61 protein-coding genes and 1 tRNA gene (2 of these 62 running past the window's edge) are annotated in these 55,412 nt (G+C 59.7%); 23 read left to right on the top strand and 39 right to left on the bottom strand.

The annotated features are described in order from the left end of the window. A protein-coding gene (gene fabA / locus RLW41_RS10130; protein ID WP_013950352.1) for a bifunctional 3-hydroxydecanoyl-ACP dehydratase/trans-2-decenoyl-ACP isomerase crosses the window boundary here: on the bottom strand, positions 1–264 show its 5' portion. It extends 261 nt beyond the left edge of the window; 264 of the gene's 525 nt are visible here — the first part of the coding sequence; it begins with the start codon at positions 262–264; the stop codon falls past the left edge of the window. Between the two features lie 306 nt (positions 265–570). Here fabA and irrA point away from each other — a divergent pair, with 306 nt between their 5' ends. Continuing rightward, positions 571–972 (top strand): iron response transcriptional regulator IrrA, encoded by a 402-nt coding sequence (irrA, locus tag RLW41_RS10125; RefSeq protein WP_414464430.1) that lies wholly within the window; start codon positions 571–573, stop codon positions 970–972. Between the two features lie 67 nt (positions 973–1,039). Here the strand turns inward: irrA and RLW41_RS10120 are convergent, their stop codons facing one another. Then, positions 1,040–1,630: an SH3 domain-containing protein gene (locus RLW41_RS10120; protein ID WP_409561646.1), complete on the bottom strand. Its 591-nt coding sequence runs from the start codon at positions 1,628–1,630 to the stop codon at positions 1,040–1,042. Between the two features lie 182 nt (positions 1,631–1,812). Here RLW41_RS10120 and RLW41_RS10115 point away from each other — a divergent pair, with 182 nt between their 5' ends. After that, positions 1,813–2,811 carry a 2-hydroxyacid dehydrogenase gene (locus RLW41_RS10115; protein ID WP_414464429.1) on the top strand — a complete coding sequence of 333 codons (999 nt, stop codon included), beginning with the start codon at positions 1,813–1,815 and terminating at the stop codon, positions 2,809–2,811. A 25-nt stretch (positions 2,812–2,836) separates the two neighbouring features. Here the strand turns inward: RLW41_RS10115 and RLW41_RS10110 are convergent, their stop codons facing one another. The 5 genes from RLW41_RS10110 to coaBC all read right to left on the bottom strand — a co-directional run bounded on the left by RLW41_RS10110 (position 2,837) and on the right by coaBC (position 7,968). Continuing rightward, entirely contained in the window at positions 2,837–4,063 is a 1,227-nt protein-coding gene (locus tag RLW41_RS10110) for a metalloprotease (RefSeq protein ID WP_414464428.1), read from the bottom strand. Positions 4,064–4,177: 114 nt separating this feature from the next. After that, complete coding sequence (locus RLW41_RS10105; RefSeq protein WP_414464427.1) at positions 4,178–5,014, bottom strand: HesA/MoeB/ThiF family protein; 837 nt, start codon at positions 5,012–5,014, stop codon at positions 4,178–4,180. Between the two features lie 17 nt (positions 5,015–5,031). Then, positions 5,032–6,033 (bottom strand): cysteine synthase A, encoded by a 1,002-nt coding sequence (gene cysK / locus RLW41_RS10100; RefSeq protein WP_013950346.1) that lies wholly within the window; start codon positions 6,031–6,033, stop codon positions 5,032–5,034. Positions 6,034–6,184: 151 nt separating this feature from the next. Beyond that, positions 6,185–6,736, bottom strand: a complete 552-nt coding sequence (dut, locus tag RLW41_RS10095) for a dUTP diphosphatase (RefSeq protein WP_414464426.1) — start codon at positions 6,734–6,736, stop codon at positions 6,185–6,187. Further along, on the bottom strand, positions 6,733–7,968 hold the full coding sequence (coaBC, locus tag RLW41_RS10090; RefSeq protein ID WP_414464425.1) for a bifunctional phosphopantothenoylcysteine decarboxylase/phosphopantothenate--cysteine ligase CoaBC: 1,236 nt from the start codon (positions 7,966–7,968) through the stop codon (positions 6,733–6,735). Before coaBC ends, dut begins: the two co-directional genes overlap by 4 nt. 665 nt (positions 7,969–8,633) lie before the next feature. Here coaBC and RLW41_RS10085 point away from each other — a divergent pair. Both RLW41_RS10085 and glpD read left to right on the top strand, forming a co-directional pair. Beyond that, a complete protein-coding gene (locus RLW41_RS10085) occupies positions 8,634–10,565 on the top strand; it encodes a sodium/substrate symporter small subunit (RefSeq protein WP_414464424.1) in 1,932 nt (643 codons plus the stop codon). Between the two features lie 77 nt (positions 10,566–10,642). After that, a complete protein-coding gene (gene glpD / locus RLW41_RS10080; protein ID WP_414464423.1) occupies positions 10,643–12,145 on the top strand; it encodes a glycerol-3-phosphate dehydrogenase in 1,503 nt (500 codons plus the stop codon). 10 nt (positions 12,146–12,155) lie between these two features. Here glpD and RLW41_RS10075 read toward each other — a convergent pair whose 3' ends face one another. The 3 genes from RLW41_RS10075 to RLW41_RS10065 form a co-directional block, all read right to left on the bottom strand. Next, entirely contained in the window at positions 12,156–12,680 is a 525-nt protein-coding gene (locus tag RLW41_RS10075) for a hypothetical protein (protein ID WP_414464422.1), read from the bottom strand. Between the two features lie 330 nt (positions 12,681–13,010). Beyond that, entirely contained in the window at positions 13,011–14,195 is a 1,185-nt protein-coding gene (locus RLW41_RS10070) for a sensor histidine kinase (protein WP_414464421.1), read from the bottom strand. A 209-nt stretch (positions 14,196–14,404) separates the two neighbouring features. Further along, positions 14,405–14,599, bottom strand: coding sequence for a hypothetical protein (locus RLW41_RS10065; RefSeq protein ID WP_013950339.1), 195 nt, complete (start codon positions 14,597–14,599; stop codon positions 14,405–14,407). A gap of 315 nt (positions 14,600–14,914) precedes the next feature. Between RLW41_RS10065 and RLW41_RS10060 the strand changes: the two genes are divergently transcribed. The 5 genes from RLW41_RS10060 (at position 14,915) to RLW41_RS10040 (ending at position 16,953) form a co-directional block, all read left to right on the top strand. Continuing rightward, positions 14,915–14,991: transfer RNA gene (locus RLW41_RS10060), tRNA-His, on the top strand. Positions 14,992–15,371: 380 nt separating this feature from the next. Beyond that, the gene (locus RLW41_RS10055; protein ID WP_414464420.1) at positions 15,372–15,527 is read left to right on the top strand and encodes a hypothetical protein; all 156 of its coding nucleotides are present in this window, start codon (positions 15,372–15,374) and stop codon (positions 15,525–15,527) included. 56 nt (positions 15,528–15,583) lie between these two features. Further along, entirely contained in the window at positions 15,584–16,267 is a 684-nt protein-coding gene (locus RLW41_RS10050; protein WP_414464419.1) for a hypothetical protein, read from the top strand. A gap of 41 nt (positions 16,268–16,308) precedes the next feature. Then, entirely contained in the window at positions 16,309–16,593 is a 285-nt protein-coding gene (locus tag RLW41_RS10045) for a hypothetical protein (RefSeq protein WP_414464418.1), read from the top strand. A 168-nt stretch (positions 16,594–16,761) separates the two neighbouring features. After that, a complete protein-coding gene (locus tag RLW41_RS10040; protein ID WP_414464417.1) occupies positions 16,762–16,953 on the top strand; it encodes a hypothetical protein in 192 nt (63 codons plus the stop codon). Between the two features lie 23 nt (positions 16,954–16,976). Here the strand turns inward: RLW41_RS10040 and RLW41_RS10035 are convergent, their stop codons facing one another. The 8 genes from RLW41_RS10035 to cyoA are packed head-to-tail and all read right to left on the bottom strand — an operon-like array spanning position 16,977 to position 24,461. Then, the gene (locus tag RLW41_RS10035; protein ID WP_414464416.1) at positions 16,977–17,399 is read right to left on the bottom strand and encodes a hypothetical protein; all 423 of its coding nucleotides are present in this window, start codon (positions 17,397–17,399) and stop codon (positions 16,977–16,979) included. Positions 17,400–17,457: 58 nt separating this feature from the next. Further along, positions 17,458–17,994, bottom strand: a complete 537-nt coding sequence (locus RLW41_RS10030) for a response regulator transcription factor (RefSeq protein WP_013950333.1) — start codon at positions 17,992–17,994, stop codon at positions 17,458–17,460. A 2-nt stretch (positions 17,995–17,996) separates the two neighbouring features. After that, positions 17,997–19,325, bottom strand: a complete 1,329-nt coding sequence (locus RLW41_RS10025) for an ATP-binding protein (RefSeq protein WP_414464415.1) — start codon at positions 19,323–19,325, stop codon at positions 17,997–17,999. A gap of 31 nt (positions 19,326–19,356) precedes the next feature. Then, a complete protein-coding gene (locus RLW41_RS10020) occupies positions 19,357–20,208 on the bottom strand; it encodes an SURF1 family protein (RefSeq protein WP_414464414.1) in 852 nt (283 codons plus the stop codon). Beyond that, complete coding sequence (cyoD, locus tag RLW41_RS10015; protein WP_414464413.1) at positions 20,205–20,621, bottom strand: cytochrome o ubiquinol oxidase subunit IV; 417 nt, start codon at positions 20,619–20,621, stop codon at positions 20,205–20,207. The genes RLW41_RS10020 and cyoD overlap by 4 nt, the downstream gene beginning before the upstream one ends. Further along, positions 20,618–21,259, bottom strand: coding sequence for a cytochrome o ubiquinol oxidase subunit III (gene cyoC / locus RLW41_RS10010; RefSeq protein ID WP_414464585.1), 642 nt, complete (start codon positions 21,257–21,259; stop codon positions 20,618–20,620). Before cyoC ends, cyoD begins: the two co-directional genes overlap by 4 nt. Positions 21,260–21,271: 12 nt before the next feature. Next, positions 21,272–23,278 (bottom strand): cytochrome o ubiquinol oxidase subunit I, encoded by a 2,007-nt coding sequence (gene cyoB / locus RLW41_RS10005; protein ID WP_414464412.1) that lies wholly within the window; start codon positions 23,276–23,278, stop codon positions 21,272–21,274. Positions 23,279–23,312: 34 nt separating this feature from the next. Further along, positions 23,313–24,461: a ubiquinol oxidase subunit II gene (gene cyoA, locus RLW41_RS10000; protein ID WP_409561633.1), complete on the bottom strand. Its 1,149-nt coding sequence runs from the start codon at positions 24,459–24,461 to the stop codon at positions 23,313–23,315. Between the two features lie 318 nt (positions 24,462–24,779). Between cyoA and RLW41_RS09995 the strand changes: the two genes are divergently transcribed. Continuing rightward, the gene (locus RLW41_RS09995; protein ID WP_414464411.1) at positions 24,780–25,079 is read left to right on the top strand and encodes a hypothetical protein; all 300 of its coding nucleotides are present in this window, start codon (positions 24,780–24,782) and stop codon (positions 25,077–25,079) included. Positions 25,080–25,247: 168 nt separating this feature from the next. On the opposite strand, the gene RLW41_RS09990 is transcribed toward RLW41_RS09995, so the two are convergent. From RLW41_RS09990 to gluQRS, 11 genes are all read right to left on the bottom strand, one after another. Continuing rightward, positions 25,248–25,643, bottom strand: a complete 396-nt coding sequence (locus tag RLW41_RS09990; RefSeq protein ID WP_013950324.1) for a F0F1 ATP synthase subunit epsilon — start codon at positions 25,641–25,643, stop codon at positions 25,248–25,250. Positions 25,644–25,708: 65 nt separating this feature from the next. Continuing rightward, the gene (locus RLW41_RS09985) at positions 25,709–25,981 is read right to left on the bottom strand and encodes a hypothetical protein (RefSeq protein WP_013950323.1); all 273 of its coding nucleotides are present in this window, start codon (positions 25,979–25,981) and stop codon (positions 25,709–25,711) included. Between the two features lie 63 nt (positions 25,982–26,044). Next, positions 26,045–27,478, bottom strand: coding sequence for a F0F1 ATP synthase subunit beta (gene atpD, locus RLW41_RS09980; RefSeq protein ID WP_013950322.1), 1,434 nt, complete (start codon positions 27,476–27,478; stop codon positions 26,045–26,047). 22 nt (positions 27,479–27,500) lie between these two features. Then, positions 27,501–27,905 (bottom strand): organic hydroperoxide resistance protein, encoded by a 405-nt coding sequence (locus RLW41_RS09975; RefSeq protein ID WP_409561630.1) that lies wholly within the window; start codon positions 27,903–27,905, stop codon positions 27,501–27,503. 17 nt (positions 27,906–27,922) lie between these two features. Further along, positions 27,923–28,807 carry a F0F1 ATP synthase subunit gamma gene (locus RLW41_RS09970; protein WP_409561629.1) on the bottom strand — a complete coding sequence of 295 codons (885 nt, stop codon included), beginning with the start codon at positions 28,805–28,807 and terminating at the stop codon, positions 27,923–27,925. Between the two features lie 25 nt (positions 28,808–28,832). Beyond that, complete coding sequence (gene atpA / locus RLW41_RS09965; RefSeq protein WP_414464410.1) at positions 28,833–30,362, bottom strand: F0F1 ATP synthase subunit alpha; 1,530 nt, start codon at positions 30,360–30,362, stop codon at positions 28,833–28,835. 123 nt (positions 30,363–30,485) lie between these two features. Further along, positions 30,486–31,049, bottom strand: coding sequence for a F0F1 ATP synthase subunit delta (locus tag RLW41_RS09960; RefSeq protein ID WP_414464409.1), 564 nt, complete (start codon positions 31,047–31,049; stop codon positions 30,486–30,488). A 430-nt stretch (positions 31,050–31,479) separates the two neighbouring features. Then, positions 31,480–31,863 (bottom strand): YraN family protein, encoded by a 384-nt coding sequence (locus RLW41_RS09955; RefSeq protein WP_013950317.1) that lies wholly within the window; start codon positions 31,861–31,863, stop codon positions 31,480–31,482. Next, on the bottom strand, positions 31,860–32,807 hold the full coding sequence (gene rsmI, locus RLW41_RS09950) for a 16S rRNA (cytidine(1402)-2'-O)-methyltransferase (protein WP_414464408.1): 948 nt from the start codon (positions 32,805–32,807) through the stop codon (positions 31,860–31,862). The genes RLW41_RS09955 and rsmI overlap by 4 nt, the downstream gene beginning before the upstream one ends. Before the next feature lie 87 nt (positions 32,808–32,894). Continuing rightward, entirely contained in the window at positions 32,895–33,296 is a 402-nt protein-coding gene (locus RLW41_RS09945) for a hypothetical protein (RefSeq protein ID WP_414464407.1), read from the bottom strand. A gap of 279 nt (positions 33,297–33,575) precedes the next feature. Further along, positions 33,576–34,439 carry a tRNA glutamyl-Q(34) synthetase GluQRS gene (gluQRS, locus tag RLW41_RS09940; RefSeq protein ID WP_013950314.1) on the bottom strand — a complete coding sequence of 288 codons (864 nt, stop codon included), beginning with the start codon at positions 34,437–34,439 and terminating at the stop codon, positions 33,576–33,578. Positions 34,440–34,966: 527 nt separating this feature from the next. On the opposite strand from gluQRS, the gene RLW41_RS09935 reads away from it, so the two are divergent. After that, positions 34,967–35,662 (top strand): DNA-3-methyladenine glycosylase family protein, encoded by a 696-nt coding sequence (locus RLW41_RS09935; protein WP_414464406.1) that lies wholly within the window; start codon positions 34,967–34,969, stop codon positions 35,660–35,662. A 133-nt stretch (positions 35,663–35,795) separates the two neighbouring features. Next, positions 35,796–36,356 carry an HNH endonuclease gene (locus tag RLW41_RS09930; RefSeq protein ID WP_409561621.1) on the top strand — a complete coding sequence of 187 codons (561 nt, stop codon included), beginning with the start codon at positions 35,796–35,798 and terminating at the stop codon, positions 36,354–36,356. Positions 36,357–36,424: 68 nt separating this feature from the next. Here the strand turns inward: RLW41_RS09930 and RLW41_RS09925 are convergent, their stop codons facing one another. The 8 genes from RLW41_RS09925 to rph all read right to left on the bottom strand — a co-directional run bounded on the left by RLW41_RS09925 (position 36,425) and on the right by rph (position 42,441). Beyond that, positions 36,425–36,643 carry a hypothetical protein gene (locus RLW41_RS09925; protein ID WP_414464405.1) on the bottom strand — a complete coding sequence of 73 codons (219 nt, stop codon included), beginning with the start codon at positions 36,641–36,643 and terminating at the stop codon, positions 36,425–36,427. Positions 36,644–37,555: 912 nt separating this feature from the next. Beyond that, complete coding sequence (locus RLW41_RS09920; protein ID WP_414464404.1) at positions 37,556–38,080, bottom strand: disulfide bond formation protein B; 525 nt, start codon at positions 38,078–38,080, stop codon at positions 37,556–37,558. Positions 38,081–38,094: 14 nt separating this feature from the next. Further along, the gene (locus RLW41_RS09915; RefSeq protein ID WP_414464403.1) at positions 38,095–38,676 is read right to left on the bottom strand and encodes a YqaA family protein; all 582 of its coding nucleotides are present in this window, start codon (positions 38,674–38,676) and stop codon (positions 38,095–38,097) included. A 9-nt stretch (positions 38,677–38,685) separates the two neighbouring features. Further along, positions 38,686–39,993 carry a radical SAM family heme chaperone HemW gene (gene hemW / locus RLW41_RS09910; protein WP_414464402.1) on the bottom strand — a complete coding sequence of 436 codons (1,308 nt, stop codon included), beginning with the start codon at positions 39,991–39,993 and terminating at the stop codon, positions 38,686–38,688. Further along, positions 39,986–40,864, bottom strand: coding sequence for an RdgB/HAM1 family non-canonical purine NTP pyrophosphatase (gene rdgB, locus RLW41_RS09905; RefSeq protein WP_414464401.1), 879 nt, complete (start codon positions 40,862–40,864; stop codon positions 39,986–39,988). The genes hemW and rdgB overlap by 8 nt, the downstream gene beginning before the upstream one ends. Then, positions 40,861–41,295 carry a VOC family protein gene (locus RLW41_RS09900; RefSeq protein ID WP_414464400.1) on the bottom strand — a complete coding sequence of 145 codons (435 nt, stop codon included), beginning with the start codon at positions 41,293–41,295 and terminating at the stop codon, positions 40,861–40,863. The genes rdgB and RLW41_RS09900 overlap by 4 nt, the downstream gene beginning before the upstream one ends. Then, positions 41,280–41,705 (bottom strand): DUF1772 domain-containing protein, encoded by a 426-nt coding sequence (locus RLW41_RS09895; RefSeq protein ID WP_414464399.1) that lies wholly within the window; start codon positions 41,703–41,705, stop codon positions 41,280–41,282. The genes RLW41_RS09900 and RLW41_RS09895 overlap by 16 nt, the downstream gene beginning before the upstream one ends. Positions 41,706–41,727: 22 nt before the next feature. After that, positions 41,728–42,441, bottom strand: a complete 714-nt coding sequence (gene rph, locus RLW41_RS09890; protein WP_409561613.1) for a ribonuclease PH — start codon at positions 42,439–42,441, stop codon at positions 41,728–41,730. Between the two features lie 173 nt (positions 42,442–42,614). Here rph and hrcA point away from each other — a divergent pair, with 173 nt between their 5' ends. Together hrcA and grpE are read left to right on the top strand one after the other, a co-directional pair. After that, positions 42,615–43,685 carry a heat-inducible transcriptional repressor HrcA gene (hrcA, locus tag RLW41_RS09885; protein ID WP_409561612.1) on the top strand — a complete coding sequence of 357 codons (1,071 nt, stop codon included), beginning with the start codon at positions 42,615–42,617 and terminating at the stop codon, positions 43,683–43,685. Positions 43,686–43,808: 123 nt separating this feature from the next. Continuing rightward, complete coding sequence (gene grpE / locus RLW41_RS09880; RefSeq protein WP_414464398.1) at positions 43,809–44,450, top strand: nucleotide exchange factor GrpE; 642 nt, start codon at positions 43,809–43,811, stop codon at positions 44,448–44,450. Positions 44,451–44,816: 366 nt separating this feature from the next. Here grpE and RLW41_RS09875 read toward each other — a convergent pair whose 3' ends face one another. Then, complete coding sequence (locus RLW41_RS09875) at positions 44,817–45,128, bottom strand: hypothetical protein (RefSeq protein ID WP_414464397.1); 312 nt, start codon at positions 45,126–45,128, stop codon at positions 44,817–44,819. 9 nt (positions 45,129–45,137) lie between these two features. After that, positions 45,138–45,782, bottom strand: coding sequence for a helix-turn-helix domain-containing protein (locus RLW41_RS09870; RefSeq protein WP_414464396.1), 645 nt, complete (start codon positions 45,780–45,782; stop codon positions 45,138–45,140). Positions 45,783–45,940: 158 nt separating this feature from the next. On the opposite strand from RLW41_RS09870, the gene RLW41_RS09865 reads away from it, so the two are divergent. The 9 genes from RLW41_RS09865 to RLW41_RS09825 all read left to right on the top strand — a co-directional run. After that, positions 45,941–46,474, top strand: coding sequence for a hypothetical protein (locus RLW41_RS09865; RefSeq protein ID WP_414464395.1), 534 nt, complete (start codon positions 45,941–45,943; stop codon positions 46,472–46,474). Next, the gene (locus tag RLW41_RS09860; protein WP_414464394.1) at positions 46,471–47,793 is read left to right on the top strand and encodes a DEAD/DEAH box helicase; all 1,323 of its coding nucleotides are present in this window, start codon (positions 46,471–46,473) and stop codon (positions 47,791–47,793) included. Before RLW41_RS09865 ends, RLW41_RS09860 begins: the two co-directional genes overlap by 4 nt. A gap of 102 nt (positions 47,794–47,895) precedes the next feature. Next, positions 47,896–48,450 carry a hypothetical protein gene (locus tag RLW41_RS09855; protein ID WP_414464393.1) on the top strand — a complete coding sequence of 185 codons (555 nt, stop codon included), beginning with the start codon at positions 47,896–47,898 and terminating at the stop codon, positions 48,448–48,450. After that, positions 48,392–49,663: a DUF2800 domain-containing protein gene (locus RLW41_RS09850; protein WP_414464392.1), complete on the top strand. Its 1,272-nt coding sequence runs from the start codon at positions 48,392–48,394 to the stop codon at positions 49,661–49,663. The genes RLW41_RS09855 and RLW41_RS09850 overlap by 59 nt, the downstream gene beginning before the upstream one ends. 19 nt (positions 49,664–49,682) lie before the next feature. After that, positions 49,683–50,288: a DUF2815 family protein gene (locus RLW41_RS09845; protein ID WP_414464391.1), complete on the top strand. Its 606-nt coding sequence runs from the start codon at positions 49,683–49,685 to the stop codon at positions 50,286–50,288. A gap of 243 nt (positions 50,289–50,531) precedes the next feature. Next, positions 50,532–52,643, top strand: a complete 2,112-nt coding sequence (locus tag RLW41_RS09840; protein WP_414464390.1) for a hypothetical protein — start codon at positions 50,532–50,534, stop codon at positions 52,641–52,643. Between the two features lie 241 nt (positions 52,644–52,884). Continuing rightward, on the top strand, positions 52,885–53,169 hold the full coding sequence (locus tag RLW41_RS09835) for a hypothetical protein (protein ID WP_414464389.1): 285 nt from the start codon (positions 52,885–52,887) through the stop codon (positions 53,167–53,169). An 8-nt stretch (positions 53,170–53,177) separates the two neighbouring features. Further along, positions 53,178–55,187: an AAA family ATPase gene (locus RLW41_RS09830; RefSeq protein WP_414464388.1), complete on the top strand. Its 2,010-nt coding sequence runs from the start codon at positions 53,178–53,180 to the stop codon at positions 55,185–55,187. Next, on the top strand, positions 55,184–55,412 hold the 5' portion of the coding sequence (locus tag RLW41_RS09825; protein ID WP_414464387.1) for a hypothetical protein. 197 nt of this gene lie beyond the right edge of the window; only the first 229 of its 426 coding nucleotides appear in the window; the start codon lies at positions 55,184–55,186; its stop codon lies off the right edge, out of view. Before RLW41_RS09830 ends, RLW41_RS09825 begins: the two co-directional genes overlap by 4 nt.

The raw sequence follows: 55,412 nt of genomic DNA, 5'->3' as shown, positions 1-55,412 counted from the left end.
ATCGAGGCCGAGACAGCCCGGCATGACCGGATCGCCCTTGAAGTGGCAGGCAAATAACCAGTCCAGACGCTCGTTTCCGGCGACTTTGAGTTCGGCAACGATCTGGCCCTTGCCATGTGCGCCGCCCGTCTCCGAAATCGACGCGATCCGGTCGACCATCAGCATTGGCGGCAGCGGCAATTGGGCATTTCCCGGCCCGAACAGCTCCCCACGGCCGCAAGCGAGCAGATCATCGAATTCGTAGCTAGAACGGCGTTCTGCCATGTATCCCCTCGTTTCATGGCCGATAGTGTCGTGTAAGTGCACAATATGCTCCGGCCGTTCAAGATCAGCGGGTCCTAACACACGCTTGGCCGAGCGCCTAGCATGACCAGCCGGTGCGTGTAACAGGCCAAATCCCCGCCTCAAAGCCGTTTTGACCGCAAGTTGCGGGTTTTCCGGCAAGTGACTATACTCAGATCTTCGAAGCACGTTGCATCACGGGCGATTCTTGCGATCGAACGTGGTGACGCCAACACGGTTCTGCAAACGGAAATGTCCGAGAAATCTCCGCTCGATATGGAAACCGGGATGCCGGCAAACACCTCCGACCTCCTCCGAAAGGCGGGTCTGCGGCCAACGCGCCAGCGCATGACGCTCGGCCGTTTGCTGTTCGAAGGCGGTGACCGCCACGTGACGGCAGAACAGCTTCATGCCGAGGTTGCAGGTCTCGGAGAGCATGTCTCGCTCGCGACCGTGTATAATACCCTGCATCAGTTCAAGCGCGCGGGTCTACTGCGCGAGTTGGCGATCGAAGGCTCGAAAGCCTACTTCGACACCAACATCTCCAATCACAATCACTTCCTGCTCGAACCCAATGGCGAGCTGATGGATATTCCCGGCGACGCGATTTCGGTCGAAGGCCTGCCCGAACCGCCGGAAGGCATGAAGATCACGCACGTCGACGTCGTCGTGCGCCTCGCGAAAATCTAACTGCGACGAATAGCCTGCAAAGCCCAACCGCGCTGGCGGAGCTTGGGCTTTTGCATCAGCGCGTCCTTTATTTGAAGGTCTCGCCCTCGTAGACGCCCCAGAGCTTCTTTTGCTCTATGTAGCCGCTGTACTGATCGACGGTCACGCGGCACCAGCGGCCGTCGCAGGAATGCAGATCGGCGATCACGCCGGCTTCCACCTTGGCGACGACGCCCGACCGTGAGCTGTCGCTGGCCATGATCGGCACGAGCGGCGACGATCCGGATTTTCGCTCCCAAGGCAGCACGAGCCCGGTTCTCCGACCCGACAGCAGCGACTGCAGCACCCAGCCCGTGACGCCGTCCGAATCACGAACCTCGCGCCACGTCTCGAATTCCTTGATCACTTCGACCGGCAGCCCGGCCCGGCGATAGACCCAGCCAGTGGGATAGTCCGTCCCTGGGCCGTTCCTGAGGTTTACGCGATCCGATTTCAAACTGACGAAACGCGGAACCGGCAGGCCGCTGCCGGTCACAGGCGGCGAATCATCGGCCTTTGCCGGTACGACGGCCGACATTGCCGCAATCGCCACGGATATGGCCGCAACGACGAACCTAACCCACGAGACCGCAAGCAAAATTCTTCCGCGCGTCGGATTTGTGATGGCGAATTCAGTCATTTGGAATAGCTCGTAGCCCCCGCGTTCGAGCATGGATCGATGCATGCCCGGCAGTGGGGCGTCTGCTATTTGATTTCAGGACTTTGTCTTAGCAAAGGCCATCTGATAGACACGGGGCCGCACTTTCTCAAGCGGCCGAGTCATCTCGTCCAAAGCCGCATTTTTCAAGCAATGGGAAACGAATGCCGACGTCCCCCAAGAAACCTGTTGTCGTTGTTACGCGAAAACTCCCCGATGTCGTCGAGACACGGATGTGTGAATTGTTCGATACGCGCTTGAATGTCGACGACAAGCCGATGAGCCATGCTCAACTCGTCGAAGCTGTAAAAACCGCCGACGTTCTCGTCCCGACCGTCACCGACCGCATCGACCGCTCGGTTCTGACCCAGGCCGGACCAAAATTGCGCCTGATCGCAAACTTCGGCACCGGCGTCGACAATGTCGATCTCGACACCGCGCGCAACCGGGGCATCCTGGTTACGAACACCCCGGGCGTGCTGACCGAAGACACGGCCGACATGACGATGGCCCTGATCCTCACGGTTCCCCGCCGTCTCGCGGAAGGCGCTGCCTACATGCGCGATCCCGCAACGACATGGACGGGCTGGTCGCCGACCTGGATGCTCGGACACCGCATTTATGGCAAGCGCCTCGGCATCATCGGCATGGGCCGCATTGGTCAGGCGGTCGCCCGCCGCGCCAAGGCGTTCGGCTTGCAGATCCACTATCACAACCGCCGCCGTGTCATGGAAGAGGTCGAGGAAGAACTTGAGGCCACCTACTGGGAAAGCCTCGATCAGATGCTGACACGAATGGACATCATCTCGATCAATTGCCCGCACACGCCTGCGACGTACCATCTGCTTTCGGCGCGCCGTCTGAAGTTGATGAAACCATCGGCTTATCTCGTGAACACCGCGCGCGGCGAAGTCGTGGACGAGAACGAGCTGGTCCGCCTGCTCGAATCGGGCGCCATCGCAGGCGCCGGTCTCGACGTGTTCGAGCATGAACCGGCCGTCAATCCGCGTCTGCTCGCATCGAACCGCGTCGTCGCGCTTCCGCATATGAGTTCGGCAACGATCGAGGGCCGCATCGACATGGGCGAGAAGGTCATCATCAATATCAAGGCCTACTCCGACGGCCACGCACCGCCCGACCGCGTCCATCCGGCGATGCTCTGACGCAATCCCTGTCTCGCGGGCGGCTTCAAGAACCGCCCGCGACGAGCGGCGTATTCCAGATGCGCTCCGCCACACCGATGTAAAAAAGTAATGTCGCGCCGTAGCCGCAGACGAGCCACGCCATCTCCCGGCGTGTCAGTGGCATCACCTGGTTGAGCGCATACGTCTGCTTCGACAAAACGCCGGGCGCAATCAGCAGAATGAGCGCCATCAAAAGGTAGTCGCCGAACCAGGCGGCAAGTCCGACACCGACGAGCAGCAGTGCGCCATGAATGGCACGTGCCCCGCGCGGCGACAGGCGCGACGTCAACGCCTGCAATATCCGGCCGCCGTCGAGCGGCAGGATTGGCAGCAGGTTCAAGCCGTTCACCACCGCACTCAACAACACCAGGTCTGCAAGAAACGGATCGTCGTTCTGCAACGACAGCCAGAAGAAAATCCCCGTCGTCAGCATGCTGCCCGCCGGTCCCATCAGCGCCACGAAACCGCGCACCGCTTCGCTTTTGCCGAAACCCTCGCCGACCGCCACACCACCGAAAAACGGAATGAAATAAATTCCGCGCACGGGAATGCCGACCCAGCGCATGGCCAGCACATGCCCAAGCTCATGCAGCAACACCACGAGCAGCAAAATCACGGCGGTCGACATATCGAAAAGCGCTGAGAAGCTCGCAAACGTCAGCGCCCCGGTAATAACCGCGCTCGTCAGTTGATCGCCAAAATTGCGCCCGCGCCGTCCCGCGCGAGCCTCCGCAGTTCGCTTCAGGCTGTAGAGACTGCGCAAGACCGTCAGCGGCATTAACAGCCGCGTCGAAATCCTGGTGTGCGTCAGCTCGCAACATTCCGTGATGACCGATTGCCGGTCGTCGCCCGCAACGGCGACAGCGCCGATGTAATCGTCGCCGACCTGGTAGATCGGATCGCATTCATCCGCCAGCAGACGCAACGTCATCGCTTCGCCCGGTGTCTCCGCCAGGATCTGGTAAGCGAATTTGAGCCGCTTGTCGTTGTACTGACAGGTTCCCGTAAACACGCCCGGACGCGCTGGATCGGGCTCGGTATCGAGCTCCATCGGCGGCGGCCCTTCGAGCTTGATCTTGTGCGCCGAGACGACGTTCCACGCCACTGTCTTCGGCGCATCCACAAAGCGCGAAACCTCATAGATCCGCCGCTTCGTGCCGACGACAAGATCGAACGGCACCCTGAGCAGTTCTATGATCAGGAAGAGAAGATTCTGCAGAAGAGGCAACACGCGGCGACCTCGCAATTGACGCCGGTTCTTTTATCGCGAGCCACGCCGGGTACGCAAACGATAGGAAAAGACGTCCCTTGATTGCGCGCGACAGTGGTCAGCATAGAGACGGGGTCACTCGGCTGCGCAGGCCGAATTCTGCGACGCCCGGTGCGAAGACAGATCGACAATCGTCGGCTGCTTGCCTGACAGAGGATTGTCCGGATCCCAGGCGATGGTGACGACCTCGAAGCGCGCCGCGAGCGCGTCATAGATCAGCAGTCGCCCTGCCAGACTTTCACCGAGACCAAGAATTTCCTTCACCACTTCCGTCGCCTGCAGCGTGCCGACGACGCCGGCAACCGGCCCGAGTACGCCCACTTCTTCGCAGTTGGCGACAAGCCCTTGCGGCGGTGCCTCTGGAAAGAGACAGCGCAGTGTCGGATAAGGCTCGCCCTCGGCGTTCCGCTCATACGGCTTGAACGTCGAGACATAACCGTCGAACGACCCGAGCGTCGCATAGACGAGCGGCCGCTTGGCAAAATAACACGCGTCCGCCACGAGGTAGCGTGTCGCGAAGTTGTCCGAGCCGTCAGCAACGATGTCGTAGTTGGAAATCAGCGCAATCGCATTATCGGCATTGATGCGCTCCGCATGCGTCTCGACCGTGATGAGTGGATTAAGACGCAGCATCGTATCGCGTGCGCTCTCGACTTTCAGTCGCCCGGCGTCATCGGTGCGATGCGCGATCTGACGCTGCAGGTTGTCGATCGAAACGGTGTCGTCGTCGACGATGCCGATGGTGCCGACTCCCGCCGCCGCAAGATAGGTGACGACCGGCGAACCAAGTCCGCCGGCACCAACTACGAGTACACGCGCGCCCTTCAGCTTCTGCTGCCCAGGCGCACCGACATCACGCAGCACAAGGTGACGCTTGTAACGCTGCACCTCTTCGGACGTGAGTGTCGCCATAAGAACCTCTTGCGCGTTTAGCTCCGCGGCTGCGGATCGACGAACAGCTCGCTGGAATAATACCGCTCCGCCGACGACGGCGCGAATGTCACGATCGTTTTGCCTGCGAATTCCGGCCGCTCGGCAACCGTGATCGCGGCGGCAACGTTGGCACCCGTCGAGATGCCGCCCGGAATGCCTTCCACCTTCGCGACCATGCGCGACACATCGAATGCCGTCTCGCTCGAAACCGTCACAACTTCGTCAATCAGGCCTTTATCGAGAATGCTCGGAATGAAACCGGCGCCGATGCCCTGGATCTTGTGCGGACCGCGCGGCTGCCCCGACAGTATCGCACTCGTCGACGGCTCGACGGCAATGACCTTGAGGCCTGGAATGCGCTTCTTCAGCGCCCGGCCGACACCGGTCAGCGTGCCGCCTGTGCCGACGCCAACCACGAGCGCGTCGACCTTGCCGTTGGTGTCGTTATAGATTTCTTCCGCCGTCGTCTTTTCGTGAACGAGCGGATTCGCCGGATTATCGAATTGACCCGGAATGACAGCGTCCGGCAGCGTCTTCGCAAGCTCTTCCGCGCGCGTGACCGCCGCCGGCATGCCGCCCGGTCCAGGCGTCAATTCAAGCTCGGCACCGAGATGTGCCAGAATTTTTCTGCGCTCGATCGACATCGTCTCTGGCATGACGAGGATGAGGCGATATCCGCGCGCCGCTGCAACGAACGCAAGACCAATACCCGTGTTGCCCGACGTCGGCTCGATCAGAACGGTCTTACCCGGCTTGATGCGGCCTTCCGCTTCGAGCACGTCGATCATCGCCACGCCGATACGATCCTTGACCGACGACAGCGGATTGAAAAATTCGAGCTTCAGCAGAATGTCTGCCTTGAGCTTCGCAGCCTCTTGGATTTTCGAAAGGCGCACGAGCGGCGTATGACCGATGGTCTCGGTGATGCTGTCATAGACGCGGCCGCGCCCCCAGCTCTTTGTGGCGTCCAGTGTCTTGATCTCAAGCGTCTCTGTCATGGCCTGTCTCGGTTTGAGAAGTCTCGGGTTGCGTTGGCGCGTGTCTGCACCAGATACATCTGAATGTAGGGTCGTTTCTCGCAGGTTCGAGCACCGCTCTCAAGAGGCGATGCACAGCCGTAGGCGTCGATAAGCATTGCATTTTTTGTGCTTACGACGAGTGTCCCCGCTTTTGAGAGCCGGATTTTGTTTGCGCCGCCTCCCCCTCGCCGGAAACGGATTTCTCCTTGCGGGACTTCGGTTGGGATGTCGCCTCACCTACGCCCGTCGAGCCGAAACCGCCGGCGCCTCTTTTCGTCTTCGAAAGTTTTTTGACCTCGCGCAATTTTACGCGGGCAACGGGCGCGATAACCATTTGCGCGATGCGCTCGCCCCTAGTCACGACGAACGGCTCTTTGCCGAGATTGATCAAAATGACTGCGACTTCGCCGCGATAGTCGGCGTCGATCGTACCGGGACTATTGAGAACCGTCACGCCATGCTTGATGGCAAGACCGGAGCGCGGTCTCACCTGAGCTTCCATCTTCTTCGGAATCTCGAAGATTAACCCCGTCGGAATGAGCACGCGGGCGCCCGGCAGGATCGTCACTGTCGTATCGGGAGCGACCGCCGCCACAAGATCGAAACCGGCCGCGTCGGGTGTTTGATAATCGGGAAGCGGAAGACCGTCGGCGTGCGGCAGCCGCTTGATTTTCACTTTCATTCTGCAGCCGTCCGCTTGCTGTGAAGCTCTCCGGCCGCACGCTCCATGAGCTTTCGCGCCACCTTGGCTTTGCTCATCTCCGGCCAACTCTCGACGCCGCTCGCCGTTATCACGTGCACAGTATTGTTCTCTCCTCCCATCACGCCGGACGACGGCGAAACATCATTCGCAACGATCCAGTCCGCGCGCTTTGTCTTCAGTTTCTTTTGCCCGTACGCCAGCACGTCCTGCGTCTCGGCCGCAAAGCCAATGACGAGCGATGGCCGCATCTGACCGGATTGAGCAATCGTTTTCAGAATGTCGGGGTTTTCCGACAGCGTCAGCATCGGCGCGCTTTTGCCTTCGGCCTTTTTGATCTTTTCCGTTTGCGGCCGGTCGACACGCCAATCGGCAACGGCTGCCGCAAACACGGCGATATCGGCGGGAAGCGCCGCGCGCACCGCCGCAAGCATTTCATCAGCCGTCTTGACCCGCACGACCGTGACATCGCGCGGCTCAGGCAAGGACACGGGCCCGGTAATCAGCGTTACGCGGGCGCCAAGTTCGCGCGCGGCCGCCGCGAGTTCAAAACCCTGCTTGCCGGATGACCGGTTCGCCAGATAGCGGATCGGATCGATAGGCTCGTGCGTCGGCCCGCTTGTAATAACGACATGCCGCCCTGCGAGCGGACCAACGGCATCCGTGTTCAGTTCCAGCACACTCTCAATCGCTTCAATGAGCTGCGGAACCTCGACGAGACGGCCAGGGCCAGCTTCACCGCGCTCCGCCATCTCGCCAACAGCCGGTCCGACGAAGCGAATGCCGTCTTCTTTGAGTTGCGCCACGTTTCGTCGCGTCGCCGGATTGAGCCACATCGCCGGGTTCATCGCTGGCGCGACCAGCACCGGCCTGTCGGTTGCCAGTAGCACCGCCGTCGCGAGGTCATCCGCATGCCCGCCTGCCATCCGCGCCATCAGATCCGCTGTCGCGGGCGCGACGACGATCACGTCACTATCGCGCGCCAGCCGGATGTGGCCGATCTCGCGCTCCTCGTCGAGATCGAAGAGATTCGTTAGTACGCGCTCATTCGTCAGCGCTCCAACCGATAGCGGCGTCACGAAGTGATGCGCGGCCTTGGTCATCACCGCCCGGACGCTGTGGCCGCGCTCCTTGAGCCGGCGGATCAGTTCTAGGCATTTGTAGGCCGCGATACCGCCGCCGATGATCAATAAAATGCGTTTAGCCGATGCCACAGCGTTCAATCCATTTCCTGGCCAGTTGCTGGCCGATCGAAACCAAGTTTAGCACGTCCTGGCGTGCGGGGCGTTAAACGGCTCTGAATACCGGTCAGTCAGACACTCTTGGCGTCCCAGGAAGCCAGGTGCGGCATAAGTTGCACAGGCTCGACGGCACCTCACGATGGCGATTTCCACGCTCTGAGGGCAGGCGAAACCCGCCTGCTGCTGCGGCACGCATTTCCTCCCGCCAATTCGCCATAATCGAGCAATAACCGAGCGCGGTGCACCCCTCCGAGGCAACAAAATTGACCATCGATTAGGCAGTCACAAAATCGAAATTATTTATGTCGCGCGGTGACTTGACGCAGAAGACACAATGGTACATGGTGCGCCCACTCAGCGATGGTTGGGACCGGTCGCAGGGATAAAAACGAATAAAGGTCCAAGTCTAGGGACGAAACTATTGGGGTGGTTCGCCAGTCGAGCCGCCCCAATTCAATTCAGGCATTCGAACGAGCGAAACAACGTTCGTTCTGGCCCGCCATTCCGCCGCCACCGGCATTTTTCTGATCTTAGTTCAGAAGCTCTCATCGGTAATGTTCCCCGCCTTGATCGGAACGCCTTTCTGACGCCAATAGCGCGCGTTCGATGCTAAGCGGGGATGGGAAGAGGTTTTCAGAATGAGTTTGGGGGATATCGCAGGCGCCAGCCGGCCGTCGGGCCGCCTTTTGCTCGCAAGCTTGATGCTATGGCTGATCTTGGCTGTGGCTCTGCCGCTGTGCGCGCTGACGCTCAATCTCTTCCACTTCGCCGGCTTCCCGCTCGGCTTCTGGATCGCAGCCCAGGGCGCCATCATCGGGCTCGTTACACTCGTCGCATTTTACGCTTGGCGCGCGGGCGGCACGTCGGCGCGCGAAGGCATCGGTCCGGCGCTCGTCTTTGCCGGTGAATGCGTCGGCGCGGTCGCGCTGTTGGGCTTCACCGGTTATATCGCGGCCATGGGATATGACGGCTTGGCGCTGCCTCTTGGTATGGTCGCCGGCATCGCGCTTCTCGCCATTCTCGTCGCGCCGCGCTTCGTGCTCTATCCGGTACAATCGATCAGCGGCTTTTTCGCCATCCGCTACGGCAGCAATGTCGTGCGCCGTCTCGCATTCCTGATTGCCTTCGTCGGCTGCGTGCTTTTGCTGGCAGCCGATATCCGCGCCGGATCGCTGGCCTTTCAAAGCTTGTCGAACCTGCCGCTGCCGCAGGCGATCCCCGTTCTTACCCTCGCGATCACAACCATCTGGTTGGCCAGCTCTCTGCTGCCCGGCAAGAAGATCAACGGCATCGGCTTTATCATCATCTGCGGCGGCTTGCTCGCAACGCTAATTGGCCTTGCGCTTTACGCCGACGGGTCGGCCATACCCCATCTAACACTCGGGGCAGCACTGCAAAGTCATGCGAGCATCAGCCAGAAACTGATCATCAATCGCCTCTCGGACTTCCAATCGCTGAAGCCGATGGCGTCGCCATTCCTGCAGCTGTCGATGAAAAACTTCGCCGGCCTGCTACTGGCAGTCGCGTTCGGCATTGTCGTCGCGCCGCATCTTCTCGGCCGCCACGTCTCGCAATCCTCCGTTGCACCAGGCTCTGCCGTAAAGCGCACCGCCGCTGCACTTTTCGCGGTTGCCATCATCATCGCGAGCTTGCCGCCGCTCGCCGTCTATAGCCGCCTCGGCTTCGAACAGGCGATGTCGAAAGGCATCGAGATTGCCGCCATTCCGCAATCGCTGGCGGAGGCCAGCGCGCTCGGCTGGGTGAAGGTCTGCGATCGCAATTCCGAAGCGCCAACCGAACTGACGGCGGCCTGCCAGAAGGCCTCAGGCCAGCGCGGCTTCGTCCGGCTGCAAGACCTCGCGTTTACGACGGACGGTTTCGTCGTCGCCGCACCGAAGATCTCGGGCCTCGATCCTTGGCTGCAATACCCGCTGCTGATCGGCGCCGTGCTGGCCTCGATCCTTATGGGCAACGCGCTCATCTCCGGCATCGTCGTCGCGGATGGCGAAATCCGCGCGAACCGCGACGCCAACGAGGTCGTAAACCTCGATTTCCGAGCCGTGACAGTCGGCGGCACAATGCTTGTCGCAGGTGCGCTCGGCGCACTTTATACGGCGATGAGCACGGGCCTGCTCGCCGCTGAAGGATTTGCGATCCTGGCCGCAGGGCTCTTCCCCGCACTCGTTTTAGGCTTGCATTGGCGGCACATGAACAAGGTCGGCGCCATCGCCGCGATGTTCGTCGGCATTGCCATCACCGGCATCTACCTTCTCGGCGTCCACCTCTGGCCGGTGGAACTGTTCGGCCTGAGCGGCAGCCTGTCGAACGCCATGCCCGAAGCCGCCGACCGTTTCGCAGAGTTGCAAGCCGCACTTGCTGCAGCGACGACACCGGAAGCTCAAGCTGCCGCGCGCGCCGCGCTCGTCGCCCATGTCACGACCATCGCCAACTGGGGCGGACTGCAACCGGCGGCCATCACGCTGGTTTCGGTACCCGTGGGCTTCATCGCCGGATTGGTTTTCAGCCTGCTGTTCCGCAGCCGCAAAGCCGGCGGCCCGACAAAAAGCTGATCCTTCGCGCTTCTGAGCGAGTCGCCTAGAATCCCGCAACGACCAACGTCGCGGAGCGGGTTCCCCATGGGTTTTGCATGACCGATGAAGTCTACGACTTGCTCGTGATCGGCGGCGGCATCAACGGTGCCGGGATCGCCGCCGACGCCGCGTCACGCGGCCTGTCGGTTCTGTTAGCCGAAGCCGAAGACTTGGCAGGCGCAACGTCGTCAGCAAGCTCCAAGCTGATCCACGGCGGCCTCCGCTACCTCGAACACTTCGAATTTCGCCTTGTCCGAGAAGCGCTCGCCGAGCGAGAAGTCCTACTGGCGAAAGCCCCGCACATCGTCCGTCCGCTGCGTTTCGTGCTGCCGCAAGTCGAAGGCATGCGACCGGCTCTGATGATGCGCGCCGGACTTTTCCTTTACGACCACCTCGCCACGCGCCAATCGCTCGGCGCCTCGCACGCGATTGATCTGCGGCGCGAACTGGCGGGCAAACCGCTTCAGCCAGAGATCGCGTCTGGCTTCACGTATTGGGATTGCGCCGTCGACGATGCCCGCCTTGTCGTTCTGAATGCGCTCGCCGCGCGCAATGCCGGAGCCCGCATCCTGACGCGCACCGCCGTCACGGCGCTCACAACTGAAAATGATCTATGGATCGCTTCGCTCGGACGCGATGGCCAACGCTGCGCTGCCCGCGCCATCGTCAATGCGGCTGGTCCTTGGGTCGCTGATGTCGCGAAGCTGGCGACGACGACACAACCGCCGGCAAACGCGATTGCCATTCGCCTCGTCAAAGGCAGTCACATCGTCGTCCCGCGCATCGCCGGCGCTGATGACGCTTACACGTTCCAGAACAGCGACGGCCGCGTCGTGTTTGCAATACCGTTCGAAGATGATTTCACGCTGATCGGCACGACGGAAGAAAAACTGTCGGGCGATCCACGCAATGCCACGCCGACCCGCGTTGAAGAAACATATCTGCTCGACGCCGCGCGCCGCTTTTTTCGGAATGCTCCAAAACATAGCGACATCGTCTGGAGTTTCGCAGGCGTGCGCCCGCTCGATGACGATGGCGCGCAAAGCGCATCCGCCGTCAGCCGCGATTACCGGCTCGACTTGGAAGCCAAGCAATCGCCGCCAATCCTTCACGTCATCGGCGGCAAGATCACCACCTATCGCAAGCTCGCCGAAGCCGCTCTTAGCGCGCTCCATCCCTACTTCCCGGACATGTCCCGCGGAACGACCGCGACGACGCCATTGCCGGGAGGCGACCTTGGTGGACAATCGTTCGAACAGTGGTTGGCAGACTTCGTTCGAGCGAACAGCGGTTTTGCGCCAACTCGTCTCCGCCGTCTCGCTCGCCGCTATGGCGTGCGCGCGCAAGACCTCATCGCCGGAGCGCGATCGGAACAAGACCTTGGCGAAGACTTAGGCGGCGGTCTAACAGCCCGCGAAATCGCCTATCTCAAATCGGAGGAATGGGCCGTGACCGCGGACGATATTCTTTGGCGGCGCACGAAAGTAGGCCTGCACTTGGCGCTCGGCGAGCGCGCGATGGCCGCCGAACGCATTCAGAACGATCTCGATAAAGCGTAGGCCGCTGTGATTACATCAACCGCCGGCGCGACGCGCGAAGACCGCACGTGGCCGGGCAGATCGAATCCGCATCGAGCATCTGGTTGGTCTTGCGCAACGCCGCTGCCAGCGCCTGCGCACCGTTAAGCGTATCGCCGATATCGCCCGAACCGATCAGCGCTTCAGCCGCAGCCGTCAGCGCCTGACGCTCATCATGCTGACACGCAGCGATAATCGAGATCGCGAGGCACTCGTCGCGGCAGAAGCTACGGCAGCCCGCCGGCGAAATCTCGATGTCGCGCTGCGCGTTGGCTTTGACGGCGCGAACGAACTTCGAAAGGTCGAGCAACAACGCCTTGGCATTGTCCGGGCCGAGCATGCCCGAAAACGTGTTCCACGCGTCTTCCCAGCATTTGATATCGCCGGTCGACAATCCGGCGAGCCAGCAGCGGAAGCCGACGGCAACCAGCCGCTCAGGTGCACGCGCCGGCAAGGGTACGACCTTCGCCGAACGCGTCGATTGTCCGAGAGAGGAATTGGATGCCGAATTAGCCATTGTGCGAACCCTCCGACGAAAGGCTCACGAGCGCGGCGACGACGCCGGAGTCGAGACCTGATGAAACGAGTGCTGATGATTGAGAAAGTGCGCAATGAATAGCGCTGGAGAAAAAGTCCATTGTCCGCTCCAATAATCGAGGTTCAAGGCCCCGGTATCGGTTGACGCCAGCAACTGACGAGTGACTGACGCGCGATGTCGCCGATGACATCGTCATCTGAGCTAACGCGACGATAGCGACTCGGTCAACACTTACTAAGTCGCATCGCTCACATTAGAATTTTTATAATTTTCAACTAGCTATGGCGTGCTTCCGACGCCCTCACCGGATCACTTGAAACGGCGTGCGAAGTCGCCGAACAGGATCGTCGCCGCCGTCCCTTTCTGAGGTGCGCTCTCGATTTCCATCTCCGCCCCCATGTCGCGCACCAGCGATTCGACGAGCGGCAGTCCGATGCCGTTGCTGCGTGCCCACGCGGGCTTCAATTCGCTGGCCGATATCGATCCCGCCGCCGCACCGACGCCGCTCATCCCACCGCCGGTATCACGGACCGTGAGAAACACGCGACCGTCGTCCAGGTGTCCGGTCGCGACGTGGACATCTCCGCCCCGCGGGGTGAATTTGATCGCGTTGGTCAGCAGATTGAGCAGGATCTGCCGCAGCGCCGTCGGATTGGCGACGACATGCGGCGTGCTTCCATCGGAGTCGAATGAAAGGTTCAATCCACACGATTCCGCCAGCGCCTTCACGCTCGAAACCGTGCGGTCAACGATGGCATTGAGATCGATTGCGATGAGACGCGACGCGGCCGTCGCGGGCTTGGCGCGTTCTGCGAGCAGCGACGTGATGACGTCGAGGGCGTGCGTTGCGCTTTCGTGAATGTCCGCAGCGTAGCTCAAGTAGCGCTGGTTCTTCATCTCGCCGAGCCGTTCGTCGCGCATGATCTCGGCAGCAGCCGCAATCGCCGTCAGCGGCGTCTTGAGCTCGTGCGCGAGCTTGGCGATGGTATCAACGTCGAGACTGGCGGCTATAGACGCCGCGACCGGCTGGGCTGCGACCGGTGCGCTCGCCGGCGCGTCCGGCAGCTTTTCGACCGCGCCGGCCGAAGTGCCCGCGCGGCGGGACGGCGGATAGCTATCGTCCGGAGCCTCGACCATCTCGATGTGAAGCAGCAAAACCTTCGAACCCTTGCCGCCGCGTTGCGCAACCTTGCATTTCACGCGTTTCAGCCGACCGCTGTTCCAGAACAGCAAGGTCTCAGGCGTCCCCTTGCCGAGGTTCGTCGCCGCCGCAATCTGCCGAAGGCGCGCAACGGCAGGCATCGCCGGATCAAGCGCGATCGGAAAGGTTGCATAAGGGAAAAGCCCGAGCGAAGACCGCCCGCGCGCGTTCGCGGCGAGAATTTCCGCAGCCTCAGTGTCGATGACGACAGTGGGTTGCGCGTCCTGCTCGGCATCGAGCGGCGCTGCATCGTCACGGCCATTCGGGAGTACGGGTTTAGCCGCGACAGCCATCGTGAAAGTTCGCCCGTTCCAAAGGCTTATTCGCAACGCACCACGTCAACGTACGTGATTTGCGGACACCTAGAACGGCGAAACGCACGATTTTCCACTGCCAACCGCGGGACGGGCGCGATCGCCTCGCTGCACCGCGGGTGGAACCACATCAACCGATTGAACGAAAACGCAGAATGACAATCTAGGCGCGCACCGACCTCGTCGGTTTACGCAGCCTTGGTCAGAATGGCCTCGCGGAGCTTCTCCGGGTCGCGTTCGCCGCGATCGGCCAGGTCGTAGAGTTTCTCGATAATGTCCTCATCTGGAATATTGAGCGACATCTGGTGTGCTTCGTCGATGATGCTTTTTAGCAATTGCTGAAGCTCATCGAGCTCTTCCGAGCTGTAATGACAAAGGGTCATGATTTTCCGTTTTCCCCCGAAAACAGTCCCTACGGTTTCCCCACTAGCGCACTATACTCCCGTCCGGGGACCGAGTTCCATGCGTTCATGCAAAGTTAATATTCAATCGTGTAGGCCCCCCGAAAATTCGGGGCTGACAGCGCAAAGAGCGATAAGTCGCCCTTGACCCTCGCCCCAGGCTGTGATGGAACCAGCGCTCGCCGAGCGCACCTTCGGGGCCGCTCGACAATCGGGGATCTCCGGCGCGACGGATGAGGCGTTTGCAGATGCACTGCGCCAGCCAAACGCGCTAAAGTTACCCTGAAAACGGCTTGTGCCGCCTTAGCTCAGTTGGTTAGAGCGCTAGATTGTGGATCTAGAGGTCCCCGGTTCAACTCTGGGAGGCGGTACCATTTCCAAATCAATAGGTTAGCTGTTTCCTAGCACCTTTGATTTCGCTTTCTTTCCCCCAATTCCTAGCACGTTCCTAGCATCTTTGCGGTCTTTGCGCTCTGTTCGAGCTTCGCTCTCACCGCATCGCTTCGCTCTGCTAACCAACTGAGCTAAGGCGGCACAGGAGAGGGATAGAAAGAGAAGGGTGGCTTCCACCTTCGCTGTTGGCGACTCCGGAAGGCAGCATGTCGTCCACACCCCTTAGAGGGGGGCCGGGGTAGTGGCGTGGCTTAGGGAATGATCCTTAGAAAGTTACGCTACAATTTTTCATCCTAATTTGCTTGAAAAAACCGAGTAATAACAATATAATAAACAATCAATATTACGATAGGACAACAAAATGAAAGATATGTCGTTACCTATGAGCCCAGAAAAAGCACTTAACACCTTTCGGGACCTCACCAACGGCGAAAGATCCCTTGAGAAACCTGTAGATATACTGTTCGCCATCAAGGATGCATTCGAGCAAGAGCTATCGTCCGACTTCGATGAATGATTTCTCCAAGTTGTACGGGCGAATCTGATAGTAGTCTCGCATTTTGAGGCTACGCCATGCTCCAACCAGCTAGCAAAAAGCATATGGATGCTATCGGGCTGTATGGGCAGCTCATGGAGGAAGTTAAGGTTCGCATCGCTGCAATCCAGCACATCTCGGAAGGTAAGACTGGATTGCCCGGGCCGATTGCCCAAGAGATTTTTTATCTTCAGCTCAGACTGATTATCGAGCTTATCGCTCTTGGCGCGCTAGTAGCTCACGGTGACATCGCGGAGGCTTCACGCCTTAAGAAGGAGTGGAAGGCAAACGAGATATTGGAGCGCCTGGAGGAACTGCATCCGTCCTTTTTTCCCCAACCCGCGAAACAGCTAACGATAGGAGGTAAAGCTCACATCGAACGTGTGGATGGTGGCATGTCAAAAGAGGAAATGATCAAACTGTATTGCCGTTCTGGAGACTACCTTCACAAAGGCAATCTGAAAAAACTACTTAAGGCAAAACAACCGTCTCAAATTCTCTTTCCTATACTGATGAGGCACGTTACCGGCATCATCAAGCTGCTCAACTTTCACGTCATTTCTCTTGTAGGAGATGAGCAAATGATCGCGTGCGGAATGCAAACGGTGGAAAAGAACAATTGCGTTTCCGTGAGTATATTCCAGAAGCTTACTAACCCGAACGTCATTGCAGCAGCCGAACGAGCGAGTGATCCCAATCTACTCGTCTATCCCAACGAATAACGCGACAGCAAAGTCTGATACACAGACGGAGACTGACTTCCATGGCAGCAATAAAACTATTCAAGCCTGTCGATCTTACGACTATCAAAGGGCACGCTGTCCACATCGAAGCGATCGAAATGAATAACCCCCTCCTGGTGTTTATTGGAACGTTGGAAATCGGTGTCCATGTCCTTGAGGCCGCATGGACCAAAGGCGGCAATGTGGAACTGTTGACGTTCAATGATAAAGTTCGCCCGGAACTTGCCGACTTAGCGATAGCCCCAGAGGAACTGTCAGACCTCTCAGAGACCGCACTGAGGCTCGATGCCGGAGGCATGAAGTAAGCCCCACATTTCAGGACACCAGTAAACTAGGGAATCCATCCGTTGGAGTAACCCAATCGGAGCTTGCGGTAGCCTCGGCCCCTCAAGGGCCGGAGGTGGTACTCTGTAAGATCAGTTTTGAGGGCTCCCTGGACAAGTCAATATGGGAGCATCAGCGCGAGAACTAGCATGACCTCCGACAACACGCCCGAGCCGAAACCCAAGCATGACCTGACCTCGCGCCGCGCGTGGCTGCTCGCCATCTATATTTTCGTACTCGTCGTCCTTGTGCGGCTCTACTGGCCGGGCTGGCCATTTCCCGACAAGCCGAATCCCGCGCCGCAGGCTCCCGTCTCCGGCCCGCAAATCCCGCAGAACTAAACGCCCGCTACGAAGGCCCCGCTTCAGTCCTGGCTCGGCGCTTCGCTTGGCAGCGGAAGATTGGAGTCCGGATCGGCGCTCGGCCCGGTGAGCACATTGACGTTATCGTCCACCGTCATGCCGTCGGCCTGATCCTGTTCGTCATCGGATTGCTGATCGCTCTGCGCGTCGTCCGCCGGTAGGGCCATCGGATCTTCATGCTTCGTCGCATACGCCTGACAGCCCGCAATGAAGTCCGCGGAATTTCCTCCGCATTCCGAGGGATCGTCGATGCCGAGTTCCTTGCCCCAGGCATAACCGGCGTCGCGGCTCACACAATCGACATCGCACGGCGGCGTTCGATGCGCTTCTTTCGTTTCTGCAAAGCCGACAGCAATAAGCAGCGTCAATCCCATCACTCCGACAAACGTCGTCGACTGATGAATGGAAACCGAACCGCTGCGCATGATGCAAAACCCCTCCGCTTGCTGACGTTAAGCTAGCAGAACAGGATCGCCGCGGCAGCTATTTTACGCGGCGCTTTTCAAGCTTCCGCGCCAGCGTCCGGCGGTGCATGCCAAGCCTCCGCGCCGCCTCGGAAATATTGAAATTCGTCTCAACCAGGATCTGGTGAATGTGCTCCCACTCGACGGTCTTGATCGACGTCGGGCGTTCCGTGAGCGCAACACCGGGGTCGCCTTGGGCGCGCTCGAAGGCATCCTCAATATCGTCCGTGCTCGACGGTTTCACGAGGTAATGCCGCGCGCCGAGCTTGATCGCTTCAACCGCGGTGGCGATGCTCGCAAAGCCCGTGAGCACGACAATCACGGTCGAGGGATCATGCGCATGCAGGGCTTCGACGCATGTCAAACCGGAAGCGCCAGCAAGCTTCAGATCGACGACCGCAAAGCCCGGCGTGCGGACCTGCAGGATGTCGTGGAGTTGCTCGGGGCCTTCGGCGTGATCGACCTTGTACCCGCGCCGCTCGAACGAACGCTTGAGCGTCGCGGCGAAAGACGCATCGTCTTCGACGATCACCAGCGTTGGGTTGGCATCATCCATGTCTAGCGGGCTCCAAGGGCAAGGGCCGAAAGCGGCAGCTTGAGCGTCACGGACGCACCGCCTTCGGGACGGTTGGCCGCTATGACGCTGCCGCCGAGTTTGCGGACCACATTCACAACCAAAAACAATCCAAGCCCGCCGCCCGGCTTCCCCTTGCTCGATTGATAGGGCTTTCCGAATTGCGCGAGCATTTGCGGCGCAAATCCCGGACCGCGGTCCAGCACGCGCAGAATAAGCATATCGCCATCACGCGAAATCGAAACGCCGACCCAGTCGGGCGATGAATCGTAAGCATTGTCCAGCACGTTGAAGATGATCTGCTTCAGCGTCGAATCGGAAACGATCGACAGATCGGCACCGAACGCGTTGCTATAATCGAGATAGTTTGGAGTTCGCGCTTCCCGCCACTCGTTGATCAGAGCGTTAAAGAAGGTCGTCACCGTGGTCACGCTCGGGGCTTCGCCGCGTGCCTCTCCGGCCGACAGCAGCACGCCCGTCAGGATCGATTTGCAGCGCTTCACGGCTGCTTGCATTTCATCGACTTCCTGCAACAGCTCGGGATTGCCTGTGATGACCGGAATCCGACGCCAATCGCCGAGAATGACCGACAGCGATGCCAATGGCGTGCCAAGTTCATGCGCAGCACCCGATGCCAAAAGCCCCATGCGCACGATATGATCCTCTTCGGCGGCATGCTGCTTCAGCGCTGCAAGGCGCGCATCGCGCTCCCTGAGATTGCGCGTGATGCGCGTGACAAACACGAACAGCAAGGCCGCATCGACCACGAAACAGACCAGCATGCCGATAACATGCAGGGTAAAGAGGTCGATCTCTCCGGCCGGAATTTCAAGTGGACGATAAAACCGCGTAAGCAAAAGGAAGCTCGCGCACGTCGCGGCCAACACCACCGACGTCAGCCGTACATTGAGCAGCACCGCTGCCAGCGTGACCTGAAGGAGATAAAGGAAGGCAAACGGGTTCATCGCCCCGCCGCTGAGATAGAGCTGTGCCGTCAGACCGGCAACGTCGAGCAGCAGCGCGATGAGCAAGCCCACAGCGCTGACGTCACGGCCGCGCCGCAGCCACCAGAGGCTCGCGAGATTGAGAACCACCAACGACGCCGCAACGAGACCCATCGGCACGAGCGGAAGATTGACCCCCAGGACGGTCCAGACGAACACAATCGTCGCCACCTGGCCCGCAACCGCGATCCAGCGAAGCTGGACCAGCAGCAGCATGTTTTCCACGCCAATGGCATCGGCTCCATTGGCAGGCGATGCCGCGAGTTCGTCGCTCTGAAAAGGGAACTGGTGGTCACTGAACTTCGACATACCGGGCGCACAGACTAGCGATCGGAGGACCTCAATCCGGAGCCACACCGCCGGCCCCCTGCGGCGTTTGCCGGATGCGAATCTCTTCGCGCAGGAACCGGACGAAGGCAGCCGCGAGCATCAGCGCCAGCGCAAACCACGTCAACGCGTAAACGAGGTGATTGTTCGGGAATTTGATCACCGTCAGACCACCGACCGGATAGCCGCCAGGATTGGGCGTTGCATCGGCGTCGATGAAGTAAGGCGCATAATTGTCGAGCCCGCGCTTGATCGCGATGGCGTCAACGTCGCGGGAATACCAGCGATCGGCCGAGATATCGTTGCCGCGCAGAAAAGCGCCCTTCGGCTCCGTCATGCGCAGTAGACCCGTAACGGTTACGTTGCCGTCGATCTCTCCCGCAAGCCGCGTCTCACGCTCCTTCTTTTCGGTCGGTACGAAACCGCGATTGACGAGCACTTCAAAACCCGTCGCGGTCTTGAGCGGCGTCATCACCCAATAGCCACCGCCCTCGTCGGTGACGGCCATGACGAGCGTCTCGCGATCATGAAGAAAGTGGCCGGAAACCGTGACGCGTCGATACTCGTCGTTATTGGCGGTGATCGAAGGCCAATCGGTCGGACCGGGCGCGGGCACCGGAGTTGCGTGAACCCGGCTCTCGACGCGGGAAATCAAATCGAGCTTCCAAGCCCGCCGCTCAACCTGCCAAATGCCAAGCCACATGAGACCGGCAATGCCGAACAACGCCACGAGGCTGATGACTGCCAGAGAAGACAGCGAACGAGGTGTGCGCGCCGGATCGCGACCCGGCGCATCCGCATCGAACTCCGTTGCGCCCGATGGCGCCGCTTCTTGTCCCCCGCGCCCGCCGGCGTCGGATGTCACGGCAGTTGGCTCGGATCCATCGGCATCATGTTGGTCGTCAGGTGATACATCACCCACAGCGAGCCGGTCAGCGTGATCACGACCATAACAACCGTGAAGATCAGCGCCATCAGCGTCCAACCGCCCTCCGAACTCGGCGACATGTGCAGGAAGTAGATCATGTGGACGACGATCTGGACCGCACCGATAGCCAGGATCGAGATAGCCGTCGCTTCCTTGCTTCCGAGCGCGCCAGACATCACGAGCCAGAACGGAATGGCCGTCAGGATGACGGAAAGAACGAAGCCCGTCAGATAGCCGCCGAGCGTCGACTCGGGATGGCCGCTGCCATGCCCGTGATCGTCATGACCGCCGCCAGGAGCAATATGCCCATGCGCGGCATGTCCGTGATTGGCGTGCGCGTCCGTGCTCATCGCAGCACTCCCATAAGATAAACGAAGGTGAAAACGCCGATCCAGACGACGTCAAGGAAGTGCCAGAACATGCTGAGGCACAGGATACGACGCTTGTTCGGCTCATTCAGGCCGAACCTCGTCACCTGAACCATCAGCGTGATCATCCAGATGATGCCGAACGTCACGTGCAGGCCGTGCGTGCCGACGAGCGTGAAGAACGACGACAGGAACGCGCTTCTCTGAGGCGTCGCGCCTTCGAGGATCATGTGCGTGAATTCAAACAGCTCGATGCCGATGAACGCGGCGCCGAACGCCATCGTGATCGCCAGCCACATCAGCATACCCTGCTTGCGGTTCTTCTGCATCTCAAGCACGGCGAAGCCGTACGTGATCGATGAGAACAACAGCATCGACGTGTTGACCGCCACCAGAGGCAGGTCGAACAAATCCTTCGGCGACGGCCCGGCCGCAAAGTTGCCGCCAAGCACGCCGTACGTCGCAAACAGCACCGCGAAGATGAGACAGTCGCTCATCAGGTAGAGCCAGAAGCCGAGTTGGGTGCTGCCACCCTCCCCGTGCTCGTGCTCATCGGCCACGTAGAAGACCGGCGTCTCTTTCGCCTCTCCGGCCTCGGACGCCGACGCGCTCGCAGTCATTGTCGTCATCGCTCAGGCCCCCGCCGATTGTAGAAGCTGTGTGCGCTCGCGTTCGGTTTCCACGATCTCCTGCGTCGGAATGTTGAAGCTCCGATTGTAATTGAATGTGTGACCGATCGCAGTCGCCAGCAGGGAAACGAACCCAAGGGCAGCGAGCCACCAGATATACCAGATCAAGGCAAATCCGGTGATGAAGCTGAGACCGGCGAGAATGACGCCGGCGCCGGTGTTCTTCGGCATATGAATGGGCTTGAAGCCTCCCATCGGCCGCTTATAGCCGTGCTCCTTCATGTCCCACCACGCATCATGATCATAGACCACCGGCGTAAAGGCGAAGTTGTAGACCGGCGGCGGCGATGACGTCGACCACTCGAGCGTGCGTGCATTCCACGGATCGCCGGTGAGGTCGCGCAGCTTCTCGCGGTTTTTGATGCTGACGGCGATCTGGATCAGGAACGAACCGATGCCGAGCGCGATCAGGAACGCACCGAACGCGGCCACGACGAAATAGATCTGCAGCGACGGGTCATCGAACACGCGCAAGCGGCGCGTCACGCCCATCAAGCCGAGAACGTAGAGCGGCATGAACGCGAGGTAGAAACCCGAGACCCAGAACCAGAACGACATCTTGCCCCAGAACGGATCGAGCCTGAAGCCGGTGACCTTCGGGAACCAGTAGGCAATGCCGGCAAAGCAGCCGAACACGACGCCGCCGATGATCACGTTGTGGAAATGGGCGATGAGGAAGAGGCTGTTGTGAAGCACGAAGTCCGCCGGCGGAACGGCGAGCAGCACGCCCGTCATGCCGCCGATTACGAACGTCAGCATGAACGCGACAGTCCACATCATCGGCAGCTCGAAACGGATCCGGCCCCGATACATCGTGAACAGCCAGTTGAAGAGCTTCGCACCCGTCGGGATCGAGATGATCATCGTCGTGATGCCGAAGAATGAGTTGACGCTGGCACCCGAGCCCATCGTGAAGAAGTGGTGCAGCCAGACGAGGTACGACAGGATCGTGATACAGACCGTGGCGTAAACCATCGACGTGTAGCCGAACAGTCTCTTGCCGGAGAACGTCGCCGTCACCTCGGAGAACACGCCGAACACGGGCAGCACGAGGATGTAGACTTCCGGGTGGCCCCAGATCCAGATGAGATTCACGTACATCATCGGGTTGCCGCCGAAATCGTTCGTGAAGAAGTTCGTACCGACGTAGCGATCGAGAGAAAGCAGAGCCAGCACACCCGTCAGAACGGGGAAGGCCGCAACGATCAGAACGTTGGTGCAGAGCGCGGTCCAGGTGAAGATCGGCATCTTCATCATCGACATGCCGGGGCAACGCATCTTCACGATCGTCGCGATCAGGTTGACGCCCGATAAAAGCGTTCCGACGCCGGCGATCTGCAGCGCCCAAATGTAGTAATCGACCCCGACATCTGGACTGTATGCGTAGTTAGACAGCGGCGGATAGGCCAGCCACCCGGTCCGCGCGAACTCACCGACAAACAGCGATGCCATGACAAGAATCGCACCCGAAACCGTCATCCAGAAGCTGAAGTTGTTGAGGAACGGGAAAGCGACGTCGCGCGCGCCGATCTGCAGCGGCACGACATAGTTCATCAACCCCGTGACTAGCGGCATCGCCACGAAGAAGATCATGATCACGCCATGCGCCGTGAAGATCTGGTCGAAGTGATGCGCCGGCAGATAGCCCTCGTTGCCGTTGAAGGCGATGGCCTGCTGCGCGCGCATCATGATGGCGTCGGCGAAGCCGCGAAGCAGCATCACGAGGCCGAGCACGATGTACATGACGCCGATCCGCTTGTGATCAACGCTCGTGAACCATTCATGCCAGAGGTAGCCCCACAGCCTGTAGTAGGTGATGGCGCCCAGAACCACCGCGCCGCCGATGGCGACGCCGATGAACGTCATCACCAAAATCGGCTCGTGATAGGGAATAGATTCGAGCGTCAACCGCCCGAATATCGCTTTCTGAAGGTCAAAGTTTTCGAACATCTCTGGAAACTATCCCGGTCAGGAGCCTGACGGCTCAGGAATTTGATGGCTTTCGCGCAAACGATTGGAACATGCCCGGCTGCGGCAGTCCGGCCCCGACGAGCGGCGTCGAACTGACAGGCGTGACTGCGGCAGCAGCCTGCGCATCCATGCCCATCGGCGCCGTCTTCGTGCACACGCTTGCGACGTACGACTTCTTCACGACCGGCCCATCACCGCGACGTGCATACTTGTCGTACTCAAGAGACTGCACGATGTTGTTGCCCGCGAGCCCAAGCCCACCCTTGGCGTCGATGGCTGCCATTTCGTGCATACACATTTTGCCGGGCTGGACACACATGTTTACGATTAGATCGAAGAGCTGCGGATCGACGCTCGAGAATTTCTTGACGGGCACAGCTTCGCTGGGACGCTCAAGATCAAGATACTCGGTCCGGCCAAGATTGCCGGTCTGCGATGCCTTGACGCCCGACACCCACTTGTCGAAGCCGGCATCGTCCATTGCCAGAAAGTCGAACCGCATTTCCGAAAAGCCGTTGCCGCTATAGTTCGAAGAGAAGCCCTTATAGGTGCCCGCTTTGTTGATTACCGCGTGCAGCTGGGTCTGCATGCCCGGCATCGCGTAAATCATGCCGGCGAGCGCCGGAACGTAGAACGCGTTCATCACCGACGAAGCAGAAATTTTGAAATTAAGCGGCCGGTCGACGGGAGCCGCCATTTCATTCACAGTAGCGATGCCCTGTTCGGGATAGATGAACAGCCACTTCCAATCGAGCGCGACGACCTGAACGGTAAGCGGTTTCGCAGTGGCCGCAACTTCCTTGTCCGGGCCGGTGCGGTTAAGCGGGCGCCACGGATCAAGCATGTGCGTCGCCATCCACGTCACGGCGCCAAGGCAGATGATGATCAGAAGCGGTGCCGACCAGATGATCAGCTCAAGATGGGTCGAATGCGACCAGTTCGGCTCGTATCGCGCGTTCGTGTTCGAAGCTCGATAGTGCCAGGCAAACCAAGCCGTGAGTGCCATGACCGGAACGATGATCAAGAGCATCAGAACGGTCGAGATAATCACGAGATCGCGCTGCTGGATGGCAATATCGCCGGCAGGATTGAGCACGATTGCGTTGCAGCCGCCCAGGAGGGCAAGAACCGGCAACAGAGCGAATATATAAAAACGTTTCAAGGCAGGTCGCGTCCTATCGACAGAGCTTCCCCTGATCTCCCGCTAAACGCGCACAGGTTGAAGCAAAATTGGACAATTTGCCCAACGCCAGTTGGCCGCAGGACATCCCCGGCCTGGGTAACACACCTAGATATAGCTTTCAGTGACGATCGAACCGGTGTTGAGAACTCCGAAAAACTACACCTGATTTGAACGAAATTTGCCATCCAATTTGTCGCTCGGAGGCGCCGTGCCTAAAAATGCCGAACCTCGCCACCCCCGTGCGAGAGGCGCGAGGACGCTCCGATCGCACAGCGCCACTTGCGTCCGGGCGTTCCGATGACGATCCCTTTGGCCCCCAAAACCGCGCAAGGCCTGATGAAGGCTGCGATGCGTCAGAAGCATGCTCCGGGAAAATACGATGTCTTCGCCTGGCAGGTCGGCGCGGACCTGCATGCAATTCCGGTCGCCTGGAAGTCCTTCACCAAGAGGTCCGTTGCGCTTGAGGCCATGACGCTGAGCGATGGCAACGAAATTCAAACCAACGCCGCGCCTTTGCCAAATGGCGTCGGCAGCAAGGCAGCCCGCTATGTCGGCTCGTTCCGGATCGACAAACGGACAGGAGAGGACGAACCCTGACGGGAAACAACCGACGGACTGCGCCGCCTGATGGCCTGGCTCGTCGGAACGACGGCGCACCGGTCGGCGATCTAAGATATGACAAAGCGCTCCTCGCAAGGCTGAGATCGTCCCAGCCTGCAAGAAGCGCTTTGAGTTTCAGTTATAGATCGTGTCTGAGCGCGCCGCTTAAGCCTGCGGCGAAAGCCGCTTCAGTTCACCGACGAGCGTATCGGCCATGCGCTTCGCATCATCGTCCTTTGCGGCGGCAAGTTCCGCTTCCGCAGTCTTGAGCTCCGCCGCAATCGTTGCCGCCGACATCTCGTCGACGTCGTAGGCTTTCTCAGCCAGAACCGTCAGGCGCGCCGGATCGACTTCCGCGAAGCCTGACTTGACGAAGAGCCGCTTGTGCACGCTGCCGGCCGTAACATCGAGAACGCCCGGAACAAGCGTCGAGATGACCGGCACATGACCGGCGAGAACCGTGAACTCTCCGTCTGTGCCAGGCACGACCACCTGCTCGGCGTCGACCGACATCAACACCCGCTCGGGAGAGACGAGTTCAAACCTGAATGTGCCTGCCATGGTGATTTCCGACCCTTCGAAGGCGTTCGACCTGTTTAATGCCGTCGTTTTTTATTTTGGCGCCATCAAGCCTGACGCGGCTCTTCTTCGCCGTCGTCTTCGGCGCCGGCTTTGGCTCTCACCTCTTCCGGCGTCTGCAGCTTGGTGCCACAGAACGGGCAGAAGAAAAGCGGATGATCGACCAGACCCGGCTCTTCTTCTTCGAGATCGACGAGCCCGACAGTCATGTAGATGACCTCATCGGGCCCGACCGTGATCAAGGGCTCAAAGTCGCCGCCTTCAAGAGCTTCTTTCAGCTCTTCGCAGCAGCTTCCAAACGTCTTTCCGGCTTCCGCCATGAACTCTTTCTCCTGGCGGCGCCTTCGGACGGGTCCTCCGCTCGAAAACGCTCAGCCTTTTTGTTATGCCGCTTCCGCGAGCTTCTCTGCCTTCGCGATCGCTTCGTCGATCGAACCGACCATATAGAACGCCGGCTCGGGAAGGTGATCGTACTCACCGTCGCAGAGGCCCTTGAACGCCTTGATGGTATCGGCGAGCGGAACGAGCTTGCCGGGCGAGCCGGTGAACACTTCCGCGACGTGGAACGGCTGCGACATGAAACGCTCGATCTTACGAGCGCGGGCAACCGTGAGCTTATCCTCTTCGGAAAGCTCGTCCATGCCGAGGATCGCGATGATGTCCTGCAGCGACTTGTACTTCTGCAGGATCGCCTGAACCTTACGGGCAACGGCGTAGTGCTCTTCGCCGACGATGCGCGGATCGAGCATGCGCGACGTCGAGTCGAGCGGATCAACCGCCGGATAGATGCCCTTTTCAGCAATCGAGCGCGAAAGAACGGTCGTCGCATCAAGGTGAGCGAACGAGGTTGCCGGCGCCGGGTCGGTCAAGTCGTCGGCCGGAACGTAAATGGCCTGCACCGACGTGATCGAACCCTTCTGCGTCGTGGTGATGCGCTCCTGCAGGGCGCCCATGTCGGTCGCCAGCGTCGGCTGATACCCAACCGCCGAAGGAATGCGGCCGAGCAGCGCCGACACTTCCGAACCCGCCTGCGTGAAGCGGAAGATGTTGTCGACGAAGAACAGCACGTCCTGGCCCTGGTCACGGAAGTGCTCGGCGACTGTCAGACCCGAAAGAGCGACGCGAGCACGCGCACCCGGCGGTTCGTTCATCTGACCGTAAACCAGAGCGCACTTCGAACCGGCAGCCGACCCGTTGTTCTTCTTCGGGTCCTTGTTCACGTTGGACTCGATCATTTCGTAATAAAGATCGTTGCCCTCACGCGTACGCTCGCCGACGCCCGCGAAAACCGAGTAGCCGCCGTGGGCCTTAGCGACGTTATTGATCAACTCCATGATCAAAACCGTCTTGCCGACGCCTGCGCCGCCGAACAGGCCGATCTTGCCGCCCTTCGCATAAGGAGCGAGCAGGTCGACGACCTTGATGCCCGTGACGAGGATCTGTGCTTCCGTTGCCTGATCTTCAAACGTCGGCGCCGGTTGGTGGATAGCACGCACCGAGCTGCTGTTGATCGGACCGGCTTCATCAACCGGCTCGCCGATAACGTTCATGATCCGCCCGAGCGTCTCGTCGCCAACGGGAACCGAGATCGGAGCGCCCATGTCGGTGACTTCCTGACCGCGGACCAAGCCTTCGGTCGAGTCCATCGCGATCGTGCGCACGGTGTTTTCACCAAGGTGCTGCGCGACTTCGAGAACCAGACGATTGCCGTTGTTGGTGGTCTCAAGCGCGTTCAGAATTTCCGGCAGCTTGTCGGCGAAATGCACGTCAACGACGGCACCCGTCACCTGGTGAATCTTCCCTACGTTTTTAGCCATTTTTATCTCCAGCGGAATTGTTTCAGGCGACCGAGAGCGTCACCGGGATATTGTTGCGTGTCGCTTTGGAATACGGGCAGATCTGATGCGCTTCTTCGATCAGCGCCTGCAGCTTGTCCTTATCGGCGCCAGGAATCGCGAGCGTCAGATGCGCCTTGAGGGCGAAGCTCGTCGCGTCCTTGTCGAGTTCAACTTCGCACGTAACCTTGGCGGCCTGACCGTCGAGTCCGTGCTTCTTGGCCAGCAGCAGAACCGCCTGACCGAAGCAAGACGACCACCCGAGCGCAAACAGCTGCTCGGGGTTGTGGCCTTCACCCGATCCACCGAGATCCTTCGGCAGCGCCATCGCAAGAGCGAGCTTGCCCTCTTCGAGAACTGCGCGGCCGTCCCGGCCGCCCTTCGTCGTTGCACGCGTTACATAGGCCATGATCTATCTACCTCGCCCTAGACCGCTTCCGCTCCGGAGATGATCTCGATCAATTCCTTGGTGATGTTCGCCTGACGCTGACGGTTGTAGGCGATCGTCAACTTATTGATCATGTCACCCGCGTTGCGCGTCGCGTTGTCCATCGCGGTCATCTGCGCACCATAGAACGATGCCGAGTTCTCGAGCAGACCGCGGAAGATCTGCGTCGAGATATTGCGCGACAGCAGGAAGCCCAAGACTTCTTCTTCGCTCGGCTCGTACTCGTGAATGGCGCCTGCGCCCTTCGCAGCGTCCGGCGCCGCCTCAGGCACGGTTGCCGGAATGAGCTGCAGCGCCGTCGGCTTTTGTGAGATGATCGACTTGAACTCTGAGAAGTAGACCGTGGCGACGTCAAACTCGCCGGCTTCGAACATCTCAAGCACACGCTTCGCGAGGCCCTCGGCATGCCCGAACGTCAGCTGACGCACACCCTGAAAGTCTTTGCGCTCGACAATATTGCGGCCGAGATCGCGACGCAGGTTGTCGGCGCCCTTGCGGCCGACCGTCATGATCTTCACCGTCTTACCCGCGGCGATCAAACGGTTCGCATCTGAACGCGCTAGCTTGGCGATGTTCGAATTGAAACCGCCGCATAGACCACGTTCCGCCGTCATGACAATCAGCAGATGCACCTGATCCTTGCCGGTGCCGACGAGAAGTGGCGAAGCGCCGTTCTTATCCGCAACTTTCGAAGCCAGGCTACCGAGCACGGTTGCCATCCGCTCGGCGTAAGGCCGGGCGGCAGTCGCAGCTTCCTGCGCGCGGCGCAGCTTCGCCGCCGCAACCATCTGCATGGCTTTCGTGATTTTCCGCGTCGCCTTCACCGAGGCGATGCGGTTGCGCATATCTTTTAAGCTCGCCATCGGGCGTTCTCCTCAAGGAACCCGACTAAGCTGCGAAACCTTTGGCAAACTTGTCGAGGAACTCGACCAGCTTCTTCTCGGAATCTGCCGACAGAGCCTTCTCTTTCGCGATCGTTTCGAGAAGCGTCTTTTCAGAGCGAAGCCCGGCGAGAACGCCTTCTTCGAACTTGCCAACGGCCGAGACCGGAATGGCGTCGAGATAGCCGCGCGTACCCGCAAAGATCACCGCAACCTGCTCTTCCATCTTGAGCGGCGAGAACTGCGGCTGCTTCAGAAGCTCCGTCAGACGTGCGCCGCGTGCGAGCAGCTTTTGCGTAGCTGCGTCGAGATCGGAGCCGAACTGCGCGAAGGCAGCCATTTCACGATACTGAGCAAGTTCGCCTTTGATCTTGCCGGCGACCTGCTTCATCGCCTTCGTCTGAGCCGACGAACCGACGCGCGAAACCGAAAGACCGACGTTCACGGCCGGACGGATACCCTGATAGAACAGATCCGATTCAAGGAAGATCTGGCCGTCGGTGATCGAAATCACGTTCGTCGGAATGAACGCCGACACGTCGTTGCCCTGCGTTTCGATAACCGGAAGCGCCGTCAGCGAACCTTTGCCGGCTGCGTCGCCCATCTTCGCGGCGCGCTCGAGCAGACGAGAATGGAGATAGAAAACGTCGCCCGGATAAGCTTCGCGGCCCGGCGGACGACGCAGCAACAGCGACATCTGGCGGTAAGCGACAGCCTGTTTCGAGAGATCGTCATAGGCGATCACGGCGTGCATGCCGTTGTCGCGGAAGTATTCGCCCATCGTGCAGCCGGTGAACGGCGCGAGGTACTGCATCGGCGCCGGATCGGAAGCGGTGGCAGCGACGACGATCGAATATTCAAGCGCACCGCGCTCTTCGAGAACCTTCACGAACTGCGCTACCGTCGAGCGCTTCTGGCCAACGGCGACGTAAACGCAATAAAGCTTCGCGCTTTCGTCGTTGCCCGCGTTGAGCGGCTTCTGGTTGAGGAAGGTATCGAGCACGACGGCCGTCTTGCCCGTCTGACGGTCGCCGATGACCAACTCGCGCTGGCCACGGCCGATCGGGATAAGCGCGTCGATAGCCTTGAGACCCGTCGCCATCGGCTCGTGCACCGACTTGCGCGGCAGGATGCCCGGCGCCTTGACGTCGACGCGCATCTTTTTCTCGAACTGGATCGGGCCCTTGCCGTCGATCGGGTTACCGAGACCGTCGACGACGCGACCGAGAAGCCCCTTGCCGACCGGAACTTCGACGATGGCGCCGGTCCGCTTGACGGTGTCGCCTTCCTTGATCGTGCGATCGTCGCCGAAAATAACGACGCCGACGTTATCGGCTTCGAGGTTCAGCGCCATGCCGCGGATGCCGCCGGGGAACTCGACCATCTCGCCCGCCTGGACGTTGTCGAGACCATAGACGCGTGCGATGCCGTCGCCGACCGACAGCACCTGGCCGATTTCGGAAACCTCGGCTTCCTTGCCGAAGTTTTTGATCTGATCCTTCAGGATCGAAGAAATTTCTGCGGCCCGGATTTCCATTGAGACCTCTTCCCTGGTCGTTTCCATTTACGGAGCCTGGTCCGGCCCCTTATGCCAATTTGTTAAGTGCAAACCTTGCCGTGATACCGCCAGCCTCGCAGCCAGCAGCGAAACTGTCAGGCCTTAAGCCCCGGCTCCGTTCAGCGCCGTCTTCATGTTCTGAAGCTTGGTCTTGAGCGAGGAGTCGATCATGCGGCTGCCAACCTTGACGATCAGGCCGCCGAGAATGCTCGGATCGACGCGCGACTGCAGCGTCACATCCTTGCCGACAGAAGCTTTGAGCGTTTCTTTAAGAGCCGAGATCTGCTCGTCGTTGAGCGCAAACGCGCTGGTGACCTCAGCCGTGATTTCGCCGCGCGCCTTGGCGGCGAGCGAGCGATAAACTTTGATCATGTCCTGAATGACGAACAGGCGCCGATTGGCGGTCACGAGCTTCAGGAAGTTCGCGGTCAAGCCGCCGATGCCTGCCCTGTCGAGAATGGCGGCCATCGCCTTCTCTTGATCGTCGGCGGCGATCACCGGGCTGCGCACAAGGCGCACCAGATCCGGGCTTTCATCGAGCAACGATTGGAAATTTACGAGATCGCTTTCGATCCCCTCGATGTTCGAGCTTTCCTTAGCCAGCTCGAACAAGGCCGACGCATACCGTCCGGCCACTCCGTCCACGCTTGTTTCGTCCGTCGCCACGTCGCTCTCACCTCGCGCCTTCGGGCGCATAGAGGGCGGGGCACGAAAAGGCCCGAAATTGCGCCCGCTCCAAGGAAAGGCCTTTGACAAAAAAAGAGCGCCGGGGCCGGAACCCACCAGCAGCCCCCTTCCAAAGCCGGGCTGTCCTTAACATGCACTCTGCAAGGCTTCAACAGTGCGCCAAGAGGGCGCGTTGCCGCATTACATTTTCGCAAGGAGCCTGAATTTCGGGCGTTTCGCGGCCCGGCCGGCTTCCGGAGGGATGAACAAAGGGATCGAGCGCCGTTCAAACTACGTTCAGGCTCGACCAGCTAAACGTTCATCAACATGCAGCGCAAATCTATCGCGCTCGCGCGTTCCTAGACGATGACGGTCCCTGCACTTCACGTTCAATCACTTAAAGACCCGCTTCGGCGGGTCTTTTTTTGTCTCAAAGTGCATCCCGCATGATGATCGGAAAGCGCCAGGGCAGCACGAACACCAGGTCGAAACCGACGTCGTGCTCGCGGTATTGCGGGTTGCGCGCCAGCCAGAGGTCGGCCGCGCGGCGCACCCGGCGGCGCATCGTCAGCGTAATGGCGTCTTCGGCTTCTTCGGTTGTTTGCCGCCGTTTGACCTCGATGAAAGCCACCCGGTTCTTCCTGATCGCGATCAGGTCGATTTCCCCGACCGGGGTCTTGAACCGGCGGCCCAAAATGCGATGCCCGGTCGCCATATAGACCGCCGCAACGATCGTCTCGGCTCTGACGCCACTGTGATGCCGCCGCTTGCGCTCAAGCCGCTGCCGAAGCTCATCATTGACGTTCGAACTCATCGTCCCACGTCCTTCGCCTTTAGTTCTTCTTTCGCCTTGATCCCAAGCCCATAAACCCGCGCTTTCGGAACCCCAAACTCGTCGGCCAGGGCTTTGGCGGCATCCTTGAGGCTCATAACCTCAAGAACCCCCGCCAGCCGCGCCGTCAACGTCTCGTCACTGACGGCCTGAGCCTGCTCCGGCCCGACGACAATGACAACCTCGCCCTTGAGGCCCTCCATTGGAGTTGCTTCAGCAAGCTCCGCCAGAGTGCCGCGCCGAACATCCTCGTGCAGCTTCGTCAGTTCGCGGGCGATGACGGCGTCCCGGCTACCGAGCAAACGCGCCATATCCGGAATCGTCTCCGCGACACGGTGAGGCGCTTCATAAAAGATGAGACTGCCAGGAATGGCCGATAATTCCGCAAGCCGCGCCCGCCGGGCCGCCTGCTTCGGCGGCAAAAAGCCCGCGAAGAAGAATGCATCGGTCGGCAGACCACTGGTCGTCAGCGCTGGTAGCAGCGCCGACGCGCCGGGAATAGCGACGACTGGAATGTCTTCCGCCGCCGCAGCGCGCACAAGTTTGAATCCCGGATCCGAAAGCAGCGGTGTCCCGGCGTCCGATATGATCGCAATGCGCCTATCGGCTTTGAGTTCGTCAATAACGCGCGCGCTTTCGCGCTCTTCATTATGGTCGTGAAATGGCCGCGTCCGCGTGGCAATGCCATAATGCTGCAAAAGCTTCGCGGAATGACGCGTATCTTCGCAATAAATGATATCGGCCCGCGCCAGCACCGACAGTGCACGCAGCGTGATATCCCCGAGATTGCCGATTGGCGTCGCGACCAGATAAAGCCCAGCCGCCAACGGCTCCGACAAAAGCCCCGCAATCACGCCCTGCGCACGCGCCGCCGGTCCAAGATTTGGCGTTGCTATTGCTGAAAGAGATGAGCGGTCATCGGCCACGGAGATTGTCTCGATCCTGGAATGCGGGCAGTCGAACTACCCATATCAACCCAGGACCAACGCCGAAAGCCGTCTTGCGTGAAGCGTTTAAGCAGCGATTGCGCCGCCGATGGGCCGCAGCGCCGGCATCGGCGCCACACCCAGCACATGCACCGTCGCGCGACGGCGGACCCGATCGCCCATATCCATGACGGACGACAATTCATCAATCAAAGACGACAAAGCATATTGCGCCAGATCGATCTGCTGGGTTGCAGAGACATGGCAGCCCGTCGCTGTTTCAGCTTGCTGCGCCGCCCCGATCACGATGTCGGACAGCCGGCTCCATTGATCGGCAAGCGATAGCCGGCGCGGCTCGACCGGCCTGCGAACTTCAACCGTTTCCGGGACGTCGGCAAAGGCCCAAATGACGAATTGACGGACGATTGCAAGTCCGTGCGCAATTGCGACGGATAATCTGGCACCGACAATTTTCGATGTTTCTGCCATAAATGCGAGAATCCGGTGGATAGATTAGAGAACGATTAAAATTGAAGTGATTTGGCCAAAGTTACAAGGAGGGGCCAATTTGCTTTTCGATTATTTTTGAATCTTAAGAGTAATAAGGGAAATATCGCGCACGAATCCGGCGCGGAATACGACCGGGAAACGCGGCAATGAAATATGGCACCGGCGCCGAATCAAAAAAGTTGGCGCCGTAGGGAATTTAATTCCGCTCCAGAGCGCGCTTCGCCATATCGCAATGGCCACAAAAACGTTCCCGCGCGATCAGACTTCGAAAATGACCCGCCGGATATCGTCCGCTGTCGCCCCTTCGTCGCGTAGCACCCGGAGACCCATATCCTGATTGGACTTCGAAAGCTTTTGTCCGTTGGCCCATCGGATCACCCGATGATGCGAATAGACCGGCTGCGGCAGATCCAATAACTCTTGCAGCAGACGCTGCAGATCGGTCGCCGCCAGCAAATCCTGTCCGCGCGTAACATGCGTCACGCCTTGCCGCGCATCGTCGACGACGACCGAAAGATGATAGCTCGCAGGCACTTCCTTGCGCACGATCACGGCATCGCCCCAGCGCGCCGGATCTGCCACAACGGTCCGCTGCGAACCGTCATCCTCAACCTCGACGAACGTCAACGGCTCATCGCCGCGTTTCGATTTCAGAACCTGCAACGCGCCTTCCATGTTGAGACGAAGCGCCGGCGTCTCTCCCGCAGCCATCCGCTCACCAACTATTTCGGCGGAAGCACCACGCCAAATTCCCGGATAAAGCGGAACGCCATCGGGATCGGTTTTTGTCGGATCCGCCGCAACGACAATTTCCTTGCGCGTCGCAAAACACGGATAGAGCAAGCCCATCGCAATCAGCCGATCGGCAGCCGCAAGATATTCGGAGAAATGCTCCGACTGCACCAGCACCGGCTCTTCCCACGTCAGCCCAAGCCAATTGAGATCTTCGAAGATCGCCGTGACGAATTCGGGCCGCCGGCGTTCGAGATCGATATCCTCGATGCGCAGCAAAAAGCGTCCGCCGTTCCGCCGTGCCGTGTCATGCGCGATGATGGCAGAGAGCGCGTGCCCGACGTGCAAAAGACCGTTGGGTGATGGCGCGAAACGCGTAACCGAGGCCATCACGCGCTTCGGCTCACAAAACGCGCGTCAACGACACAATGACCGGCCTTCCACTCAGCAAACTGATAAATCATGACCTCAACTACGATCCAAACTGTTGAACTTACCCTCAGAGAACGCGACACTTATTATGCCAAAGCAATTTCACCGGCACACGATCTAATGCACCGAAAAGGCGGGCGGAGATCAGGGAAGTTTTGAAAATCTTCGATAGACGGATGGTCACCTTTTGCGGAAAGATCGGCACGCTTGCAATTGCCATGCACGTCTTACGTCGGCGCCATACTCACTGATCTGAGATGCCTCCGTGTGTCATTCCAAAACTTGTCGAACTTCGCCATGGCGAAAGCGTGACGCCTCAGAATCGCATTGCCGCACTGTCTGAAATCAGCAAAGCGATAAAGAGCGCCGCAAATAGAATTCCAGCAATCCGTGTCATTTTCCACGTCCTCTTTTCGCCGGCTCCGCATTGCGCGATAAGATCGCCCGCGAATTGAATGAGGCAAATCCTTCCCGGAACAACGCGTTTGACCCCTCGCCGCCATGCGACCGTAACGACCGAACGCCAACTCAAGACAGCGGCGATTATGCTCGCCGCTCAATGCAAGGTCATGTCGCGCATATTGAAACGCACCGGCCTTCCACCGCCACGGGATTTTCCCGCCGATTTCTCCGGACTGGCAAAAATCGTCGTCGGGCAACAGCTTTCAACCCAGAGCGCCGCTGCCATCTGGACACGCGTCGCGGAAGCGCTTTTCCCGTTCACGCCTGATGCAATCCAGGCGGCGAGCGACAGCGATCTGAAACGGCTCGGACTTTCGGACGGCAAGATCCGCACGCTGCGCGCCCTGACGCGCGCTGTCCTCGACGAAGGCCTCGACTTCGAAGCCCTCAACGCCGCCAATGATCTCGTCATCGTCGAACGTTTGACCGCAATCCATGGCATCGGCCCCTGGACCGCCGACATCTATATTCTTTTTGCTTTGGGCCGCCGCGACGCATTCGCGCCGGGCGATCTCGCCTTGCAGCTCGCCGCGCAACACCACTTCAAGCTTGAAAACCGCCCCACGGCCGAGGAACTGGAACGAATCGCCGAGCGCTGGCGCCCCGCACGCGCTGTCGCCGCCAGGCTGTTATGGGCCGATTACGCCTTTGCGCGCCGCGCTCTCCTGGGGAAAGCCCAACAGACGATCAGGACAAAAACAAATAAATTACTGAAATAGAACGAAAAAATCATTTCCGCGACAGATGGGCTCGAATGCTTCACAGAACTGATACGCGCGGCTAGTATCCCGGCGTCCGAGTGGGGCCAAGACGCGATTCGACGGATCGAAAAACCGCGAGGTTTGCGCGACTGTGAATGCTCACGTGACAATACCGGACAATTGTCCGGCTCTTGTGCTGAACGCCGACTTCCGGCCGCTCAGTTACTACCCGCTGTCCTTGTGGAGCTGGCAGGACACGGTGAAGGCGGTCTTTTTGGACCGCGTAAATATCGTCTCGGAATACGAACGCTATGTCCGAAGCCCGTCATTCGAGCTGAAGCTGCCGAGTGTCGTTTCGCTGAAGACCTACGTGAAGCCGGCGCTTTATCCGGCATTCACGCGTTTCAATGTTTTCCTGCGCGATCGCTTCACCTGCCAGTACTGCGGCGACAGGAATGATCTGACGTTCGATCATCTCATTCCGCGCTCGCGTGGCGGTCAGACGCGATGGGACAACGTCGTCACCGCTTGCGCACCCTGCAATTTGAAGAAAGGCGGATTGATGCCGCGCGCTGCAGGCATGTTCCCAGCGCACGAGCCATATCGGCCAACCGTCTTCGAACTGCATCGCAACGGCAGGCTTTTTCCGCCGAACTATCTGCACGAAAGCTGGCTCGACTATCTCTACTGGGATACCGAACTCGAGCCGTAGCCGCGCACTCTATTCAATGGCCGGGCAAAACCCGGCCATCATCTTCCGAGCGCAGCAAGGGCCTGATCTTAAGCGGCCCGCGCCATCGGATGCGCACACAGCTCGGACGCAACGAGATCGACCACGCGCTCCCAGTCTGCACCTTCCTCGCACTTTAGGCCGAACGCGACCAGAGCGTCGCGAGGCGCACCGCCATCGCGAAAGATTCTGGCGCACTGCTCACGGCTCACTGCGACGGCCTGATGCCACTGAATGGGGCTGACGTGTTCCGGAACCGAGGGGGTCATTGTCTTCGCACTCCGCTAAACCGAAAATCGTGGAACGATTCCCGAAGCTTCTGAGTTTCAAACGATGGCGGCAGACACACAGAGCGCTGTGACATCACTACGCGAGACCGTGTCACATGATGTCTCGATTGAGGGCTAACTCCAATCACGCTCCGTGCGTCTGCCAGCTCGTTGGAAAGCCAGCGCTCTCCGAAATCCTTTTTCCCAACTCTTAAAACTCGACGCATACGCGACCGGACACTCAACGCTCGACTTAGGGGTTCACTTCGCCTTTGCGAGAGCCGCAGCGACCATGGCGTTTCGCACCACATCGCCCGCGACGTCTCCAACTGGACGCCATCCCCAATCGGGTGAACGCGCACTTGCCTCAAAACCGTTGGAGGTCCGCTCCGGGAAAGAGCGATCTCCGCGAGGAGTGCGGGCGAACCGCGAGGACATACGCTTTGACGAGTTTGTCGAAGCAGTTCGCCTAAATTTTGCAAACGTCTCGGACAGAACGTCTTTCGGGCTCGGTCCGTACACAGACACCACGCTACGCAACGAACGCCTACGAAACGCAACAACGCCACTCGTACTCAAAGATGGTGCGGACTGGGCCTCGGACAATGGATTGCTGTCACTCGTCCCAAGCATTGCACTCGACAAACTCAACGCAGACGCCACCACGAACGCTCCCAACGCTGGTACGATATCCACACAATCCACATGGGCCGGCTCGGGTTTCGTTCCGTGCCCCGCGAACGAAGCAAGAATAGCCGTCACATTCGGGCAACGCGAAGGCGCGATCACGGCTTACCGGTGATATTCACCGCGACATTGCCTTGACAGTATTAGGTCAGCAACAAAATCAACGTTTTCATGGATTTTGAGAATTGTGGACAAGCGTCAGAACGTTGGGAACGCTGCCGCGCCTCAGATGTTACGGCGCGTCCAAGCCGCCGAGGCCGCACCGAACGCAACCACCATCAGCAGCACCGAAGCGACGACGTTCCAGCCAGCAAAAGAGATGCCGAGGAAGCGCAACGCCGCTTCATCGCACTTGATGACTTTGATGTGCTGGATGTCGTTCAGAAGATTTCCGGCGGACGACGTGAGGGATTCCCCGCCGCCGCAGGCGCTCGGGCCAGGCCAGAACTTCCACTCCGCTCCGGCGTGATAGATGCCAAGCCCCGTATTCGCCAGAAACGCCAAAGCGACCAACACGAAGAGCAGCGCGGCCATCCGCCGATAGCCGCCCGCCGTCAGCACCAACGCGATGAAAAGAACCGGAATTCCCGCGTAATAGGCGTAGCGTTCGATCAGGCACAGCATACACGGCACGTAGCCGCCGATGTATTGAAACCCGAGCGCCGTCAGGATCGTCGCAATCGCTCCAAATAGCGCCAGCGCGCCGAGCTGATAATCCGCACCCCGACCCGACCGTTCTGCAAACGCCATGGCTTCAACCCAACTTAGAAGATGTATTTGACGGCCACGAACCCGCCGACCAGCAGCACGAGAAACACCGTCATCACCATTCCGAGCCGCTTCTCGATGAACGCGCGGATCGGCTCGCCGAAGAAATATAGGAGACCGGCGACCAGATAGAAACGCATGGCCCGCGCGACGATGCTCGCGCCGATAAACGCCCAGATATTCATCTGGCCAACGCCAGCCGCAATCGTCACAACCTTGTAAGGGATCGGCGTCGCGCCCTTGATGATGACCGCTTCGACGCCATACTCCTGTACGAACGCCATGAAGCTATCGAGCGCATGCTCGCGGCCGTAGAACTTCAGGATGGGCAGTCCGACCGCCTCAAAGAAATAGTACCCGATGGCGTACCCGAGAATGCCGCCGATTACGGAGGCGACGGTCGCCACCGTCGCATACCACCACGCTTTCCGCCGGTCGCTCAGGACCATCGGGATCAGCATGATGTCGGGCGGTATCGGAAAAAACGAACTCTCGGCGAACGAAACGGCGGCGAGCGCCCACGGCGCCCGTTTACTGGCCGCCATTCGCATCGTCCAATCGTAAAGTCCCCTCAGCATGAGCGCTGCTTAAACGGCGCTTCTGAGCTTGTCCATGCGGTCCGTCAGCTGAAAGCTGTTTGAGAGTTTGGCGACAACGGCGTTAAGCACGAGCCGGCCATGCGGCGTCACCCGGATGCGCACGCCAGACAGCGGTTGCGTCTCGGGAGCAAGTCCTGGACTTGAGCACATGACGATCTCGTCAAGCTCATTCCGCCGCCAGTCGCCACCGGCCGGGGAGGCGCGCAAGGACGCAGGCAGCGTCTCCAGAAGCCCGAGTTCCGCCAGCTCGTCGATGGTCGTCTTGCTCGGCCGCACGCCGCCGATCTTCGCAAGCTGCGCCAGATCGACCCCTTCGGAAAGCCGCAGGCCCATCAGCAGCATCTCGTCCGCCTGCTCGGCGTCAGACAATGCGATCCGCTCAATGAAACCATGACCGTTGCCTTCGACGTGTTCGACCCACGCCTCAGGATTGCGCTCGGCAATCGTCGCTTCACGCCGGCCATCGACCACAATCCGGCCATGCGCCCCCGGCCCGATCCCTGCATACTCGCCGTAGCGCCAATAAAGGAGATTGTGCCGGCTTTCCGACCCGTCGCGCGCGTAGTTTGAAACCTCATAAGCCGCGAGCCCGCGCGCCGCCGTCATCTCCTCGGTGATCTCGTAAAGCGCCCCCGCATCGTAGTCGTCCGGAATGACGAGCTTACCGGCAGCGTGAAGTGCGGCGTAAGGCGTATCAGGCTCGATGGTCAGCTGATAAAGCGATAGGTGATCGCCTGCCAGCTCGAGCGCCTCGCCAAGCTCGCGACGCCATGCGTCTGTGGTCTGACCGGGACGTGCATAAATCAGATCGAACGAAAACCGCTCGAACGTGCCGCGCGCTACATCGAGCGCCGCCTTGGCTTCCGCCACGCTGTGAATGCGCCCAAGCTTGCGCAGTTCGTCATCTCGCAGCGATTGCACGCCGATCGAAACGCGGTTGATGCCCGCGTCGCGAAAACCGCGAAAGCGCGCGGCTTCCACGCTGCCCGGATTGGCCTCAAGCGTGATCTCGGCGTTGTCCGCAATGCCCCAGCGTTTCGCAATGTGATCGAGGATGCCCGCAACCGTCTCGGGCTGCATCAGCGATGGCGTGCCGCCGCCGAAGAACACGCTCATCGCAACGCGTGCTCCGATGCGATCCGCCACCCAGTCGATCTCGCGCTTATAGGCCGAAAGAAACCGCGCCTCGTCCCAGCCTTTATGGCGAACGTGACTGTTGAAGTCGCAGTACGGACACTTCTGCGCGCAGAACGGCCAGTGCACGTAGACGCCGAATGTCGTGTCGCGATCAGTCATCGCTCGCAGCCAGCATTGCTTTTGTGATTTGCCGCCACGCCGGTTCATCCTTCGAAGGCGCACGCTCTAACTCTCGGGCAAGTGCACCAAGAAAACTTTCGAGCGTCGTGTTGTTCCATTCGGCGCCGTGCGTGATGAGATCGTCTTTCAAACGTGCAACGAACGCCGCAGCCTCGACCCGCGTCGAAAGACTCGCGGCTGCTGCTGCAAACGCATCGACGTCGCGGCCCCTACGCACCTTCGCGGCGGTCGGCGCAATACCATCGAGCATCGCCGCCTTGAAGGCCGCAAAGGCCCGTGTCCGATGCGAAATCGCATACTTCTCTTTCGGCTCCATCTCGCCGAACGTGCGGGTGTCGCCGTCCGGCACGAACATCGGATCGTAGCCGAAGCCGTTGCCGCCACGTGCCGGCCAGACGAGATGGCCAAACACCTTGCCCTCGAATAGCTCCACCTCGCCGCCTGGCCACGCAAGACACAAGACCGAAATGAAATTGGCGCGCGGGCCTTCAGCCGTCCAGCCGTGACACGCGCTGATCTCGTCTGCGACTTTCTTCATAGCGACGCCGAAGTCTTTTGCCGGACCGGCCCAGCGCGCCGAATAGATCCCCGGCGCGCCATCCAGGCATTCGACTTCAAGTCCGGAGTCATCGGCAAGCGCCAGCAACCCAGAACCCTCAGCCGCTGCGACAGCCTTCAGCCGCGCGTTGCCAGCAAACGTCGTCTCCGTCTCTTCGGGTTCCGAAAGCCCAAGCTCGCCCGCCGAAACGGCATCGAGTCCATATGGCTGGATGAGCTGGTTGATCTCCCAGACCTTGCCAGGGTTGTGGCTCGCCACGACGAGCTTCATGCCCTTCGAAAGAGTCTTCATTGCAGTCCCCAGATGCGCGGCTCGGCAAATTCGAGGCAATTGCCCGCCGGATCGCGAAAGTAGATTGAGCGGCCGCCGCGCGGCCATTCGAATTCGGCTTCGATCGGAATGTGGAGGCTCTCAAGTCGATGCCTCCAACGCACGAGGTCGTCGCGCGTGGCGCGAAAGCAGACATGCCCCTCGCCACGCATGCCGTGAGGCGGCACTGGCAGCGCATCGTGCGCGGGCGGAATACGCGATGTTTCCGGATTGAAGATTAAAAGCATCTGCGTACCTAAGCGGTAAAAGAGGTGGCGGCCGGCAACGGCTTGAAATGGTCGAATGCCAAAGACCCGACGATAAAAGTCTTCGATCGGCACGAGATCGCGCGCGTAAAGCACCGTTTCGAGAACACCAGGCAGTGCCGGCGGTATGTTTAAATCGACGCCCATAGGAAAAGCCCCAGGCTGAAGGCGCCAAGCACGCTGCGCACGCCGTGCAGCATGCCCCAGCGCTCGATCAGCACCCGTGTCTCTTCGTTGGCCCGTTCGAACGGGGTCTCTTCAAGGATCTTATTGACCGGCATGATCGCGAAGATCGTAAACGGCCAATTGGCGAGTAGCGCCGCGCCGCCGGCAAGCCAGATCACCTTGCCGGTGACCAGCCACTCGAGCGTACCCAGAATGAAGCCGATGACGGCAAGCGATGCCTGCATCTGAAATCCGCGCCGGTAGGCGGGTTTCCATTCCGCAAGCATCGCAGCATCGTCGAGAGAAAGCCGCGCCGGTTGCTCTGCCCAGTTGATATATATCGCCGCGCCTGTGAACAGCGCCGCGACCGTCAGGGCAAAAGGTCCGAACATGGCCTCGCTCCGTTGTCTGGTCTTAAGCGACCGTCAGCTTCTGCAGCTGAACGAGTTCGCCGATCCCCTTCTTGGCGAGCCCCATCAGCTCGGTGAACTTATCTTCTGTGAAGGGCGTCGTCTCGGCCGTGCCTTGGATTTCGACGATGCCGCCCGAGCCGGTCATCACGAAATTGGAATCGGCATCCGCGTTGCTGTCCTCGGCATAGTCGAGATCGAGCACCGGCTCACCTTTATAGAGACCGCACGACACGGCAGCCACGTGATCGCGCAGCACGGCGTCCTTCACCATGTCGCGCATTTTCATCCACTGGATGCAATCGTGCAGAGCCACCCACGCGCCGGTGATCGACGCCGTGCGCGTGCCGCCATCGGCCTGGATGACGTCGCAGTCGACCGTGATCTGCCGTTCGCCAAGCTTCGTCAGATCTACGACCGCACGAAGCGCCCGGCCAACGAGACGCTGAATTTCCTGCGTCCGCCCCGACGGATGGCCGCTCGTCACCTCGCGCCGCGTCCGGTCGTGCGTCGACCGCGGCAGCATCGAGTATTCCGCCGTCACCCAGCCACGGCCCTGACCTTTCAGCCACTGCGGGAGGCGCTCTTCCAAGCTCGCCGTGCAAAGAACATGGGTGTCGCCGAATTTGATGAGGCAGGAGCCTTCGGCATATTTGGAAACGGCCCGCTCGATTGAAACACGGCGCAACTCGTCTGGCTTGCGTTTGGAAGGTCGCATGAGTTCCCTGAATTGTTGGTATTGCGGCCGCGACCCTAATGAAGGCCCCCCCGGCCTTCAACCGGAAACCTTATCGGTTGAAAGAAGGGTGCAGATACCCAGAAAACACCGCAGGATTTGACGTAGGCCCCTGTCATTCATAGATTTTGACGGTGAACACGGAAGATCAAATCGTGGCAGCACCCATCCTGGACGGCAAAACGCAGCTGCAAAAGCTTAACGAGCGCTCGCGGACGATCCTGCGGCGCATCGTCGAAAGCTATCTGGCGACGGGTGAGCCGGTCGGCTCTCGCAATCTGTCACGCGCCTTGCCGATTGCCCTCTCGCCCGCCTCGATCCGCAACGTCATGTCGGACTTGGAGCAGCTCGGCCTCATTATCGCGCCGCACACGTCTGCGGGGCGCCTGCCCACCCAGCTCGGCTTGCGTCTGTTCGTCGACGGCCTTCTTGAAGTCGGCGACATCACCCCGGACGAGCGCCGCCAGATCGAAGCCCAGATCGCCGTCCGGCGCGAAAAATCGGTCGATCAGCTTTTGAGCGAAGCGGGCGAACTGATGTCCGGTCTGTCCCACTGCGCGGGCGTCGTGCTCGCCGAAAAACAGGTCGCCCGCCTGCGCCACATCGAATTCGTGCCGCTCGAACCCGGACGCGGCCTCGTCATCCTGGTCGACGAAGACCAGAACGTTGAGAACCGCATCATCAACCTTCCTGATGGCTTGCCGCCGTCTGCCTTGCAGGAAGCTTCGAACTATCTCAACACCCACTTGCGCGGCCTGACGCTCGCCGAAGCCAGGGCAGAACTCGAAAAGTCGTTGAACGCCGCCAAGGCAGAACTCGACGTATTGACCCAAAAGGTCATCAAGGCCGGGCTCGCCGAATGGTCAGGTGTCGCCGATGATCGCAAGAGCCTCATCGTCCGCGGTCAGAGTAACCTCCTGAAAGACGTGACCGCCGCCGAAGACCTGGAACGCATCCGCCAGCTCTTTGACGCCTTCGAATCCAAGCAGGACATCGTCGAGCTGCTCGGCGCCTCCGAAACGGCCGAAGGCGTCCGCATTTTCATTGGCTCGGAAAACAAGCTGTTTTCGCTTTCGGGCTCATCGTTGATTGTTGCCCCATTTCGGGATGAGACCCGCCACGTCGTCGGCGTGCTGGGCGTTATCGGCCCGACTCGGCTCAATTATGCCCGCATCATCCCGATGGTGGATTATACAGCCAAGCTGATGAGCCGCTTGATGGGCTGAGGCATCGAGACCTATTTGACCCGCTTCTGACGCACCCCAACTTGAACTGCCTTGATTTTTACGGCCTAGCGGCCGATACCCCGGCACCGGAATTTTTGCAGTGCTATTCCAGCGAAGAGAAAAATGAGCGACGACAAAAAGCCCATAGACGAGACCGTGCAACCGTCCGCGGCAACGCCCCCCGAAATGGGAGATGTGAGCGTCGAGCAGCTCAAGGCGATGATCGCCGCCCTTCAGGCCGATCTCGAAAAGAAGTCCGCCGAAGCTGCTGGCAAGCAGGATCAGTACCTGCGCGCCGTTGCTGAAACGGAGAACGTCCGCCGCCGCCTCGAAAAGGAAAAGGAAGAGACGGCGAAGTATGCAATCACCAAGTTTGCCAAGGATATCTTGACAGTCGGCGACAACTTCCAGCGCGCTATCGCCGCCGTGCCGAAGGATGCCGTCGAGAGCGATCCGGCCCTGAAAACCTTGCTCGATGGGGTCATTCTCGCCGAGCGTGATTATAAGACGGCCCTTGAGCGTCACGGTGTCCGCGCCATCGACCCGGCCGGCCAGCCCTTCAATCCGCACCACCACCAAGCCGTGATGGAGCAGGAGAACGCAAACGTCCCAGCTGGCACCGTGCTGCAGGTCTATCAGGTCGGCTACATGATCGATGACCGAAACCTGCGTCCGGCGATGGTCGTCGTCTCCCGCGGCGGCCCGAAAGTCGCCAAGGCCGACGACGCTGCACCTGCCTCATCGGAACCGCCCGCCGATGCTTGATGCGGCTGCGACGTCGCGACCAGCATCGCAACAGAACAAACGTTGAGCAAAATCAAGGCGCCTCCTCCTCTCCAGGGATGCGCTTCAACCGCAGAAAAAAGCTTGCAAACTGAAGCATTGCGTCACGGCGGGTAGTTCCGTTTTGACGCAATCAAAAGGCGATAAAGTTGATCTATGGAGGGGATAAGAAGCGTTGCACGCTGAAATCAGGCCCCTATATAACCGTCGGATATAGCAATTGAAAAAATAAATTAAATTATTTGCTATTAATTTCAGGAACTTAGGACGCGTTGTCAAATCGTCCATTCGGCGTTGGTCGCACATTGGTCGCAACTCCCGCGCCAAACGACCTCTCGTGACCCGCCGTTATTTAATTAGAGCCCTGACATGCTTCGCGACCGCTCGTAAAACCCGCAAGTCGCAACCCGGTGTGGACAAGATCGCTTCTTCGACCTGTGCGGCGGATATGCCACGCTTGCCGTTAAGTTCCGCCTCCAACACATCCGACATGGCGTAAAGGATCGAGCCGCCCGGCGTTTTAAAAAACGGGATGCCGCGGCCGGCGTAGCGCTGGTTCGCTAGCGTCTCGACCGTCGTGTGCCAGCGCTTCGCTAGCCACTCGGGCTCAACGTATGCCTCGGCGAGCTGGTCTGCCATGTTGGCTTTCGTAATCGTCATGTCGTAACCCTAGGCGGCTTTTATCCACAGGACCGGCGACGCGGAGCATTCATCGCCTTCGAACGGCTCCCTGCCCGGCGCGAAGGGTAGCACCCGCATCCGGCCCCGAGACGTGCCTTTTGTCACGGACCCTAACATCTGCGGGCGCTTGCCCTTGCTATCCACAACAGCGAGCCGGCCGACGTCCTCGGCGGCGATCGACGTCCGCGGCAACACGAACGCTATACTTTGGTCCCATAAGGCGAGCGGGCTTCCGACCGTGTCAAAAACGTAAGCTTGAAGCCCTGACGGCGCATCCGGTGGCGCCCTCAAGATTTCATTCTTACGGGGCGTTGCGGCGTGCACCTCGCCGTCGGCGGTTATCCGGCCGACGATAGGCACCTCGACGCTTGCCACCGGGAAGCCGACGCGCGCCAAGACTTCGTCGGGCGGCACCCGGAGCAAGCGCGCCAGCCCGGCCAGCTCATGAACCTGCATGCGGCGGGTGCCTTTAAGCGTCCTGTTGAACGACGAGGGGTCTAGGCCGAGTTCTCGGGCCACGGCGCGCAGGGAAAGCCCTTCGTCTTTCGTTCGGGCCTGAAACCAAGCCCGGTCGACCGGATAGAAAATCGGGTGCTCGGCGACAGCCGGCTTTTTCTTTTTTCTGGGGGCCAAGTTATTTCTCGTGATGTTTCGTGATTCGCTTTTCGTGGGCAGCATATCACCACTTTCTTTCGGTGTGGAGATAAAAAGCAACGTGGTTACGACGGGGCGTTGACAAGTCGCGCTGTGTGTTGATATAGCGTCAACATCGAAGCGACGAGCAGGCTACCATGTCCACAGCATCATTCATCGGAATTGACCCCGGAACAAAAGGGGCCGTGAGCGTCGTCTACGATAACGACCGCGTCGAGTGCTTCGACGTGCCGACGGTCAAATACAAGATCGGCAAGACGACTAAGCTGCGGCTCGACGTTCCCGCTTTCATCGACCTAATGTCGGCGCTCGCTATGACGTTCGATCCGCAGCTCGTCGTAATCGAGGAAGTCGGGGGGCTGCCGAAGCAATCGGCGCCCAACGCGTTTACGTTCGGTAAAACCACCGGGGCGATGGTCGCTGCGCTCTACGCGGCGAAGCTACCTTTCGTTGAGGTGCCGCCGAGCGTTTGGAAAAGGCGCTACCGGCTGTCGAGCGACAAAGACAAGTGCCGCATGGTCGCCGGGCAGCTTTTGCCCGCAGGCCGCACGCTGTGGTCGAAGAAAACGCAAGACGGCCGGGCCGAGGCCGCGTTGCTCGCGCTCTACGCTCGTGACACGGCCCCCGCGCCGCGCAAGCCGAAAGCGGCACCGCGCCGCAAGCGTCGGTGACGCCGCTCCTACCCTATCAGATTATCGGCGCGCGGTGGCTAGCGGAAGGGCCGCGCGTTCGTGGCTTGGCCGACGACATGGGCGTAGGCAAGACCGCGCAGGCCATCGCCGCATGTGACTTAATCAACGCCAAAAATATAACCGTCGTCGTGCCGGCTATCATGCGGCAAGCGTGGGCGCGTGAGTTCCGACGGTTCTCTAACCAGCCTCGGGTTTGCACGATCATCGGTAGTGCCGAGCAGCCTATGCCCGACAAGGGCGTCGTTATCGTGGCGTTCGAAGCTGCGACCGCTCCGACCATCCGCAATGCGTTGCGCAAGCGCGATTGCGACGTGCTTATCGTCGACGAAGCGCATTACCTGAAAGAGCGGGGTAGTGCCCGAACGATCGCTATTTATGGGCCGCAGTGCGATGGCAAGCTCGGCGTCGCCGAGTTTGCGCGGCGCATTTGGCCCCTGTCGGGCTCGCTCGCGCCAAACCATCCTGGCGAGACATACCCGCACTTGCGAATAGCTGGCACTTGGCGGCAGGGCTATTGGGATTTCATGCGGGCTTTCACTCGCGGCAAGTCTGGTCCTTATGGCTATATCGTGACCGGAAACAAAGACGCGCCGCGTTTACGAGAATTAATCAAACAGGTCTTTTTGCGCCGCGAGCGCGAGGAAGTTTTAAAAGACTTGCCGTCGCTGGTCGTCGATCAATTGCCGATCGAGCCGTGCGAAGTCCACCCCGACAAACCGATATTAGATAGGCTCCAAGAATTAAAGCCGCAATTCGAGGCCGTCGTAAAAGAAGCGATGGACACGGGCGACTGGTCATTAACGAAAGTCAAGCACATTGCTGTAGTGCGCCGTCTAATTGGCATGGCGAAAGTGCGCAACGTCGCGGAATACGTGCGAGGCGTCATGACCGACGATCCATCCGCCAAAATGATACTGTTTGCGATCCATCGCGACGTTATCAATTTCTTGCAGCAATATCTGATCGGCTACCATCCACGAATTATTTACGGCGGGACGCCCGACGAGAAAAAGCAGAATATAATTGACCAGTTTCAGACCAACCATAACCGCCGCCTTATCATATGCCAGATAAAGACGGCCGGCCTAGGCATTACGCTCACCGCAGCGCACCGCGTTTTAATTGTAGAGCCGAGTTGGTCGCCCGCTGATAATTGGCAGGCTATTTGTCGAGCCCACCGCATGGGCCAAAAGCGGCCGGTGCTCGCGCAATTGGTTTCTCTTTCCGGCTCAATTGACGAAGCCGTAAACCGAGTTTTGCTCAGAAAGACCGAAGCTATTTCCGCCCTATTTGAATAAAAGTGTTGACACCAAATCAACGGCTCGGCTATTCGTGGATACGCTTATCAAAAGCGTTAAGCGGCCCACCACCCGCTGCAACCACGAAACGGAGCTACCGTAATGAACCTTACGCTCACCATCACGGGCGGCACAAAGGACATGGCAAAGCTGTTTGCCGTCCTCGCGTCGCTTGAAGGTCTCGACGTCTCGACAGCGGCAACGCTGCCGGGCGAAAAGCCGTTGTCTCCCGACGTCGAAGACGACGGCGACGACGCTACCGAAGAAGTGCAGGCCACGCCTAAGCGCCGGGGCCGCCCGCCGTCTCAGAAGAAAGACGCCGCACCGGCACCCGCTGCCGAGGCGTCCACGCTGCTGCCGCAGACCGCAGCTACGGCGTCGACCGTGGCGGCTACGGCGCCCGCACCGGCTCCGGCCCCCGTGGCGCCGACACCCGCCGCTGCACCGGCTCCCGCCGCTCCGGCTTGGACCGCGGAAAGCGTCCGCGATCTGATGATGAAGACGATTGAGCAGTGCGGCGCACCGACGGTGCTCGACACGCTCAAGTTCTACAAGGCAACGAAGCTCGCGCAGCTCGCCCCGGAGTACTACTCGGAATTTGCCGGGAAGCTCCAAAAGGCAATGTCCGATCATTCGGCAGCCGCGGCACTTGTCTAGCCCAAAGGCGCATTCGGCCTTTGGTGCATCCTCAGCGTACAGGTGGACAAGCTGCCCCGGCAGCGTCCGCCTGTGCGACGGACTACCGAACACGTCGAGCGCGTATGCTCAGGAAGGCACAGCAGCGCATGCGCTGGCCGAGCACTGCCTAAAGAACATGGAAGCCACGGCGACGCCCTACGTTGGGCAGGCGCTTGAAGACTTCGCGGAGCTTTCCGAGAACGACCGCAAAAAGCTCGGCAAGTGGACGTCGCAGAAGTTGGGCGACGTTATGGCCGGGGCGGTAAACGTCTATCTCGACGCCATCTACGCGGTGTTTGATGCCGCGACCGACGAACTAAACGTCGAAGAACGCTTTACGTTGTCGCATATCGGCGACGACCTTTTCGGCACGAACGACTGCTCGGTTTATAAGCCCGGCAGCAAAACCCTTTATATCTTCGACTACAAGCACGGCGCGGGCGTCCCCGTCGAGGTGGTCGAAAACCCGCAACTGCTTTACTACGCGCTCGGCGCTGCCATGCGCCGGGGCAATCGGCCTCTCTCAAAAGTCGTTATGACCATCGTGCAGCCGCGGTGTCCGCATCACGCGGGGCCGGTTCGTGCTGACGAAGTCGACGCGCTTCAACTTATCGAATGGGGCGAGGATTTACGCGACGCCGTTGCGCGTGCGCGCGATCCGAACGCCCCGCTTGCATCCGGCAAGCATTGCCGGTTCTGTCCCGCCGCAGGCATTTGCCCGCAGCTAGAAGACACAGCGGTTAAAGCAGCAATGAATGAGTTTGACGACGTCCCGTCGTTAGACACGATCCCGCAGCTTTCCGGTGCCGATCTAGCAGCAAAGCTAAAGCTCGCTGGCGAGATAGAGACGTGGCTCAAAGCCGTGCGAAAGCACGCCTACGAGCAAGCCCGACACGGCAACATGCCCGACGGGTTTAAGTTTGTCGCCAAGGTTGCAAAACGCAAGTGGCGCGACACCGACGCGGCATACGACCTCGTGCAGCGTACCAAGATCGCCGACATTCGCTTGGCGTCGCAAATCAAAACTCCCGCGCAACTCGAACAGCTTCTCGGCAAAGCGACGTTCGCTCTGCTCGCTGACGAAGTCGTGCAGGAGAGCAGCGGCGTCAATCTCGTGCCGGTCACACACAAGGCGCCTGCGGTGTCGATCGACGCCGCTAGCGAGTTCGATGATATCGACTGGCAAGATTAAACAGGAGCAACAGTTACACATGTCAAACGAATGGATCGCCGCAGCACTTAAGCAGATGCCCTGCGTTGAGTTGCCGGGCGGCATGCTTCGGTCATGTCCCGTTCGCCTCTCATACCCGTACTTGTTCGAGCCGCAGGCCGGGCAGGCGCAGGACGATGGTTCAATGGGCAAGCCGAAGTACGCGACCACGCTTTTGTTTCCGCGTGGCGCCGATCTGACGGTTTTGAAGGCAGCCGCCAACAAGGCCGCCATCGACAAGTTCGGCGCCAACTACAAGGGGCCGAGGCTCCACACCCCGTTCCGCGACCAAGGCGAAAAGGGGCACATCAACGGCTACGAGGAAGGCTGCATCTTTATCTCGGCCAGCTCGTTGCAACGCCCCGGCGTGGTCGATGCGCAACGCCAGCAAATCCACGACCCTGCCCGCGTTTATCCGGGCGTGTGGGCGCTGGTTTCGCTTCGGCCTTACGCTTTCGACAACCCGAAGAAAAAGGGCGTTTCGTTCGGGTTGGGCAACGTGCAGATCATCCGCGACGACGAGCCGTTCTCGGTTCGCTCTGCACCCGATGACGACTTTCAGGCCGTCAACATTGATGGCCAGATCGACACCGCCGCTTTGTTTTGAGGATAGTCGGGAAGCGCTAGGCCACCACGCCCGGCGCTTCCCATTTCGTCCGACCCGATATCGCCCGGAGCTACCACACCACAGACGACTTAGGGGACGCGCGGAATATAACGCGCGAATGATGAAAAATCTATGTTCCATTCCGCGCGCTTGCACATTGATTTTGAAACCCGGTCTACCGTCGACTTGAAAAAAGCCGGCGTCCACAAGTACGCACGGCACCACAATACCGGAATTTGGTGCATGGCGTGGGCTTTAGGCTCTGACGCCCCGCAGCTTTGGCGGCCCGGCGCCCCGGCGCCGACCGCTGCGCTAGATCACATTCGCAACGGTGGAAAAGTTGTCGCGCACAACGCGCCTTTCGAGCTGGCGATTTGGAACCATTGTCTAACGGCGCGCGTTGAGCCCTCTTGGCCGAAGCTCGCCATCGGGCAAACCGATTGCACGATGGCCCGTGCGCAGGCGCTCTCGCTGCCGGCCGGGCTCGGCAATCTGGCTATTGCTCTTGGCCTAGAACAGAAAAAAGATAAGGAAGGCCATGCGCTTATGATGCGTATGAGCCGTCCACGGAAGATTTTGCCCGACGGTACTCCGATATGGTGGGACGACCCGGCGAAAATTGAACGGCTCGGCGTCTACTGCATTCAGGACGTAATTGTTGAACGTCCGATAGATGAAAAACTTCCCGAGCTTTCGCCGATCGAGCGCCAAACATGGCTGCTCGACCGCCGCATAAATAACCGTGGGCTTGCGCTCGATATCCCGTCAATTCAGTGCGCTGACGATCTGGTCGAAGGCGAAAAAACGAAACTCGACTTAGAACTTTTCCACTTAACTGGCGGTAAGGTTGAAGCGGCCTCCGAAGCTATGAAGCTCTGCGGGTGGCTCCGCGAAAACGGATTTCCAGGTTGCAATTCTATCGCAAAGCCCGAGCTGGCGAAAATGTTGGAGGCGGTCCGCGATCCCGCATTCAACCCCTTTGAACAATACACAGACGCACAAATCGAGGCGCGTATCGCTGCCTGTGGCTTCGACTTCCCCGCCCGCGCCGATATCGAGCGTGTGCTGCAAATCCGCGAGCAAGCCGGGAAGGCTTCCACAGCTAAACTTGCTGCGATGCTTGCCGCTGCCGACGATGACGGCAGGGCTCGCGAGCTTTTCGGCTATCACGCGGCGAGCACCGGGCGTTGGAATGGCCGCCGACTGCAACCACAGAACTTGCGGCGGCCTTCGCTGAAATTCAAAGATATTGAAAAGGTTATAGACCTTTTCCCGAGCCCCGATGGCGCCGCCGCTATTTCAATGTGCTACGGCGACCCCATCGACTGCGTGTCGCAATCGCTCCGCTCGCTGATCGTCGCCGGAGAAGGCCGCGAGCTGATCGCTTCGGACTTTTCCAACATCGAAGGCCGCATGTTGGCGTGGCTCGCTGGCGAAGAATGGAAGCTCGATGCCTTTCGCGACTTCGACGCCGGCATAGGCCACGACCTTTATATTTTGTCCTACGCACGATCGTTCAATTTGGACGCTGCGACCATCCATAAAGACGATCCGCGCCGCCAAATCGGCAAGGTGCAGGAATTGTCACTCGGCTATCAGGGCAGCGTCGGCGCGTTCCAAAGCATGGGCGCCAACTACGGCCTCAAGTTGGTTCCAACGCCGTTTATCCTCGTCGACCCGCAAGCGCCTGTCGGCAAGCGCTTCCGCCGCGCCGGCTACGAAGATATCCCGAACCTGCCGAAGCTGCCGGAAAAATCGCTCTACGAAATCGAAGTTCGGCAGATCGTCAAAGGCTGGCGCGCGGCGCACCCCGCAATCAAAGCCTTTTGGAAGGCGCTTGAAAACGCAGCGCTCGACGCCATCGCAGACCCCGGAACCATTCAAAGCATTCCGAATGGGAAAATTCGTTTCAAGGTCGCCAACGGCTTTTTGTGGATGCGGCTCCCGAGTGGTCGCGCGCTGGCGTATGCGAACCCGTCGATCGGCTCCAACACCGTAACGTGGACAAATGACGAAGGCGAAGACGTCACGTTCACGACAGATAGCGTCTTCTTTTGGGCCGAAGACCCGATCACCAAGCAATGGGTAAAACAAAGCACCTACGGCGGCTCGCTCGCGGAGAATGCGACGCAAGCAGCATCCCGCGACATTCTCCGCGACTGCATGTTCCGCCTTGAAAAGCATGGCTATCCGATCGTCCTCCACGTCCACGACGAGCCCGTCGCCGAGATACTTAAGGGCTTTGGCAGCGTCGCAGAGTTCGAACAACTCATGACCGCATCAGAACCGTGGGCCGCAGGGCTTCCTGTCGCTGTGTCCGACGGCTATCGCGGCTTTAGATATAGGAAGGGCTAACGGTGGCGCTCGATTTCCGCAAAATATTCGACGAAGTACAAGCGAACAGCCGGCGCCTTAACGCGTGTCCGCGCCATACGTTCGCCCCGGTGCCCCTCACGCTCGGAATGCGCGTTACATGCACGAGCTGCGGCGGCCAAATCGGCCTAACCGAGCTTAGCTACTACATCCGCGGATACGAAGCCGCGGGTGGCTCCGCAGACGCCGTATGGCCGGGCTGGCATGCTCGGAAGGCGGCCAAATGCTAGACACCGCCAACCAAATCGCAGGCTCGCAAATAGCCTATAGTCACCGGCTCCGCACCATCACGGCGCCGGGCGGAAAAGCCGTGCGGCTGTCGCGCGGTGAAATGCTGATCTTTCACGCCATCGCGCGAGCACACCCGGAAGCGACAGCGCTGCCGAGCATGCCGCGCAACGTCCGACATGTGCTCGTGCACCGGCTTCGCGCGAAATTGCGTTTGCTCGGATGCGGCGTGCTGCACGTCGAAAATGAAGGCTATTTGTTGCGGCTCGCACAGAATTGAGGCGGCTAATGTCTATGCGCGACGCCGCCCTAAACCTAGCGCGGCAAGGGCTTCGTATCTTCAAAGTGAAAGCTGGCGCGAAGTTTCCGCCAGTGCAAGAAAACCATTTTGAGACGGCTTCCGCGCTTGAAGGCGAAATCCTTAAGCGATGGTCGCCCGAGGATAACAGCAACCCCGCGGTAGCCTGTGGCGACCAAATCGTTGTGCTCGATATCGACGTGCGCGACGGGCTCGGCGGCAAGGCGCAGCTACGCGACGCCGTAACGAAACTCGGACAGTTGCCCGCGACTTATACGGTGATGACCCCTACGGGGGGCATGCACATTTATTTCAAGGTGCCGCACCCCGTCTCGGGCGTTAAAGCGTTCGGCGACGCGATCGACGTTAAGACCGGCAATGCCTACGTGCTCGGCGAGGGCGCCGTGACGGACAAAGGCGAATACGTCGTGGCACTCGACGCGCCTATTGCGGAGCTGCCGCAATCGTGGCTCGGGCACCTTAAACGCGCCATCGTCCGCCACGACGGGCCACGCGAGATTGGCGAGCTTGATACGCCGACAGCAATTCTCGCCGCCTCGGATTGGTTGTCGGAGAATATCGAAAACGTAAAGCTCGCGCTCGACCCCGGCAATTACGCCACCGCCTGCCGGGTACGCGAGTTCGGCGTTAGCGAGCAGACGTGCTTTGAGCTTATGTCTCGGCTCTACCTGCCTTTCCGCTCAGGCGAGCACACAATACGCAGCCTTCGTCAAAAGGTGGCGCACGCCTACGAATACGCCAAGTCTCAGGCCGGCGTCGCCAACCCGGAAACGCAATTTGACGTCATCACACTGCCGCCCCCGCCTACCGCGCCGGCACAAATCGAAAAGCACGGCTATGTCGAGCCCGTCGACACCGAACGCGATATGGCAAACCTGCCTCGTCGCCAATGGATCATGCGCGACATGCTGCTGCGTGGCGCCGTTTCTAGCCTCGTAGCGCCGGGTGCCTCGGGCAAGTCTACTTTGACCATAGCGTGCGGTGTAGCTCTCGCTCTCGCACGTGGTGGCATGGTCGGCGCCGTTATCCCGAAGCCTGTCAACGTGCTCTTTATCAACAACGAAGACCCGAAAGCCGAGTTTGAGCGCCGCCTCGACGCGTGCTTGCTGCTCAATAATATTGGCCTCGCCACCATAAAAAATAAGCTTTTTCTGCATCAAGGCGCGACCTTCACGATAGCCGTGCGCAAAGGCAACGCGATTATATTTGCGCCCGACCGACAGCGGCTCCGCGAGTATATAGAGAAGTACGATATCGGCGTCGTCTTCGTCGACCCGCTCGTTGAAACTCACGAAGCCCAAGAAAATGACAACGTTGAGATGTCCAAGGTTGTTCGCGCTTATCGCGAAATCGCCGAGCAGCTCAACATTTCAATTTGCTTAGTTCACCACTCTAAAAAGCCGCCACAGGCGAGCAGCGACGGCTTTTCAAACAGTATGGACGCCGGCCGCGGCGCTTCGGCTGTCATCAACGCCGTCCGCATCGGCATGAACTTTTTCCCAATGTCGGAGAAAGATGCCGAAGACGAAGGTGTTCCGACTACAGACCGCTACAGATACGTGCGGCTCGACAATGTCAAAGCCAACTTATCTTTCAGCGACGGGCAGCCTGCATGGTTCGAAAAAGTCTCGGTTCCCCACCCGAACGGTGAAGAGTATGGGGCTTTGCGGCCCGTGAGCTTCGAGAACGTGCGCAACAACGAGCGGCACATTTACATAGACGCGATGGTCGCAAACGACGGCAACGATAACCACGATTTTGCAGACGGCGTGCCGCTCAAAGCGGCGGCGGCCATGATCTGCCACGACCAACTTATCGGTGACATGACGAACGGCGATACCGCCGCAATCGTCAAGCGTCTGACGAAGCTTTTCCGCTCGCCGTGTACTTGGAATGGTTACACCGCGCACGTCTCCGACGACGGCAAGGGAAAAAATAAGTGGCTCGTTTATCTTCACAGAAGGGAGAACTACCAATGAGAATTTACGTGGCCTCTAGCTGGCGAAACCCCTTTCAGCCCTCGATCGTAACGGCGCTTCGCGACGCGGGGCACGAGGTGTACGACTTCCGAAACCCGCGCCCCGGCGACAAAGGCTTTAGCTGGCGCGACGTCGACCCGCAGGGCCGTATAGAGTTCGCATCCGAATACCGCGAGATACTTAAGCACCCGATTTCACAGGCGGGCTTTAAGTCCGATTTTGACG

Origin of the sequence: Hyphomicrobium sp. DY-1 (assembly GCF_047497105.1) — a bacterium.
Lineage (GTDB): Bacteria > Pseudomonadota > Alphaproteobacteria > Rhizobiales > Hyphomicrobiaceae > Hyphomicrobium_B.
This window is presented reverse-complemented; position numbering and strand designations above follow the sequence as displayed.

Excerpts from the sequence above, each read along its gene's own strand:
- irrA (WP_414464430.1), top strand. The coding sequence starts at position 571 with ATGCCGGCAAACACCTCCGACCTCCTCCGAAAGGCGGGTCTGCGGCCA.
- RLW41_RS10120 (WP_409561646.1), bottom strand. The coding sequence starts at position 1,630 with ATGACTGAATTCGCCATCACAAATCCGACGCGCGGAAGAATTTTGCTT.
- RLW41_RS10115 (WP_414464429.1), top strand. The coding sequence starts at position 1,813 with ATGCCGACGTCCCCCAAGAAACCTGTTGTCGTTGTTACGCGAAAACTC.
- RLW41_RS10105 (WP_414464427.1), bottom strand. The coding sequence starts at position 5,014 with ATGGCGACACTCACGTCCGAAGAGGTGCAGCGTTACAAGCGTCACCTT.
- cysK (WP_013950346.1), bottom strand. The coding sequence starts at position 6,033 with ATGACAGAGACGCTTGAGATCAAGACACTGGACGCCACAAAGAGCTGG.
- dut (WP_414464426.1), bottom strand. The coding sequence starts at position 6,736 with ATGAAAGTGAAAATCAAGCGGCTGCCGCACGCCGACGGTCTTCCGCTT.
- RLW41_RS10085 (WP_414464424.1), top strand. The coding sequence starts at position 8,634 with ATGAGTTTGGGGGATATCGCAGGCGCCAGCCGGCCGTCGGGCCGCCTT.
- glpD (WP_414464423.1), top strand. The coding sequence starts at position 10,643 with ATGACCGATGAAGTCTACGACTTGCTCGTGATCGGCGGCGGCATCAAC.
- RLW41_RS10075 (WP_414464422.1), bottom strand. The coding sequence starts at position 12,680 with ATGGCTAATTCGGCATCCAATTCCTCTCTCGGACAATCGACGCGTTCG.
- RLW41_RS10070 (WP_414464421.1), bottom strand. The coding sequence starts at position 14,195 with ATGGCTGTCGCGGCTAAACCCGTACTCCCGAATGGCCGTGACGATGCA.
- RLW41_RS10065 (WP_013950339.1), bottom strand. The coding sequence starts at position 14,599 with ATGACCCTTTGTCATTACAGCTCGGAAGAGCTCGATGAGCTTCAGCAA.
- RLW41_RS10055 (WP_414464420.1), top strand. The coding sequence starts at position 15,372 with ATGAAAGATATGTCGTTACCTATGAGCCCAGAAAAAGCACTTAACACC.
- RLW41_RS10050 (WP_414464419.1), top strand. The coding sequence starts at position 15,584 with ATGCTCCAACCAGCTAGCAAAAAGCATATGGATGCTATCGGGCTGTAT.
- RLW41_RS10045 (WP_414464418.1), top strand. The coding sequence starts at position 16,309 with ATGGCAGCAATAAAACTATTCAAGCCTGTCGATCTTACGACTATCAAA.
- RLW41_RS10040 (WP_414464417.1), top strand. The coding sequence starts at position 16,762 with ATGACCTCCGACAACACGCCCGAGCCGAAACCCAAGCATGACCTGACC.
- RLW41_RS10035 (WP_414464416.1), bottom strand. The coding sequence starts at position 17,399 with ATGCGCAGCGGTTCGGTTTCCATTCATCAGTCGACGACGTTTGTCGGA.
- RLW41_RS10030 (WP_013950333.1), bottom strand. The coding sequence starts at position 17,994 with ATGGATGATGCCAACCCAACGCTGGTGATCGTCGAAGACGATGCGTCT.
- RLW41_RS10025 (WP_414464415.1), bottom strand. The coding sequence starts at position 19,325 with ATGTCGAAGTTCAGTGACCACCAGTTCCCTTTTCAGAGCGACGAACTC.
- cyoD (WP_414464413.1), bottom strand. The coding sequence starts at position 20,621 with ATGAGCACGGACGCGCACGCCAATCACGGACATGCCGCGCATGGGCAT.
- cyoC (WP_414464585.1), bottom strand. The coding sequence starts at position 21,259 with ATGACTGCGAGCGCGTCGGCGTCCGAGGCCGGAGAGGCGAAAGAGACG.
- cyoB (WP_414464412.1), bottom strand. The coding sequence starts at position 23,278 with ATGTTCGAAAACTTTGACCTTCAGAAAGCGATATTCGGGCGGTTGACG.
- RLW41_RS09995 (WP_414464411.1), top strand. The coding sequence starts at position 24,780 with ATGACGATCCCTTTGGCCCCCAAAACCGCGCAAGGCCTGATGAAGGCT.
- RLW41_RS09990 (WP_013950324.1), bottom strand. The coding sequence starts at position 25,643 with ATGGCAGGCACATTCAGGTTTGAACTCGTCTCTCCCGAGCGGGTGTTG.
- RLW41_RS09985 (WP_013950323.1), bottom strand. The coding sequence starts at position 25,981 with ATGGCGGAAGCCGGAAAGACGTTTGGAAGCTGCTGCGAAGAGCTGAAA.
- atpD (WP_013950322.1), bottom strand. The coding sequence starts at position 27,478 with ATGGCTAAAAACGTAGGGAAGATTCACCAGGTGACGGGTGCCGTCGTT.
- RLW41_RS09975 (WP_409561630.1), bottom strand. The coding sequence starts at position 27,905 with ATGGCCTATGTAACGCGTGCAACGACGAAGGGCGGCCGGGACGGCCGC.
- RLW41_RS09970 (WP_409561629.1), bottom strand. The coding sequence starts at position 28,807 with ATGGCGAGCTTAAAAGATATGCGCAACCGCATCGCCTCGGTGAAGGCG.
- atpA (WP_414464410.1), bottom strand. The coding sequence starts at position 30,362 with ATGGAAATCCGGGCCGCAGAAATTTCTTCGATCCTGAAGGATCAGATC.
- RLW41_RS09955 (WP_013950317.1), bottom strand. The coding sequence starts at position 31,863 with ATGAGTTCGAACGTCAATGATGAGCTTCGGCAGCGGCTTGAGCGCAAG.
- RLW41_RS09945 (WP_414464407.1), bottom strand. The coding sequence starts at position 33,296 with ATGGCAGAAACATCGAAAATTGTCGGTGCCAGATTATCCGTCGCAATT.
- gluQRS (WP_013950314.1), bottom strand. The coding sequence starts at position 34,439 with ATGGCCTCGGTTACGCGTTTCGCGCCATCACCCAACGGTCTTTTGCAC.
- RLW41_RS09925 (WP_414464405.1), bottom strand. The coding sequence starts at position 36,643 with ATGACCCCCTCGGTTCCGGAACACGTCAGCCCCATTCAGTGGCATCAG.
- RLW41_RS09920 (WP_414464404.1), bottom strand. The coding sequence starts at position 38,080 with ATGGCGTTTGCAGAACGGTCGGGTCGGGGTGCGGATTATCAGCTCGGC.
- RLW41_RS09915 (WP_414464403.1), bottom strand. The coding sequence starts at position 38,676 with ATGCTGAGGGGACTTTACGATTGGACGATGCGAATGGCGGCCAGTAAA.
- hemW (WP_414464402.1), bottom strand. The coding sequence starts at position 39,993 with ATGACTGATCGCGACACGACATTCGGCGTCTACGTGCACTGGCCGTTC.
- rdgB (WP_414464401.1), bottom strand. The coding sequence starts at position 40,864 with ATGAAGACTCTTTCGAAGGGCATGAAGCTCGTCGTGGCGAGCCACAAC.
- RLW41_RS09900 (WP_414464400.1), bottom strand. The coding sequence starts at position 41,295 with ATGGGCGTCGATTTAAACATACCGCCGGCACTGCCTGGTGTTCTCGAA.
- RLW41_RS09895 (WP_414464399.1), bottom strand. The coding sequence starts at position 41,705 with ATGTTCGGACCTTTTGCCCTGACGGTCGCGGCGCTGTTCACAGGCGCG.
- rph (WP_409561613.1), bottom strand. The coding sequence starts at position 42,441 with ATGCGACCTTCCAAACGCAAGCCAGACGAGTTGCGCCGTGTTTCAATC.
- grpE (WP_414464398.1), top strand. The coding sequence starts at position 43,809 with ATGAGCGACGACAAAAAGCCCATAGACGAGACCGTGCAACCGTCCGCG.
- RLW41_RS09875 (WP_414464397.1), bottom strand. The coding sequence starts at position 45,128 with ATGACGATTACGAAAGCCAACATGGCAGACCAGCTCGCCGAGGCATAC.
- RLW41_RS09865 (WP_414464395.1), top strand. The coding sequence starts at position 45,941 with ATGTCCACAGCATCATTCATCGGAATTGACCCCGGAACAAAAGGGGCC.
- RLW41_RS09855 (WP_414464393.1), top strand. The coding sequence starts at position 47,896 with ATGAACCTTACGCTCACCATCACGGGCGGCACAAAGGACATGGCAAAG.
- RLW41_RS09845 (WP_414464391.1), top strand. The coding sequence starts at position 49,683 with ATGTCAAACGAATGGATCGCCGCAGCACTTAAGCAGATGCCCTGCGTT.
- RLW41_RS09840 (WP_414464390.1), top strand. The coding sequence starts at position 50,532 with ATGGCGTGGGCTTTAGGCTCTGACGCCCCGCAGCTTTGGCGGCCCGGC.
- RLW41_RS09835 (WP_414464389.1), top strand. The coding sequence starts at position 52,885 with ATGCTAGACACCGCCAACCAAATCGCAGGCTCGCAAATAGCCTATAGT.
- RLW41_RS09830 (WP_414464388.1), top strand. The coding sequence starts at position 53,178 with ATGTCTATGCGCGACGCCGCCCTAAACCTAGCGCGGCAAGGGCTTCGT.